59 protein-coding genes, 1 pseudogene and 1 riboswitch (2 of these 61 cut by a window edge) are annotated in these 57,671 nt (G+C 28.1%); of the genes and pseudogenes, 56 read left to right on the top strand and 4 right to left on the bottom strand.

The window, feature by feature from the left end; genetic code table 11:
• The 21 genes from AC4FQ1_RS00595 to AC4FQ1_RS00695 all read left to right on the top strand — a co-directional run.
• Positions 1-705, top strand: the 3' portion of a protein-coding gene (locus AC4FQ1_RS00595; protein WP_303126984.1) for an NAD(P)H-dependent glycerol-3-phosphate dehydrogenase. Its footprint begins 291 nt before the window's first position; the window shows 705 of its 996 coding nt (coding positions 292-996); its start codon lies off the left edge, out of view; the stop codon is at positions 703-705.
• A gap of 124 nt (positions 706-829) precedes the next feature.
• Positions 830-2,308 carry a stage IV sporulation protein A gene (spoIVA, locus tag AC4FQ1_RS00600; protein ID WP_303126986.1) on the top strand — a complete coding sequence of 493 codons (1,479 nt, stop codon included), beginning with the start codon at positions 830-832 and terminating at the stop codon, positions 2,306-2,308.
• A gap of 120 nt (positions 2,309-2,428) precedes the next feature.
• The gene (locus tag AC4FQ1_RS00605) at positions 2,429-2,824 is read left to right on the top strand and encodes a PBECR3 domain-containing polyvalent protein (RefSeq protein WP_303126988.1); all 396 of its coding nucleotides are present in this window, start codon (positions 2,429-2,431) and stop codon (positions 2,822-2,824) included.
• A 210-nt stretch (positions 2,825-3,034) separates the two neighbouring features.
• Complete coding sequence (locus AC4FQ1_RS00610; RefSeq protein ID WP_491168638.1) at positions 3,035-4,033, top strand: asparaginase; 999 nt, start codon at positions 3,035-3,037, stop codon at positions 4,031-4,033.
• A gap of 104 nt (positions 4,034-4,137) precedes the next feature.
• A riboswitch (purine riboswitch) is annotated at positions 4,138-4,235 on the top strand.
• 76 nt (positions 4,236-4,311) lie between these two features.
• Positions 4,312-5,676, top strand: coding sequence for an NCS2 family permease (locus AC4FQ1_RS00615; RefSeq protein ID WP_303126992.1), 1,365 nt, complete (start codon positions 4,312-4,314; stop codon positions 5,674-5,676).
• A 181-nt stretch (positions 5,677-5,857) separates the two neighbouring features.
• Positions 5,858-6,739, top strand: coding sequence for a YicC/YloC family endoribonuclease (locus AC4FQ1_RS00620; protein ID WP_303126994.1), 882 nt, complete (start codon positions 5,858-5,860; stop codon positions 6,737-6,739).
• 14 nt (positions 6,740-6,753) lie between these two features.
• Entirely contained in the window at positions 6,754-7,023 is a 270-nt protein-coding gene (gene remA, locus AC4FQ1_RS00625; protein WP_039316141.1) for an extracellular matrix/biofilm regulator RemA, read from the top strand.
• Entirely contained in the window at positions 7,023-7,655 is a 633-nt protein-coding gene (gmk, locus tag AC4FQ1_RS00630) for a guanylate kinase (protein ID WP_303127000.1), read from the top strand. The genes remA and gmk overlap by 1 nt, the downstream gene beginning before the upstream one ends.
• The gene (rpoZ, locus tag AC4FQ1_RS00635; RefSeq protein WP_303127002.1) at positions 7,636-7,848 is read left to right on the top strand and encodes a DNA-directed RNA polymerase subunit omega; all 213 of its coding nucleotides are present in this window, start codon (positions 7,636-7,638) and stop codon (positions 7,846-7,848) included. Before gmk ends, rpoZ begins: the two co-directional genes overlap by 20 nt.
• A 4-nt stretch (positions 7,849-7,852) precedes the next feature.
• Complete coding sequence (gene coaBC, locus AC4FQ1_RS00640; protein ID WP_491168639.1) at positions 7,853-9,043, top strand: bifunctional phosphopantothenoylcysteine decarboxylase/phosphopantothenate--cysteine ligase CoaBC; 1,191 nt, start codon at positions 7,853-7,855, stop codon at positions 9,041-9,043.
• Between the two features lie 54 nt (positions 9,044-9,097).
• The gene (gene priA, locus AC4FQ1_RS00645) at positions 9,098-11,293 is read left to right on the top strand and encodes a primosomal protein N' (RefSeq protein WP_491168640.1); all 2,196 of its coding nucleotides are present in this window, start codon (positions 9,098-9,100) and stop codon (positions 11,291-11,293) included.
• A 17-nt stretch (positions 11,294-11,310) separates the two neighbouring features.
• The gene (gene def / locus AC4FQ1_RS00650; RefSeq protein ID WP_303127008.1) at positions 11,311-11,754 is read left to right on the top strand and encodes a peptide deformylase; all 444 of its coding nucleotides are present in this window, start codon (positions 11,311-11,313) and stop codon (positions 11,752-11,754) included.
• 25 nt (positions 11,755-11,779) lie between these two features.
• Positions 11,780-12,709 (top strand): methionyl-tRNA formyltransferase, encoded by a 930-nt coding sequence (fmt, locus tag AC4FQ1_RS00655; protein WP_491168641.1) that lies wholly within the window; start codon positions 11,780-11,782, stop codon positions 12,707-12,709.
• A gap of 11 nt (positions 12,710-12,720) precedes the next feature.
• Complete coding sequence (locus AC4FQ1_RS00660; protein WP_303127012.1) at positions 12,721-13,410, top strand: zinc metallopeptidase; 690 nt, start codon at positions 12,721-12,723, stop codon at positions 13,408-13,410.
• 22 nt (positions 13,411-13,432) lie between these two features.
• On the top strand, positions 13,433-14,746 hold the full coding sequence (gene rsmB, locus AC4FQ1_RS00665) for a 16S rRNA (cytosine(967)-C(5))-methyltransferase RsmB (protein WP_491168642.1): 1,314 nt from the start codon (positions 13,433-13,435) through the stop codon (positions 14,744-14,746).
• A gap of 14 nt (positions 14,747-14,760) precedes the next feature.
• Positions 14,761-15,792 carry a dual-specificity RNA methyltransferase RlmN gene (rlmN, locus tag AC4FQ1_RS00670; RefSeq protein ID WP_491147216.1) on the top strand — a complete coding sequence of 344 codons (1,032 nt, stop codon included), beginning with the start codon at positions 14,761-14,763 and terminating at the stop codon, positions 15,790-15,792.
• 12 nt (positions 15,793-15,804) lie between these two features.
• Complete coding sequence (locus AC4FQ1_RS00675; protein WP_491168643.1) at positions 15,805-16,524, top strand: Stp1/IreP family PP2C-type Ser/Thr phosphatase; 720 nt, start codon at positions 15,805-15,807, stop codon at positions 16,522-16,524.
• Positions 16,521-18,695 carry a Stk1 family PASTA domain-containing Ser/Thr kinase gene (pknB, locus tag AC4FQ1_RS00680; protein WP_491168644.1) on the top strand — a complete coding sequence of 725 codons (2,175 nt, stop codon included), beginning with the start codon at positions 16,521-16,523 and terminating at the stop codon, positions 18,693-18,695. Before AC4FQ1_RS00675 ends, pknB begins: the two co-directional genes overlap by 4 nt.
• A 118-nt stretch (positions 18,696-18,813) precedes the next feature.
• Positions 18,814-19,677 (top strand): ribosome small subunit-dependent GTPase A, encoded by an 864-nt coding sequence (gene rsgA / locus AC4FQ1_RS00685; RefSeq protein ID WP_303127022.1) that lies wholly within the window; start codon positions 18,814-18,816, stop codon positions 19,675-19,677.
• A gap of 1 nt (position 19,678) precedes the next feature.
• On the top strand, positions 19,679-20,329 hold the full coding sequence (gene rpe, locus AC4FQ1_RS00690) for a ribulose-phosphate 3-epimerase (RefSeq protein ID WP_303127024.1): 651 nt from the start codon (positions 19,679-19,681) through the stop codon (positions 20,327-20,329).
• A 3-nt stretch (positions 20,330-20,332) separates the two neighbouring features.
• Positions 20,333-20,971, top strand: coding sequence for a thiamine diphosphokinase (locus AC4FQ1_RS00695; protein ID WP_303127026.1), 639 nt, complete (start codon positions 20,333-20,335; stop codon positions 20,969-20,971).
• Between the two features lie 213 nt (positions 20,972-21,184).
• Here AC4FQ1_RS00695 and rpmB read toward each other — a convergent pair whose 3' ends face one another.
• Positions 21,185-21,376 (bottom strand): 50S ribosomal protein L28, encoded by a 192-nt coding sequence (gene rpmB / locus AC4FQ1_RS00700; protein ID WP_024614610.1) that lies wholly within the window; start codon positions 21,374-21,376, stop codon positions 21,185-21,187.
• 197 nt (positions 21,377-21,573) lie between these two features.
• On the opposite strand from rpmB, the gene AC4FQ1_RS00705 reads away from it, so the two are divergent.
• The 6 genes and pseudogenes from AC4FQ1_RS00705 to AC4FQ1_RS00730 all read left to right on the top strand — a co-directional run bounded on the left by AC4FQ1_RS00705 (position 21,574) and on the right by AC4FQ1_RS00730 (position 27,349).
• Complete coding sequence (locus AC4FQ1_RS00705; protein ID WP_024614611.1) at positions 21,574-21,924, top strand: Asp23/Gls24 family envelope stress response protein; 351 nt, start codon at positions 21,574-21,576, stop codon at positions 21,922-21,924.
• Between the two features lie 14 nt (positions 21,925-21,938).
• A complete protein-coding gene (locus tag AC4FQ1_RS00710; protein ID WP_491168645.1) occupies positions 21,939-23,576 on the top strand; it encodes a DAK2 domain-containing protein in 1,638 nt (545 codons plus the stop codon).
• A gap of 74 nt (positions 23,577-23,650) precedes the next feature.
• Entirely contained in the window at positions 23,651-25,681 is a 2,031-nt protein-coding gene (gene recG, locus AC4FQ1_RS00715) for an ATP-dependent DNA helicase RecG (protein ID WP_491168646.1), read from the top strand.
• 67 nt (positions 25,682-25,748) lie between these two features.
• Positions 25,749-26,315 (top strand): annotated as a pseudogene (gene rsmD / locus AC4FQ1_RS00720) (16S rRNA (guanine(966)-N(2))-methyltransferase RsmD); the annotation flags it as partial.
• On the top strand, positions 26,315-26,800 hold the full coding sequence (coaD, locus tag AC4FQ1_RS00725) for a pantetheine-phosphate adenylyltransferase (RefSeq protein ID WP_303127033.1): 486 nt from the start codon (positions 26,315-26,317) through the stop codon (positions 26,798-26,800). The pseudogene rsmD and the gene coaD, both read left to right, overlap by 1 nt.
• Positions 26,801-26,809: 9 nt before the next feature.
• A complete protein-coding gene (locus AC4FQ1_RS00730; RefSeq protein ID WP_303127035.1) occupies positions 26,810-27,349 on the top strand; it encodes an ATPase in 540 nt (179 codons plus the stop codon).
• Here the strand turns inward: AC4FQ1_RS00730 and spoVV are convergent.
• Entirely contained in the window at positions 27,346-28,530 is a 1,185-nt protein-coding gene (gene spoVV / locus AC4FQ1_RS00735; RefSeq protein WP_491168647.1) for a dipicolinic acid transporter SpoVV, read from the bottom strand. The two genes, AC4FQ1_RS00730 and spoVV, sit on opposite strands and share 4 nt — an antisense overlap.
• Positions 28,531-28,578: 48 nt before the next feature.
• Positions 28,579-29,784 carry a nucleotidyltransferase gene (locus AC4FQ1_RS00740; protein ID WP_303127039.1) on the bottom strand — a complete coding sequence of 402 codons (1,206 nt, stop codon included), beginning with the start codon at positions 29,782-29,784 and terminating at the stop codon, positions 28,579-28,581.
• 228 nt (positions 29,785-30,012) lie between these two features.
• Between AC4FQ1_RS00740 and pta the strand changes: the two genes are divergently transcribed.
• The 19 genes from pta to rnhB all read left to right on the top strand — a co-directional run bounded on the left by pta (position 30,013) and on the right by rnhB (position 46,905).
• Positions 30,013-31,014 carry a phosphate acetyltransferase gene (gene pta / locus AC4FQ1_RS00745; protein ID WP_303127041.1) on the top strand — a complete coding sequence of 334 codons (1,002 nt, stop codon included), beginning with the start codon at positions 30,013-30,015 and terminating at the stop codon, positions 31,012-31,014.
• Between the two features lie 57 nt (positions 31,015-31,071).
• Positions 31,072-32,268 (top strand): acetate kinase, encoded by a 1,197-nt coding sequence (locus tag AC4FQ1_RS00750; RefSeq protein ID WP_491168648.1) that lies wholly within the window; start codon positions 31,072-31,074, stop codon positions 32,266-32,268.
• A gap of 178 nt (positions 32,269-32,446) precedes the next feature.
• Complete coding sequence (locus tag AC4FQ1_RS00755; protein WP_303127045.1) at positions 32,447-32,953, top strand: YceD family protein; 507 nt, start codon at positions 32,447-32,449, stop codon at positions 32,951-32,953.
• A 3-nt stretch (positions 32,954-32,956) separates the two neighbouring features.
• Positions 32,957-33,139, top strand: a complete 183-nt coding sequence (gene rpmF / locus AC4FQ1_RS00760; protein ID WP_024614622.1) for a 50S ribosomal protein L32 — start codon at positions 32,957-32,959, stop codon at positions 33,137-33,139.
• Positions 33,140-33,204: 65 nt separating this feature from the next.
• Complete coding sequence (plsX, locus tag AC4FQ1_RS00765) at positions 33,205-34,194, top strand: phosphate acyltransferase PlsX (RefSeq protein ID WP_491168649.1); 990 nt, start codon at positions 33,205-33,207, stop codon at positions 34,192-34,194.
• 76 nt (positions 34,195-34,270) lie between these two features.
• Positions 34,271-34,501, top strand: a complete 231-nt coding sequence (gene acpP, locus AC4FQ1_RS00770) for an acyl carrier protein (RefSeq protein WP_303127050.1) — start codon at positions 34,271-34,273, stop codon at positions 34,499-34,501.
• A 121-nt stretch (positions 34,502-34,622) separates the two neighbouring features.
• Positions 34,623-35,321, top strand: coding sequence for a ribonuclease III (gene rnc / locus AC4FQ1_RS00775; RefSeq protein WP_491147198.1), 699 nt, complete (start codon positions 34,623-34,625; stop codon positions 35,319-35,321).
• Positions 35,314-36,336 (top strand): elongator complex protein 3, encoded by a 1,023-nt coding sequence (locus AC4FQ1_RS00780; RefSeq protein ID WP_303127053.1) that lies wholly within the window; start codon positions 35,314-35,316, stop codon positions 36,334-36,336. The genes rnc and AC4FQ1_RS00780 overlap by 8 nt, the downstream gene beginning before the upstream one ends.
• Before the next feature lie 165 nt (positions 36,337-36,501).
• A complete protein-coding gene (smc, locus tag AC4FQ1_RS00785) occupies positions 36,502-40,059 on the top strand; it encodes a chromosome segregation protein SMC (RefSeq protein WP_491168650.1) in 3,558 nt (1,185 codons plus the stop codon).
• A gap of 19 nt (positions 40,060-40,078) precedes the next feature.
• Positions 40,079-40,996: a signal recognition particle-docking protein FtsY gene (ftsY, locus tag AC4FQ1_RS00790; protein ID WP_303127057.1), complete on the top strand. Its 918-nt coding sequence runs from the start codon at positions 40,079-40,081 to the stop codon at positions 40,994-40,996.
• A 95-nt stretch (positions 40,997-41,091) separates the two neighbouring features.
• Complete coding sequence (locus AC4FQ1_RS00795) at positions 41,092-41,421, top strand: putative DNA-binding protein (protein ID WP_303127198.1); 330 nt, start codon at positions 41,092-41,094, stop codon at positions 41,419-41,421.
• A 16-nt stretch (positions 41,422-41,437) separates the two neighbouring features.
• Positions 41,438-42,793: a signal recognition particle protein gene (ffh, locus tag AC4FQ1_RS00800; protein ID WP_303127059.1), complete on the top strand. Its 1,356-nt coding sequence runs from the start codon at positions 41,438-41,440 to the stop codon at positions 42,791-42,793.
• A gap of 34 nt (positions 42,794-42,827) precedes the next feature.
• Complete coding sequence (rpsP, locus tag AC4FQ1_RS00805; RefSeq protein WP_024614630.1) at positions 42,828-43,073, top strand: 30S ribosomal protein S16; 246 nt, start codon at positions 42,828-42,830, stop codon at positions 43,071-43,073.
• A gap of 50 nt (positions 43,074-43,123) precedes the next feature.
• Positions 43,124-43,351, top strand: a complete 228-nt coding sequence (locus AC4FQ1_RS00810; RefSeq protein ID WP_024614631.1) for a KH domain-containing protein — start codon at positions 43,124-43,126, stop codon at positions 43,349-43,351.
• Between the two features lie 84 nt (positions 43,352-43,435).
• Entirely contained in the window at positions 43,436-43,933 is a 498-nt protein-coding gene (gene rimM / locus AC4FQ1_RS00815) for a ribosome maturation factor RimM (RefSeq protein ID WP_303127061.1), read from the top strand.
• Positions 43,923-44,639 (top strand): tRNA (guanosine(37)-N1)-methyltransferase TrmD, encoded by a 717-nt coding sequence (gene trmD, locus AC4FQ1_RS00820; protein WP_303127063.1) that lies wholly within the window; start codon positions 43,923-43,925, stop codon positions 44,637-44,639. The genes rimM and trmD overlap by 11 nt, the downstream gene beginning before the upstream one ends.
• A gap of 178 nt (positions 44,640-44,817) precedes the next feature.
• Positions 44,818-45,168, top strand: a complete 351-nt coding sequence (gene rplS, locus AC4FQ1_RS00825) for a 50S ribosomal protein L19 (RefSeq protein ID WP_303127065.1) — start codon at positions 44,818-44,820, stop codon at positions 45,166-45,168.
• A 71-nt stretch (positions 45,169-45,239) separates the two neighbouring features.
• Positions 45,240-46,082, top strand: a complete 843-nt coding sequence (gene ylqF, locus AC4FQ1_RS00830) for a ribosome biogenesis GTPase YlqF (protein WP_303127067.1) — start codon at positions 45,240-45,242, stop codon at positions 46,080-46,082.
• A 19-nt stretch (positions 46,083-46,101) separates the two neighbouring features.
• Complete coding sequence (gene rnhB / locus AC4FQ1_RS00835) at positions 46,102-46,905, top strand: ribonuclease HII (protein WP_303127069.1); 804 nt, start codon at positions 46,102-46,104, stop codon at positions 46,903-46,905.
• A gap of 33 nt (positions 46,906-46,938) precedes the next feature.
• Here rnhB and AC4FQ1_RS00840 read toward each other — a convergent pair whose 3' ends face one another.
• Positions 46,939-47,304 carry a YraN family protein gene (locus AC4FQ1_RS00840; RefSeq protein WP_491147188.1) on the bottom strand — a complete coding sequence of 122 codons (366 nt, stop codon included), beginning with the start codon at positions 47,302-47,304 and terminating at the stop codon, positions 46,939-46,941.
• Positions 47,305-47,412: 108 nt separating this feature from the next.
• Here AC4FQ1_RS00840 and AC4FQ1_RS00845 point away from each other — a divergent pair, with 108 nt between their 5' ends.
• The 10 genes from AC4FQ1_RS00845 to AC4FQ1_RS00890 all read left to right on the top strand — a co-directional run.
• Positions 47,413-48,939 (top strand): YifB family Mg chelatase-like AAA ATPase, encoded by a 1,527-nt coding sequence (locus tag AC4FQ1_RS00845; RefSeq protein WP_491168651.1) that lies wholly within the window; start codon positions 47,413-47,415, stop codon positions 48,937-48,939.
• Between the two features lie 14 nt (positions 48,940-48,953).
• Complete coding sequence (gene dprA / locus AC4FQ1_RS00850; protein ID WP_491147184.1) at positions 48,954-50,003, top strand: DNA-processing protein DprA; 1,050 nt, start codon at positions 48,954-48,956, stop codon at positions 50,001-50,003.
• Positions 50,004-50,044: 41 nt separating this feature from the next.
• The gene (topA, locus tag AC4FQ1_RS00855) at positions 50,045-52,141 is read left to right on the top strand and encodes a type I DNA topoisomerase (RefSeq protein WP_491168652.1); all 2,097 of its coding nucleotides are present in this window, start codon (positions 50,045-50,047) and stop codon (positions 52,139-52,141) included.
• Positions 52,142-52,314: 173 nt separating this feature from the next.
• A complete protein-coding gene (gene codY, locus AC4FQ1_RS00860; protein WP_303127079.1) occupies positions 52,315-53,091 on the top strand; it encodes a GTP-sensing pleiotropic transcriptional regulator CodY in 777 nt (258 codons plus the stop codon).
• A 215-nt stretch (positions 53,092-53,306) separates the two neighbouring features.
• Positions 53,307-54,008: a 30S ribosomal protein S2 gene (rpsB, locus tag AC4FQ1_RS00865; protein ID WP_303127081.1), complete on the top strand. Its 702-nt coding sequence runs from the start codon at positions 53,307-53,309 to the stop codon at positions 54,006-54,008.
• Positions 54,009-54,102: 94 nt separating this feature from the next.
• Positions 54,103-55,011 carry a translation elongation factor Ts gene (gene tsf, locus AC4FQ1_RS00870; protein WP_303127083.1) on the top strand — a complete coding sequence of 303 codons (909 nt, stop codon included), beginning with the start codon at positions 54,103-54,105 and terminating at the stop codon, positions 55,009-55,011.
• Between the two features lie 72 nt (positions 55,012-55,083).
• Positions 55,084-55,794 carry a UMP kinase gene (gene pyrH, locus AC4FQ1_RS00875; RefSeq protein WP_303127085.1) on the top strand — a complete coding sequence of 237 codons (711 nt, stop codon included), beginning with the start codon at positions 55,084-55,086 and terminating at the stop codon, positions 55,792-55,794.
• 16 nt (positions 55,795-55,810) lie between these two features.
• The gene (frr, locus tag AC4FQ1_RS00880; protein WP_303127087.1) at positions 55,811-56,368 is read left to right on the top strand and encodes a ribosome recycling factor; all 558 of its coding nucleotides are present in this window, start codon (positions 55,811-55,813) and stop codon (positions 56,366-56,368) included.
• A gap of 62 nt (positions 56,369-56,430) precedes the next feature.
• A complete protein-coding gene (gene uppS / locus AC4FQ1_RS00885) occupies positions 56,431-57,192 on the top strand; it encodes an undecaprenyl pyrophosphate synthase (protein WP_491168653.1) in 762 nt (253 codons plus the stop codon).
• A gap of 19 nt (positions 57,193-57,211) precedes the next feature.
• Positions 57,212-57,671 carry the 5' portion of a phosphatidate cytidylyltransferase gene (locus AC4FQ1_RS00890; protein WP_491168654.1) on the top strand. The gene runs 335 nt beyond the window's last position, so only the first 460 of its 795 coding nucleotides appear in the window; its start codon is at positions 57,212-57,214; its stop codon lies off the right edge, out of view.

A 57,671-nucleotide genomic window follows, 5' to 3' on the forward strand; every position in this document is an offset into this window, starting at 1 on the left:
GATACTATAATAATTTCTATTGCAAAGGGAATTGAACAAGGCACAAATAAAAGATTATCAGAAGTTATAAGTGAGGAAATTCCAGAAAATCCAGTAGTTATTTTATCAGGACCAAGTCACGCTGAAGAAGTTGCTATCGAAATTCCAACAACTTTAGTTTCTACATCAACTAACATGAAATATGCAGAAAAAGTTCAAGAGTTATTTATGACACCAAATCTTAGAATATATACAAATGAAGATATAATAGGTGTTGAAATTGGAGGTGCAGTAAAAAATATTATTGCACTTGCAGCTGGTGTTGGTGATGGAGTTGGATATGGAGATAATACAAAGGCAGCGCTTATGACAAGAGGAATGAAAGAAATTTCAAGAGTTGGAATAGCACTTGGAGGTAAGGAAGAAACATTTTTTGGACTTACAGGAATGGGAGATTTAATAGTTACATGTACATCAATGCATTCAAGAAATAGAAAAGCTGGAATTTTAATAGGTAAAGGGTTTTCATTAGATGATGCTTTAAAAGAAGTAGGAATGATAGTTGAAGGTGTAAAAGCGTGTAAGGCATTCCATGAATTAAATAGCAAAATAGGAGTTAGTATGCCTATAACAGATGGACTTTATGATGTATTATTTAATGAAAAGTGTCCAAAAGAAGTTGTAAGAGAATTAATGCTTAGAGAAAAAAAGAATGAAACCCATTAAAAAGCAACCTTTTTAGGTTGCTTTTTTATTTATAAAATTATAAGAAAAATATTTTATAAAATAGTATATAAATTTTAAATTTAGAATATATATATACTGTTACAGATAGTTAGGAGGGGATTTCTTGGACAACTTTAAAATTTATAAAGATATATCAGAAAGAACCCAAGGAGACATATATGTAGGAGTTGTTGGACCAGTTAGAACTGGTAAGTCAACTTTTATAAAAAAGTTTATGGATCTTATGGTAATACCAAAGATAGAAAATGAATTTAAAAAAGAAAGAGCTAAAGATGAATTGCCACAAAGTGGATCAGGAAAAATGATACACACTACTGAACCAAAATTTGTACCTAATGAGGCTATTGAAATAAGTCTTGATGAGGAGATAAAATTCAAAGTTAGAATGGTAGATTGTGTAGGTTATATAGTAAAAGAAGCTTTAGGTTATATTGAGGGCGAAAACTTAAAGATGGTAAATACACCTTGGTATGATTATGAAATTCCATTTGAAGATGCAGCTGAAATTGGAACAAGAAAAGTTATAACAGATCATTCAACTATAGGATTAGTTATAACAACAGATGGAAGTATAACTGGTCTTAATAGAGAAGATTATGTTGAGGCAGAAGAAAGAGTTATATATGAATTAAAGGCAATTAATAAGCCGTTTGTAGTAGTACTTAACAGCTCAAGAGGAGAGTCTAAAGAAACAGAAGAAATTAGAAAAGAAATGGAAGAAAAATATGATGTAGAAGTTCAAATTATGGATATTGCTAACATGAATGAAGAAGATGTAGAAAAATTATTTAAAAATGTATTAAAAGAGTTTCCAGTAAAAGAAGTAAATATTGATATGCCAGAATGGCTTGAAAATTTAGAGCCTGAACATTGGCTTAAAAAAGATTTCTTTAACATAATAAGAAGTATGAGCAAAAACATATCAAAAATAAGAGATATAAAAATGTCTCTTGAAACTTTATGTGATGAAGAATTTTTAGGAGAAACTTTAGTAAAAGAAATAGATTTAGGTGTTGGAACAGCAAATGTTTCAATGAAACCTAAAGAAGGAATTTTCTATAAAGTTTTAAGTGAAGTGTGTGAATTAGATGTGTCATCAGAAAATGATTTATTATCAATAATAAAAGAATTAAATGTGGCAAAAAAAGAGTATGATAAAGTAAAAGATGCATTAAAAGATGTTAATGAAACAGGATATGGACTTGTTGCACCTCAACTTAAAGAAATGAAATTTGAAGAGCCAGAAATAGTTAAACATGGTTCACAATATGGAGTTAAATTAAAAGCTAGTGCACCTTCATTACATTTTATTAAGGCTGATATTCAAACAGAAATTAGTCCTATAATGGGATCAGAAAAAGAATCTGAGGATTTAGTAAAATCTTTATTAGAGCAGTTTGAAAATGATCCAGCAACATTGTGGCAAAGTAATATGTTTGGAAAATCATTAGAAGTATTAGTTAAAGAGGGGCTTCAAAACAAACTATATAAAATGCCTGAAGATGTTCAAGTGAAAATTCAAAAAACCCTTCAAAAAATAATAAATGAAGGCAATGGAGGATTAATCTGTATAATCCTATAAAAATATACGGTTAGTATAAAAATTTGAATACTAACCGTTTAATTATATTATCATATTAAATTAAATTGGAATAATATATATTGAGATATTTAATATAATAAAAAGGCATGGTGAGGTAACATGATTGAAAAATATAAAACTTATAAAAAGGTTGGCTCTATAAAGAAAGAAATTGCACAAGGCATAGGGTTTGAGTTTTATGGAAATGTCTATGCTTCACCAGGTGTATTAAAACACATAAAAAAGAAACACGGAAAGCAACTTACTAGAAATATAAAAGATAATTTAACGATAATTATTGAAAGAATAATAAGCAATCCAGATTTTATTGGAATGAATAAGAAAAGAAAAGAATCGGGAGCTTTAGAATTAGTAAAAAAAATAGATGCTTATATTATGCTTATATTGGAAGTAGATTTAGATAATAATTATATTTATGTTTCTAGCATGTATCCTGTAACAAAAAGTAAAATGAGAAATAAAATATATAGTGGAAAGCTTAAAGTTGCAGTATAAATTAAATAGTAATACCTACTTGAAAAATATTTAAATAAATATGTATAATAATATTGATAAAGTTTTTGAGGTGAGAAAAGGCTCCTCATGCGCTAATTTTATTTAGTAAACAGAGATGTAGGATAAATGCCGACCTACCAAAAACTTATTAAAACTTTTGGTTTAATCCAAAAGTTCTTTTTATTACAAAAGAAAGTTGGAGGTATTACTATGAAAAAAGTAGCTGTTATTTTTAATGGTGGAACAATTTCAATGAAAGTTGATGATAGAATAAAGGCAGCAGTGCCAAGTCTTAGCGGAGAAGAGATTATGTCTATGGTAACGGGTATAGAAGGTTATGCTGAAGTTATAAATTATAATTTTTCTTCTTTACCATCTCCTCATGTAACTCCGAAACTTATGCTTGAATTATCACATTTTGTTCAGGAGTTAGTAGATAGAGAAGATATTGCAGGTGTAGTTATAACTCATGGAACTGATACATTAGAAGAAACTGCATATTTTTTAGATTTAGTAGTTAAAACTAAGAAGCCTGTAGTAGTTACTGGGGCTATGAGAAGCAGTTCAGAACTTGGTTATGATGGACCATTTAATTTAGCTACTTCAATATGTACAGCTACAGCTGAAGAATCTATAGGAAGAGGAGTAATTGTATGTTTTAATGGTGAATTAAATGATGCTAGAGAGGTTACAAAAGCAAACTCTATGGCTTTAAATGCTTTTAGAACTCCTAATTTTGGACCTGTTGGAATTGTAGATAATAATAAAGTAATTTTTTATAGAAAGGGTAAGAAGGGAGAAAAATTAAATCCCAAAAAAATGGACAAGGATGTGGCGCTTATAAAATGTGTTGCAGGAATGGATTCTTCTTATTTAGATTTTGCAATAGAAAAAGGTTTTAAAGGAATAGTTATAGAAGGTATGGGAAGAGGAAATATACCTCCAGAAATGGTTGATGGAGTTAAGAGAGCTATAGAAAGTAATATCCCTGTTGTTCTTGTGTCTAGATGTTTTGAAGGTAGAGTTTTTGAAAGCTATGGATATGAAGGTGGTGGAAAGCATCTTATGAATTTAGGGGTAATATTTGGAGATAATATGCCAGGACAAAAAGCTAGAATAAAATTATTAGTAGCTATAAACTCTGATAAAAATCAAGATGAAATAAGGAATTTATTTGAACAAGGCTTATATGAGCACGAGCAAATTTAAAAAAGTTATTAACGATTATTAATTAAATTTATAAAAAAATAGTTCGAAAATATATGAATTTTACAATTAAAAACTATTGACTATGTTCGTTAAAATAGGTAAAATTCATATTGTAAATATTAACTCATATATGATGAAAATATGGTTCATCGTTTCTACAAGATACCTTAAATATCTATCTATGGGGAATTTATTTTAATTAATAATTAAAATAAAACTGTTATGAGGTATCTTTATTAAAAATCATAACAGTTTTTTTTATTTGTGGGGGGATAAAATTGAAAAAAGAGAAAAAGTTTTTTGAAATCTTAGAGAACAAAAATGTTGACTTTAAGAGAGAAATTATAGCTGGATTTACAACATTTTTAACTATGGCTTATATAATAGCTGTTAATCCTAATATTTTAAGTGCAACAGGTATGGATCAAGGTGCACTTGTAACAGCTACTTGTTTAGCAGCAGCTTTTTCAACTATACTCATGGGAGTTTTTGCAAATCTTCCATTTGCTTTAGCATCAGGTATGGGACTTAATGCATATTTTGCATTTTCTGTTGTTATTGGTAAAGGGATATCATGGGAAATTGCATTAACGGCAGTTTTTGTAGAAGGTATAATATTTATTTTAATGTCACTTTTTAAGATTCGTGAAGCTGTAGTGAATGCCATACCTATGAATATGAAGTATGCAGTTACTGCTGGTATAGGTTTATTTATAGCCTTTATAGGACTTACAGGTAGCAATATTGTAGTAGCTAATAAAGATACTTTTTTAGCTTTAGGAGATTTTAATAATCCAACAGTATTAATTGCATTAATTGGAGTTACAGTAATAGCTATATTAGATAAAAAAGGTGTTAAAGGATCCATATTATATGGTATATTAATATCAACAATTATTGCTTGGGGGTATGCTTTATTTAATAGAGAATATGCTGCAAGTCTTGGGATATTTCTTCCTAATGGATTAATAAAATTTGAAAGTATAGCACCTATTGCTGGTAAATTGGATTTTGGATATATTATGAATCCGAATAATATAGGGACTTTTATAACTATAGTTTGTACGTTCTTATTTGTAGATTTTTTTGATACTATAGGTACATTGGTTGGTGTATCATCAAGAGCTGGAATGCTTGATGAAAAAGGAAATATTCCTAATGCGGGAAAAGCACTTATGGTTGATGCTATAGGAACAACTGCTGGTGCAGTTATGGGAGTATCAACAGTTACAACTTTTGTTGAGAGTTCTACTGGTGTTTTAGCAGGAGGAAGAACAGGGTGGACATCTGTAACAACAGGATTATTATTTTTAGTTTCTATGTTTTTTTCACCTATATTTATAGCGATACCTTCTTGTGCAACAGCACCTGCATTAATGTATGTTGGTTATTTAATGCTTGGAGCATGCAAAAATATTGAATTCGAAGAAATTACAGAAGGGTTTCCTGCATTTATAACAATTATAGCTATGCCATTAACTTATAGCATAGGTGATGGATTAACTTTAGGAGTATTATCTTACGTATTTATAAATGTTTTATATAATGTATTTTTTATAAAAGATAAAAAGAATAAGAAAAAAGTATCAATTGTAATGATTGCTTTAGCTGTTATATTCTTATTTAAATTATTCTTTTTATAAATTTAAAATAATATTTTAAATTTTAGGCTGATAGTATTTTGCTATCAGCCTTTTTGTTGAAAAGAATTATAAAAAATATAATTGTTAATATTTTGTAAACAAAGTATTGACTTTAATATTATACTAAAATAATATGTATTTATGCTAATTGAAATATTATTAGTAATGAGGAGGCTTAGAAATGGTTAAGAGTATGACAAGCTTCGGAAGATCAAGAAGCGAAGAAGGATTAGAGAGAATATTTTCAATAGAAATGAAAAGTGTAAATCATAGATATTTAGATATGAACATAAGAATGCCAAAGTCAATGTTTCCACTTGAAGAAAGAATTCGTAAAATTATAAGCGGAAGATTAAATAGGGGGAAAGTTGATGTTTATATAAATATTAAAAATTTTCACAAAGGTGATTCTGTTGCAGAACTTAACGAAGCACTTGCTAAAAGTTACTTTGAATGTTTACAAAAACTTTCAGATGAATTAGGAATAGTAAATGATATAACTACTACAAAAATAGCTAGATTTCCTGACGTTATTTCAATAGTTGAAAAAGAAGAAAATATTGAAGAAATATTTAATGAAATAAAATCTCTTATTGAATCATCATTAGATAAAATGGTTGATATGAGAATAAGAGAAGGGGAAAAATTAAAAGAGGATATATTAGATAAGCTTCTTGTTATAGAAAACTTTGTTGATTCTATAGAAAAAATTGCAGATTTAATTCCAATTGAATATAAGTCAAGATTAGAAGAAAGAATAAAAGAATTGACTTCAGGAGTTGAAATAGATAAAAATAGAATAGCTGTAGAAATTGCTATTTTTGCAGATAAAGCTACAGTTGATGAAGAAATTATAAGACTTAGAAGTCATATAGAACAAATGAGAAATACATTAGAATTAGATGAACCAATAGGAAGAAAGCTAGATTTTATAGTTCAAGAAATGAATAGAGAGGCAAATACAATTGCTTCAAAATCAAATGATATGAAAATGACAAATATAGTCATTGATATAAAAAATCTAATTGAAAAAATTAGAGAACAAGTGCAAAATATAGAATAATTAGGAGGAAGTACATGGGTATAAAATTAATTAATATTGGTTTTGGAAATATAGTATCAGCTAATAGATTAGTTGCTATTGTAAGTCCAGAGTCTGCACCAATAAAAAGAATAATCCAGGAAGCTAGAGATAGAGGAATGCTTATTGACGCAACTTATGGAAGAAGAACAAGAGCTGTAATTATTACAGATAGTGATCATGTTATTTTATCAGCTGTTCAACCTGAAACAGTAGCTCATAGATTATCAAATAAGGATGATCATGAAGATGAGGTAGATGAATAATGAGCAAAAAAGGTGTATTATTAGTAATATCAGGTCCTTCTGGAGCTGGTAAAGGAACAATTTGCAAAGCTTTATTAGAAAAGCATAAAGAAATATATTTATCAGTTTCTGCAACTACAAGAGAACCTAGAAATGGCGAAGTAGAAGGAGTTAACTATTTCTTCTTAAAAAAAGAAGATTTTCTTCAAAAGGTTGAAGAAGGAGATTTCTTAGAACATGCTGAAGTTTATGGAAATTATTATGGAACACCAAAATCAAGTGTTCAAAAAATGATAGATGAAGGTAGAGATGTAATTCTAGAAATAGATATACAAGGAGCTCTTAAAGTAAAAGAAAACTGTGAAGAAGGAATTTTTATATTCATATTACCACCATCAATGGAGGAATTAAAACAAAGAATAATAAAAAGAGGCAGTGAAACACCTGAATCATTAATGAGAAGATTTAAATCAGCGTATAAAGAAATAAATTATATTTCAAAATATAATTATGCTGTAGTAAATGATGAAGTTGATACAGCAGTATCAAAAATAGAAGCAATAATAACTGCAGAAAAATGTAGAGTAGATAGAATGAAAAATAAGATATTAGATTCTAAGGAGGGTATTATACATGAACAACTCTATGATTAATCCATCAATAGTAGACTTATTAAATAAGGTAGAGGATAGATATTCACTAGTTATAGTAACTTCAAAGAGAGCTAGACAAATAATAGCTGGAAGTAATCCACTAGTAGAAATAGATTCACAAAAACCTTTAACAATAGCTATAAATGAAGTGAACGAAGGAAAAGTAACTTACGAAGCTTCAGAAGGAAAGTAATTAGATGTATAAGGATAAATGTGTTGTATTAGGAGTATGCGGAGGAATAGCAGTTTACAAAGCATTAGATGTTGTAAGTTCGCTTCGAAAAAAAGGAATTGAAGTAAGAGTTGTTATGACAGAGTCAGCAACTAAGTTTGTAACACCTCTCACTTTTCAATCAATAAGTCAAAATATGGTTATAACTGATATGTTTGCAGAACCAAAAGCATGGGAAATTCAACATATAAGTTTAGCACAAAAAGCTGATGTTATGCTTATTGCTCCAGCTACAGCTAATATAATAGGTAAAGTTGCAAATGGTATAGCAGATGATATGCTTTCTACAACTATAATGGCAACTAAAGCTAAGGTTATATTTGCACCTGCAATGAATACAAATATGTATGAAAATCCTATAGTTCAATCAAATATTAAAAAGCTTAAAAGTTTAGGATATGAGTTTATTGAGCCAGATTCAGGAAGACTTGCTTGTGGAGATGTTGGAAAAGGAAAACTTCCAAAACCTGATGTTATTTTTAAAAATGTTCTTACAGAATTACATCCGGTAAAGGATTTGCAAGATAAGAAGGTATTAGTAACAGCAGGCCCTACTAGAGCTAACATAGATCCTGTAAGATTTATAACTAATAAGTCAACAGGGAAAATGGGTTATGCAATAGCAGAAGAAGCAAGAGATAGAGGTGCGGTTGTTACACTTGTTACAGGAGCTAAAGGAATTGAAAGACCACATGGCATTAATGTTATAGAAGTAGAAACAAATTCTCAAATGAGAGAAGCTGTTATGAGTAACTTTGATGATTCTGATATAGTTGTAAAATCAGCTGCTGTTGCAGATTATAAGCCAAAAGAATATAGTTTTGAAAAAATAAAAAAAGGCGAAGGAAATTTAAACATTGAACTTGTAAGAGATAATGATATATTAAAGGAACTTGGCGATAAAAAAGATAAACAAATTTTAGTTGGTTTTGCAGCTGAAAGCAGTAATTTGATAGATAATGCAAAAGGTAAATTAAAGAGAAAAAATCTAGACTATATTGTAGCTAATGATATTACACAAGCAGAGACTGGATTTGGTAGTGATAATAATAAAGTATTTGTAATATCAAAAGAAGGTTCTGTTTTAGAATTAGATACAATGAGTAAAAGAGATGTTGCAAGTAATTTATTTGATGCTATTTGTAGAAAGCGCTAAATTGCGCTTTCTTCTGCTATATTGACAAATTTTAAGAAAGGGTGGATTTTATAAATGGAACTATATGCCGAAGTAATTGTAAATAGTGAAGCTGTAGAAATAGATAAGCCATTTACGTATAAAGTAAAAAAAGATTTTAATGATTTAATTAGCATCGGTCATAGAGTAAAGGTTCCGTTTGGAGTATCTAATAAACTTATAGAAGGATTTGTAATTGCTCTTTCTACAGAGTTTAATGATAAATATAAAGTAAAAGAAATTAGCAAAATATGCGATGATGAGCCTATATTAACAAGAGAAGATCTATTAATGATAGAGTTTTTAAGAAGTAAAACATTGTGTAAATACATAGATGCAATAAGATTATTAATTCCAAAAGGAATTATAAAAGGAATTAAAAAGAAGAAGAAAAATGTTATAAAATTTAATAATGAATTAGATGATAATTTCAAAAAAAAAGAAAATTATTTAAATCTTATAAATTTTATAAAGGAAAATGATTGTATTTATACAAAATCAGAACTTAGTAAAAATTTAAAATTCTCTATATATACTATAAATAAAGCTATTGAAAAAGGATTTTTATCCTTAGAGGAACAGGTTGTATATAGGTATAATAGAAGAATTTATAAAGATAATGATATTAAAAATTTAACAGCTGAACAAATTGAAGCTATATCCAAAATTAAAAATTCTAACAATAAAGGCTTTCTTTTAAAAGGGGTAACAGGCTCAGGAAAAACAGAAGTATATATGAAGTTAGTTGAACATACTTTAAATGAAGGAAAAGGTGCTATAGTGCTTGTTCCAGAAATAGCTCTTACACCTCAGATGATAGAAAGATTTAAGGGGCGTTTTGGGGAAGATGTTGCTTTATTTCACAGTAAACTTTCTGATGGAGAAAGATTTGATGAATGGTATAGAGTAAAAACAGGAAAGTGTAGACTTGTAGTTGGAGCTAGAAGTGCAGTGTTTTTGCCTGTTAATAATCTTGGAATGATAATAGTTGATGAAGAACATGAAGGCACTTATAAATCAGATTATAATCCTAAATATAATACTAAAGATGTTGTTGAATTTTTAAGTTTTACAAAAGATTGTAAGTATGTTCTAGGTTCTGCAACACCATCAGTTGAAAGTTTTGCAGATGCTATGGTTTCAAAGATTGAACTTGTAACATTAAATAATAGAATAGATAATAAACCCCTTCCAGATATAGAAATGGTTGATATGAGGGAAGAACTTAGAGTAAAAAATTTATCTATGTTTTCAAGAAAGTTATACAAAGAAATAAAAGAAGCTTTAGAAAGAAAAGAGCAAATAATTTTATTTTTAAATAGAAGGGGATTTTCAACATTTGTTTCTTGTAGAAGTTGTGGTTATGTTTTTAAATGTCATAAATGTGACATATCTATGACGTATCATAAAAATGGATATTTAATATGTCACTATTGTGGTAAAACAGAAAAGCAAATTCATGTGTGTCCAAAATGCAAGAGCAAGTATGTAAAGTTTTTTGGTGCTGGAACTGAAAAGGTAGAAAGCGAAGTAAAAAAATATTTTAAAGATGCTAAAGTATTAAGAATGGATAAAGATACAACAAGAAATAAAGGGTCTCATGAAAAAATATATAATTCTTTTAAAAATAAAGAAGCAGATATTTTAATTGGGACACAAATGATTGGAAAAGGCTTAGATTTTAAAGATGTAACAGTAGTAGGGATTTTAGCAGCTGATATGTCTTTAAATATACCAGATTATAGATCATCAGAAAAAACTTTTCAAATTATAACTCAAGTAGCAGGTAGAGCTGGTAGAGGAGACAAAAAAGGTAAAGTAATTATTCAAACGTATGATCCTGGAAATCCAAGTTTAAATTATGCAATTAACAATGATTATATTGGAATGTTTAAAGATGAGATTAGTTTAAGACAACAAATGGGGTATCCTCCTTTTGAAAAAATAATTTTAATAAGAGGTATATCTAAAGATGAAAAATCTCTAGAATGTTTTATGAAGGATATAACTAAAAAAATTAGAAGTTTATCAGAGGATAATGTAACTATTTTAGGGCCTACAAAATGTATAGTATCAAAAATAAAAGATAAATTTAGATGGCAAGTTATGATAAAAGGTAAATTTTCAGATGATTATTCTAAAAAAATTAGAGACATACTTTATGAAATGAATAAGAGTGTATATAATGAAATAAGAATAAATATTGATATTAATCCAAACAATTTTTTATAAACTAGGAGGAATTTTTTATGGCAATTAGAAATATAAGAAAAAATGGTGATGATGTATTAAGAAAGAAAAGTAAAGTTGTAGAAAAGATAGATAATAGAACTTTAACTTTAATTGAAGACATGATAGATACTATGTATGAAGCTGATGGAGTAGGACTTGCAGCACCTCAAGTTGGAATACTTAAGAGATTATTTGTTATAGATGTATACGACGGAGAAGGACCAAGAGTATTTATAAATCCAGAAATATTAGAAACAAGTGGAAGCCAAGTTGGCGAAGAAGGTTGTTTAAGTGTTCCAGGTGTATCAGAAGAAGTGGATAGACCAAACTTTGTTAAAGTTAAAGCTTTAAATGAAAAAGGTGAAGAATTTATATTAGAGGCAGAGGAATTACTTGCAAGAGCTGTTTTACATGAAAATGATCACTTAGATGGTATTTTATTTATAGATAAAGTTAAATAAGAAAAATAAAAAAGGAGGAATAGTTTTGAAGATAGTATTTATGGGAACACCAGATTTTGCTGTTCCATCTTTAAAAGCTTTAATAAACAAATATGGGGTTTGTGCTGTATTTACTCAACCAGATAGACCAAAAGGAAGAGGAAAAAAATTAGCGTTTTCACCTGTTAAAGAAGAAGCATTAAAACATAATATAAAAATTTATCAACCTGAGAAGCTTAAGGATGAAAAAGAAATGATTCAAGAGCTTAAAGATATGGAGCCGGATTTTATAATAGTTGTAGCATTTGGTCAAATTCTTACAAAAGAAGTATTAGACATACCAAAATACGGATGCATTAATTTACATGGATCAATACTTCCGATGTATAGAGGAGCTGCACCTATAAACTGGGCTATTATGATGGGAGAAAAAGTTTCAGGAAATACAACTATGCTTATGGATGTAGGATTAGACACTGGTGATATGCTTTTAAAAGATGAAGTTGAAATTACAGATAATATGACAGCAGGAGAACTTTATGACATATTAAAGGATAGAGGTGGAAATCTTTTAATAGAGACAATAGAAGGAATACTTAATAACACTATAAAGCCTGAAAAACAATCAGATGAAACTTTCTATGCAAAAATGTTAAATAAAAAATTAGCTCAAATAGACTGGAATAAAAGTGCATTAGAAATTCATAATATGATTAGAGGGTTAAATCCTTGGCCTATTGCACATACTTTATATGAAGGAAGTACTATGAAAATATTTGAAAGTGAAGTTTTAAATAAAAATAGTACTTTGGAAAATGGAAGAATAATAAATGTTTCTAAAAAGGGAATAGAAATTTCAACAGGGGATGGTGTTCTTTTAATTAAAAAGGTTCAATTCCCAAATTCAAAGCCTTTAATGGTAGAGCAATATATAAATGGTCATGATGTTAAAGATGGGATTATATTAGGAAAATAGGAGGTATAAATATGTATTATCCATTTTATTTTGATAGAACTATGCTTATATTAGTACCAGCACTTTTGGTTAGTATATGGGCACAAAGTAAAATTAGCTCAACTTACAATAAGTACAAAAAGGTAAGAACTATGAATGGATATACAGGTGAGCAGGTTGCGAGAATGATGCTAAATGAAGCGGGATTATCTTATGTAAATATAGAGGTTGTTAATGCAAATCTTGGAGATCATTATGATCCAAGTAGTAAAGTTTTAAGGTTATCACCTGATGTTTATAGTGGAACTTCAATTGCTTCAGCTGGAATAGCAGCACATGAAGTTGGTCACGCTATACAGGATAAAGAAGGATATAAACCTCTTATATTAAGAAATTCAATAGTTCCTGTTGTAAATTTTAGCTCAAGTATTTCTTGGATATTATTCGTTGTAGGTTTACTTATGGGAAATCATACTTTTGTTAATTTAGGAATTGTATTGTTTTCTGCTGTAGTAATATTTCAATTGATTACATTACCAGTAGAATTTAATGCATCTAATAGAGCGATAAATGTATTAAGCAATAGAGGAATACTTTATGGGGATGAGGTAAATGGAGCGAAAAAAGTTTTAGGAGCAGCAGCTATGACATACATTGCTTCAGCTCTTATGGCCATAGCTCAATTATTAAGATTAATTGCTATAAGCAATAGAGATCAATAAAAACTTAGAGAAGAGGTATTTTATGAACAGTAGAAGCATAGCTTTAAAAATACTAGATAGAGTATTAAATGAAGGTGCTTATTCAAATTTAGTATTATCAAGTGAATTAAATAATTCAGATTTAAATGATAAAGATAAAGGTTTGGTAACAGAAATTGTATACGGAACAATAAGAAGAAAAAATTCACTAGATATGCTTATATCTACTTTTGTTAAAGATATAAGTATAATGGATAAAAGAGTCTTAAACATATTAAGAATAGCAATATATCAATTAAAGTATTTAGATAAAGTTCCAAGTTATGCAGCATGTAATGAAGCTGTAGAACAAGCAAAAAAAATATCAGATAGATGGGGAAAACTTGTAAATGGTGTTTTAAGAACTTATGGTAAAAAAGGTGAATCAGGATTAAAATTCAACAATAAAATAACTGAATTAGAATATAAATATTCTTTTGAACCATGGCTTATAAGACTTTTTATTAAGCAATATGGAGAAAAAGATGCAATAAAAATACTTGATTCACTAAACTTTACACCAAAAGTAACTGTTAGAGTAAATTCTTTAAAATCAGATTATGATAGTGTGTTTGAAGAACTAGAAGAAAACGGATATAATATAGAAGAAGGATACATTTGCCCTGAGGCTATTTCTATAAAAGGTGGAAAAAATATTGAAGGCAATAAGCTTTTTAATGAAGGAAAAATAACAGTTCAAGATGAAAGTGCAATGTTAGTTGCCCCACTTTTAGATTTAAATAGTGGTAATATAGTACTAGACCTTTGTAGTGCACCTGGTGGAAAAACTACTCATATTGCAGAACTTCTTGAAAATACAGGAGAAGTATTAGCTTTTGATTTACATAAAAACAAGTTAGGTTTAATAGAGGAAAATTGTAAAAGACTTGGTATAAATAATGTTAAATTAGAAGAAATGGATGCTACAGAATTAAATGTTAATCTTATAGGTGTTGGAGACAAAATTCTTATAGATGTTCCTTGTTCAGGACTTGGTATAATAAAAAGAAAACCTGAAATTAAATGGAATAAAAATCGTAATGAATTAAAAGAAATAGTAAGAATTCAAAGAGATATTATGGAAAATGCTTGGCAATATCTTAAAAATGGTGGAACTTTAGTGTACTCAACATGTACTCTAAATAAAGCTGAAAATGAAGAAAATATTGAATGGTTTTTAAATAAACATAAAGACTGTACATTAGAAAATATATTTGTAGGAAATGGTGAAAATATAAAATATACTAATGGAATGGTAACAATTATTCCAAATGAATATATGGATGGATTCTTTATGGCTAAGCTTAAGAAAAGTTAATAGGAGAATTAATTATGGAAAATTTATTAGATTTTACACCAAAGGAATTTTCAAATTGGCTTAAAGAAAATGGTGAAAGTGCTTTTAGAGCAAAACAAGTATTTTCTTGGATTTATAAAGATGTGTGGAATTTTGATGACATGAGAAATATTCCAAAAACATTAAAAGAAAAGCTTAATGAAAAATTTGAAATATTAATTCCTAAAGTAGTAAGAGCTCAAGAGTCTTCAGATAAAAGCACTATGAAAATATTATTAGCTCTTAAGGATGGGAATTTAATAGAATGTGTTATTATGAAGTATAAGCATGGAAATACAATCTGTATTTCAACTCAGGTAGGATGCAGAATGGGATGTAAGTTTTGTGCTTCTACAATAGATGGAAGAGTTAGAAATTTAACATCTGGAGAGATACTTGCTGAGATTATGGTGGCACAAAAACTTTTAGGTGAAAGAATATCAAACATTGTTTTAATGGGAAGTGGAGAGCCACTTGACAATTATGATAATGTAATAAAATTTTTAAAAGAAGTAAATTCAGAAGATGGATTTAATATAGGTCAAAGACATATAACTTTATCAACATGTGGAATAGTTCCTAAAATATATGAATTAGCTGATGAAGGAATGACTATAACTCTTGCAATTTCATTACATGCATTTAATGATGAAAAAAGAAAAGAAATAATGCCGATAGCTAATAAATATACAATAAAAGAAATTCTAGATGCTTGTAAATATTATATTGATAAAACAAACAGAAGAGTAACTTTTGAATATGCCTTAGTTAAAGGAGTAAATGATGGAGCAGAAGATGCAAAAGCATTAGCACAATTGTTAAGAGGAATTTTGTGTCATGTAAACTTAATACCAGTAAATGAAGTAAAGGAAAATTCCTTTAAAAGATCATCAAACAAAGCAGTAGAAAATTTTGCAAATATTCTTAAAGATAGAGGTATAGAAGCTACAGTTAGAAGAGAAATGGGAAGCGATATTGATGCAGCTTGTGGTCAGTTAAGAAGAAGTTATTTAGAATCCCAAAATTAAGGGGGAGTTAATATGGTAGGATATAAAAGTGATGTTGGAATAAAAAGAAAATTTAATGAAGATAGTGTAGGTCATTTTGAGTGTGATTCATATGGTATATATATAGTTGCTGATGGAATGGGTGGACACAATGCTGGTGAGGTTGCTAGTGAAATGGCAGTATCTAATGTTATAGAATTTGTAAAAAATAATATAAATTCACTTGGTGAGTGTGTTCTTGAAGATGCAATAGAAAATGTAAATAAAAAAATATATGAATATTCAGTTAGTAATCTTAAACTTAGTGGAATGGGAACAACTATAACAGCTTGTTTATTATATGATGGTAAAATAGTTATAGCTAATGTTGGAGATAGTTCATGTTTTGGAATTAATAGTAGTGGTTTATTTAAATTAACAAAAGATCACTCTTTAGTACAACAACTTATAGATTCTGGTAGTATATCAGAAGAAGAAGCAATTAATCATCCGAATAAAAATATAATAACTAGAGCGGTTGGAACTCATGAAGATGTTGAAGTTGATATTTTTAAGTTTGATATTGATGAATATGATAAATATTTAATGTGCTCAGATGGACTTACAAATGAAGTACCAATAGAAAGAATAACTGAAATTATACAAAAAGAAGATGATAATGAACTTGCTTGTTATGAGTTAGTAAATGAAGCTAACAAAAATGGTGGGAGAGATAATATTACAGTTATGTTATTTGGAGGAGAGAGCGTATGAATGGTGAAGTATTAGGCGATAGATATGAACTCCTTGAAAAAGTAGGAGAAGGTGGTATGGCTCTTGTCTATAAAGCTAGATGTAATAAGCTAAATAGATATGTTGCTGTAAAAATATTAAAAAGTGAGTATTCAGATAATAATGAAATAGTAAGTAAGTTTAAAAGAGAAGCAACTGCAATTGCTAAATTATCTCATAATAATATAGTTAATGTATTAGATGTAGGAACACAAGATGATATAAACTATATAGTTATGGAATATGTGGATGGAAAAACTTTAAAAGAAGTTGTAGAAGAATTTGGAATGATAAGTTGTGAAACAGCTTTAACTATTGCTATTCAAATTGCTAAAGCTTTAGAGTGTGCACATAAAAATGGTATAATACACAGAGATATTAAACCACAAAATATATTAGTTACAAGTGATGGATTAGTTAAGGTAACTGATTTTGGAATTGCAAAGATAGCTGATTCTGCAACACTTACAAATACAAGTACTATACTTGGATCCGCTCATTACTTTTCACCAGAACAAGCAAAAGGTGGATTTATTGATAATAAAACAGATATATATTCACTTGGAGTAGTTATGTATGAAATGCTAACAGGAAAACTTCCTTTTGAAGGAGATTCACCTGTAACAATAGCTTTAAAGCATATTCAAGAAGATCCAGTTCCGCCAAAAGAATTAAATCCTAAAATTCCAGAAAGTCTTAATAAGGTTGTTTTAAAATGTATGGAAAAGGATGCAAGCAAAAGATATCAAGATATAAAAGAATTAATCTCAGATCTTGAAAAAATAAAGCAAAATCCTGATATTAAAATAGGGGAAGACATATCAAATGAAAATGATCAAACAGTAGAACATACAATAATTATGTCTCCTGTAAAGGAACCGGTTATTGAAGATCCTGAAGATTTAGATGCTGAATATTATGATGATGACGAAGATGCTGAATATTATGATGATGACGACAATTATTATAATGATGCAGATGAAGCAGAAAATAAAGAAGAAAAAGCTAAATCTAAAAATAAAACATCAAGTAAAAAAGGAATAATAATTGGAATTGTTTCTGTATTAGTATTAGCACTTTTAGGTGTTGGAGGATATTTTATGATATCCGGTAATAAGGCTAAAGAAGTTGTAGTACCTAATTTTGTTGGAATGAATATAAAAGAAGCTCAAGAGAAAGCTAATAGTTTAAAAATAAATTTAAAAATAAAAACTGTAAAAAGTGATGAAAAAGAAGGCACAATAGTTAGTTCTAATCCAAAGGCAGGAGAAAAAATAAATGAAGGTTCAACAGTAGAGGTTGAAGTAAGTAGTGTGGAAAAAATTACTATGCCTAATTTAGTTGAAGATAGTTTAAGTGATGCTAAAGCAAAACTTGAAAGTCTTGGAATTAAAAATATTATAATAAATAAAGATTATAGTGATTCAATAGCAAAAGGAAATGTTATTTCTCAAACACCTGAACAAGGGGAAGAAATAACAAAAGAAGTATCAGTTACATTAACTGTTAGTGAAGGTAAAAGGGTTGAAACTGTTCAAGTACCAAATGTAAATGGATTGTCAGAAAGTGATGCTAGAAATAAACTATCAGGATTTAATGTAAATGTAGAAACTAAAGATACAACAGACAAATCATTGGATGGAAAAGTTATTGGTCAAAGTTTGAAAGCAGGAACTTCAGTAAATAAAGGAAGTACAATTATATTATCAATTGGAAAATATAAAGAAGAAAAGATAAATGTAGGCGATATTATATCAAATGGAATGAAAGGTTCAGAAGCTAAAGCTGCACTTGAAGCAAAAGGATTCAATGTATCGCTTGCAGGAGATGGAGCAGAAGGAAATGTAGTTTCTTGGACTCCTAATAATGCAACAAAAGGAAGTAATATCACTATAACAACAAAAAAAGAGGAAGAAAAAATAAATGTAGGCGATATTATATCAAATGGAATGAAAGGTTCAGAAGCTAAAGCTGCACTTGAAGCAAAAGGATTTAATGTATCGCTTGCAGGAGATGGAGCAGAAGGAAATGTAGTTTCTTGGACTCCTAATAATGCAACAAAAGGAAGTAATATTACTGTAACAACAAAAAAAGAAGTACAAAAACCTGAAAAAGAAGATAATGATAAACAGGAAAAACAAAATAAAAAATAAATTTAAAGAGCAAGGTGTATGAATTCACTTTGCTCTTTAAGTTTAATATAAATATTCTTGCAAAAAATAATAAAAAGTGTTTATATTAATAAGAGAGAAGAAAAAATTTGGAGGTAACATGAAAGGAAAAATAATTAAAGGTATAGGTGGATTCTATTATGTAAAAACAGATGAAGGAATAATAGAATGTAAAGCAAGAGGAAAATTTAGACATAAGTCACTTAAACCTATGGTTGGAGATAATGTTAAAATAAAAATAGAAAATGGAAAAGGTACTATAGAAGATATAGATGAAAGAACTTCAGAGCTTATAAGGCCAACAGTTGCAAACGTAACACAAGCTTTCGTTGTATTTGCTGTAAAAAACCCTGATTTAAATTTTGATTTATTAAATAGATTTTTAGTTTTATGTGAAAGTAATAATATAAAAGTAATAGTTGCATTAAATAAAATTGATTTAGTAAATGAAGAAGAAAAAGAAAATTTAAAGAAAAGGATTAACTCTATAGGTTATGAAGTTTTATTTATAAATGCTAAAAGAGGTATAGGTGTAGAAGATTTAAAAGAAAGATTAAGCAATAATGTTACTGTTCTTTGTGGGCCTTCTGGAGCTGGGAAATCAACACTTATAAATACTCTTACAGATAAAGAACATATGGAAACTGGTGAAGTAAGTGAAAAAATAGGAAGAGGTAAACATACAACTAGACATAGTGAACTTATTGAGGTTTCAGATGGATATATAGTTGATACTCCAGGTTTTTCTACTTTAGATGTAAACTTTATAAATAAAGAGGAATTAAGATATTGTTTTCCTGATTTTGAGAAGTTTAATAATAGTTGTAAATATAGAGGATGTCTTCATTATAAAGAACCAGGATGTGCAGTAAAAGATGCTGTAGAAAATGGGGAAATAAATAAATATAGATATGAATTTTATATAAGAACATTAGAAGAAATAATAAATGGGAGGAGATATTAAGATGATAAAAATAGCACCGTCAATTTTATCAGCAGATTTTTCAAAGTTAGGAGAAGAGGTTGAATTATTAGATAAAGGAGGGGCAGATTACATACATATAGATGTAATGGATGGAGCTTTTGTACCAAATATTACACTTGGAGCACCAATAGTTAAGGCTATTAGAAATAGAACTAATAAGGTATTTGATGTTCATTTAATGGTAGAAACACCATCAAGATACATAGATGATTTTATAGATGCTGGAGCAGATATAATAACTATTCATTATGAAGCAGAAAAACATATAGATAGAGCAATTCAATATATAAAATCAAAAGGAGTTAAAGCAGGGGTAGTATTAAATCCTGGAACTCCAACAATTATGATAAAAGATTTAATATCAAAATTAGATATGGTTTTAATTATGAGTGTTAATCCAGGTTTTGGAGGACAAAGTTTCATTGATTATTCTTTAGAAAAAGTTAAAGAAGTAGATGAAATGAGAAAGAAATATAATAAAGATTTAATAATAGAAATAGATGGTGGTATATGCGTAGATAATATAAAAGCTGCTAGAGAAGCTGGGGTTGATGTAGCTGTTGCAGGTTCTGCTGTTTATAAAAATGGTGAAGTTATGAAAAATATAAGTGAATTAAAGAGGAATGCTTAAGAAATGAGAGCGATAATAGTTACTGGAGGGAATGAACCTTCTTATGAATTGTTAAATTCATATATAAAGGAAAGTGACATTATAATAGGAGTAGATAAAGGGTGTAATATACTTAAAAAATACGAAATAATACCTAATATGATTTTAGGGGATTTTGATTCTATAGATAAAGCTGCAATTCAATATTTTAAAAATAGAAATGTACTTATAGAAAAGTTTAACCCGGAAAAGGATTATACAGATACTCATTTAGCCTATAACAAAGCAAAAGATATATTCAATGTAGATGAAATGATTATGTTTGGGGCAACTGGTACAAGGCTTGATCATACACTTGGTAATATAGGTCTTATGATTAATGCACTAAATGATAATATAAAATTAGAGATTGTTGATGAAAACAATAAAATTTTTGCTGTAAATAAAAGTACTGTTATAAAAAGAGAAGAAGGAAAAGTTATTTCATTTCATGCTTTGTGTGATGAAGTTAAAAATTTTAATATAACAGGTGGAAAATATAAATTAAAAAATTATAATATGAAAACATTAGAACCTAGAGCAATTTGTAATGAATTTTTAGAAGGAGATATTGAGATATCTTTTGATTCAGGAATTGTATTAGTTTTATATTCTAAAGATTAAATAAAATTAGAACCAATATTAACTATTTGCATATAATATAAATAGTAGTATTGGTTTTAATAATTTAATTGGAGGATTTATGAAAATAGTAGCTATTAAATTACCTAAATGTATCTCAAATATAATAAGATTTTTTAGGAGAAAGAAAAAAGATACATAAATTTAGACATAAAAAAAATGCATTGCTAGTGCAGTGCATTTTTTTTATTTGAACTATATTGCTCTTTCAACCTTACCAGATCTAAGACATCTTGTACAAACATGAACTTTCTTTGGAGTTCCGTTAACTAAAGCCTTTACTTTCTTTATGTTAGGAGCCCAAGTTCTCTTTGATTGACGATGTGAATGGCTGTATTGTACACCTGAAACAACGCCTTTATTACAAATTTCGCATCTTCTTGCCACTTGAAAACACCTCCTTGTTAAGTGAAGATATAATTCTCTTCAATAGGACAGAATTCATTGTACCATAACAAATAGGTATTTTGCAATAGTATATTTCAAAAAAATATATAATATTTTGGAAGATTATTATATAAATCTTGAATATTAAAGATTTCTAATATAAAATATATGTATGATATGTGTAAGGAGGAATCGTAATGGTAGGATTTTCAAGAGAAAATGGTAAGGTTCATTACTCAGAAGAAGTGTTAGCAAAAATTGTTGGACTATCAACAATGGAATGCTACGGTGTAGTTGGAATGGTTTCAAAGAATGCTACAGAAGGTCTTTGGGAGTTAATTGGAATAGAGCATTTTAATAAAGGCGTTAAGATAAATGTTAATGATGATGATAAATTAGATATTGAATTATTTGTAATGGTTGAATATGGAACAAAAATTTCTGTTATAGCAAATAACATAATTCAAAAAGTACGTTATAATGTAGAAAACTTTACTGGATTAAAAGTTTCATCAATTACAGTAAATGTTCAAGCGGTAAGAGTCTAGGAGGTAAAAAACTAATGGAATTTAATAAGATAAACGGCCGTGATTTTTATAACATGGTAGTAAATGCAAGTAACAGATTAGCTGAAAAAAGCGATTTTGTTAATGCTTTAAATGTATTTCCAGTACCAGATGGAGATACAGGAACTAACATGTCAATGACTTTTAAAGCAGCTGTTAAAGAAATTGAAAATATAGATTCAGATTCTATAGAAGTAGTATCTAAAAAGCTTGCAAAGGGTGCTCTTATGGGAGCAAGAGGAAACTCAGGAGTAATTCTTTCACAAATACTTAGAGGTTTTTCAAAGGGATTAGCAGGACATGAAGAAGTTTCAGTATCAGAGTTTGCAAATGCTATTCAAGAAGGATCAAATTCAGCATACAAAGCTGTAATGAGACCAACAGAAGGTACTATTTTATCAGTTATAAGAGCATCAGCAGAATCAGCAGTTAAGTCTAAAGCTAGAAATATAATAGAGCTTTTAGAAGAAGTTAATAAAGATGCTAAGATTATGTTAGATAAAACACCAGAATTATTACCAGCTCTTAAAAAAGCTAAAGTTGTAGATTCAGGTGGTATGGGTCTTTATATAATACTTCAAGGAATGCTTGAAGCTTTGAAAAATGGTATTATTGCAGAAGTTAAAGATATAAAAATTGGTGAAGGTGGAGCAGAAGCTACTGGAGCAAAGACAACTCATGATGCGGATATAAAATTTGGATATTGTACAGAGTTTATAGTTTTAGGTGATGCTACTAAATCAAACGAATTACAAAATGAAATAGAATCACTTGGAGATTCAATGATAGTAGTTGGGTATGACGATGTTATAAAGGTTCATATTCATACAAATGATCCAGGTTTAGTTTTATCAAAGGCTGTAAAGCTTGGAGAACTTTCAAAAATTAAAATTGATAACATGAGAGAAGAACATAGAGAAATTTTAGCAGCTGAAATGAGAGCAGACCAAGAGAAATCTAAAGAAGTAGAAGAAACTAAAAAATATGGATTTGTAACTGTAGCTATGGGAGAAGGAATTACAAATATATTTAAGGATTTAGGGGTTGATTATGTTATAGAAGGCGGTCAAACTATGAATCCATCAACTCAAGATATTTTAGATTGTATAGAAAAAATAAATGCTGAAAACATATTTATTTTACCAAACAATAAAAATATAATAATGGCTGCATCACAAGCAAAAGATATTTCAGACAAGAATGTTATTGTTGTGCCAACAACAACCATTCCTCAAGGAATAACTTGTGTATCTATGTTTAATAGAGATGCTTCTCCAGAAGAAAATGAAGAAGAATTAAAAGACCTTATGGAGTCAGTAAAAACTGGTTCAGTAACATATGCAGTAAGAGACACTGAAATAGATGGAATTGAAATAAAAGAAGGAAATATGTTAGGCCTAGTTGAAGGTAAAATAAAAGAAGTTTCAGATGATAAATTTGAAGCAGCTGAAAAAGTACTTGATAACATGGTTAATGAAGATAGTGAATTAATAACTATATTCTATGGTAAAGATGTTAAAGAAGAAGAAGCTAATGAATTTGTAGAAAAGTTAGAAGAAAAATATGAAGATTGTGATATACAATTATATAAAGGAGACCAGCCTTTATATTACTTCTTAATGTCAGTAGAATAATAAGTATAAAATTACGTATAATAAAAAGCACCGTAAGGTGCTTTTGCTATTTTACCTATAAAAGAGGTGATTAAATGGATATATATACTACAGTTAATAATATAAAAGGAGTAGGTAAAAAGTCTACAGAAAAGCTTAATGAAGTTCAAATATTTAGTATACTTGATTTGCTTTTATATTTTCCAAGAGATTATGAATTTGTAAATGGTAATAGTAAAATAAATGAGATAGATGAAAATGAAAAGCAAATATTAAAGTGTACTATGATTAAATTAAGAGGAGATTTTAGAACAAAAACTGGAAAAATAATAACAACAATAGAATTTGATTATAATGGTATTAGAGTTTTAGCAAAGTGGTTTAATCAACCATATATAAAAACCAAATTTAAATTTAAAGAATCATATAATCTTTTAGGAAAATACAAAAAAATATCTAATACTTTAGAAATAACAAATCCATTAATAGCATCAAATGAATCTTTAAAAAGTGAAATAATACCTAAATATTCTTTAAAAGGTGAACTAACTAATAATTTTTTAGTTAAAATAATTGGGGAAGTATTAGATAATATTTATGTTAATGAAAATTTACCAGAAGAAATAATAAGAAAATATAATTTAATCTCTTTTGATGATGCTATTCGAGAAATACATTTTCCAAAGGATAAAGAGATTTTAAAAAGATCTATAAATAGATTAAAGTTTCAAGAATTATTTACATATTCTATGAAATTACTTTTACTTAAAAAGAAATCTAGAGTAAAGGATGGAATTGGGTTTAATTGGAGTGAGGAACTTAATAATTTAAGAGAATCTCTTCCATTTTCTTTAACTAATGCACAATCTAGGGTTGTTAGAGCCATACTTAAAGATCAAGCATCTAAATATCCAATGAATAGACTTGTTCAGGGGGATGTTGGGTCAGGGAAAACTATAGTTGCTTTAATTGCTATTTTTAATGCATATAAAAATGGATACCAATCAGCTTTTATGGCTCCAACTGAAATATTAGCAAATCAGCATTATAAAGAAGCTAAAAATATTTTTAAAGGTTTTGATATTGATATTGAACTTTTAACTGGAAGTACTTCTAGTAAAGAAAAAAAGAGAATAAAAGAGAAGATAAAGGAAAACAAACCTTTAGTAGTTATAGGGACACATGCTCTTATTCAAGAAGATGTAGAATTTAATAATTTAGCCTTAGCTATAACTGATGAGCAACATAGGTTTGGCGTTGGGCAAAGAAGTAAGCTTATAAATAAGGGTAAAAAAGCAGATGTTTTAGTAATGACTGCAACTCCTATACCTAGAACTTTAGCCTTGTATGTATATTCTGATTTGGATGTTTCAGCAATAGATGAACTTCCGCCAGGAAGAAAGAAAATAGATACAAGATTTTTTAAGGAAGAGGATAGAGATAATGCATATATGCTTGCTTATAATGAAATAGGAAAAGGAAGACAAGTTTATATAGTATGTCCTCTTATTGAAGAAGATGAAAATGAGAAATTAAATTCTGTAGAAAGCGTATATGAAAAATTAAGTCATGGTATATTTAGAAATATAAAGGTTGAATATTTACATGGGAAAATGAAGCCTAATGAAAAAGATGATATAATAAATAGATTTAAAACTGGAGAAACGAAAGTTTTAATATCAACTACAGTTATTGAGGTAGGGGTAAATGTTCCTAATGCTTCGGTAATGATAGTTGAAAATGCAGAACGATTTGGATTAGCACAGCTTCATCAGTTAAGAGGTCGTGTTGGTAGAGGAGAGTATGAATCATATTGTATTTTAATTGCAAAAGCAAAAAGTGAAGTGACTAAAAGAAGAATGGAAATATTAACGGAATCAACTGATGGCTTTTATATATCAGAACAAGATTTGAAGCTTAGAGGCTCTGGTGAAATGTTTGGGGTTAGACAAAGTGGAGATGAAGGATTTTTACTTGCTAATCTTTATGAGGATATGAACATACTTATTAAAGCAAGAGAAGAAGCAAATAATATATTATTTAATGAAACAAAAGAAAATTTAAAATTAATAAAAGAAATAGAGAATAATTTGGAAAAAAGCAGTAAGTATATTTGCTTTAATTAATTATAAATTGTATAAAAAAGTTGATTATGATAGAATGAAATATATATAACTACTTAAGGAGGACAAAAGAGTGAGAATAATAGCTGGAAAGGCAAGAGGACGTAAATTATTATCACCACCAACATATGAAACAAGACCTACTCTAGATAGAGTAAAAGAGGCTATGTTTAGTATGATTCAAGGATACATACCTGATGCTAGCGTTATAGATGTATTTGCTGGAACTGGTAGTTTAGGATTAGAAGCTGCAAGTAGGGGAGCAAAGGAATGTTATTTATTTGACAAAAGCAAGACAACATTTCCTTTACTTAAGAAAAATGTTGAAAATCTTAAATTCAATGATTTTTGTTTCCCGATGAATATAGATGCTTATGATGGATTAAGAAGTCTTGCAAGAAAAGGTAAAAGATTTGATTTAATCTTTATAGACCCACCATATTGTAAAGAAATGATTCCAGAAGCTATAAAAATTATAAAAGAAAATAATTTATTGCTTAATGATGGAATAATTGTAACGAAAATAGATAGTATAGAAGAAATATATGAAGGATATGAAGATATTAAGCTTTTAAAAAGTAAAAAATATGGAAATACAACAGTTTGCTTCTATGAAATAGAAGGAGAAGAGGATTAATGAAAGAAGCTATATATCCTGGAAGTTTTGATCCTATAACTAATGGACATTTAGATATTATAGAAAGAGGCGCTAAAATTTTTGATAAGATAGTTGTTGCTGTTCTTATAAATATAGATAAAAAAGGTTTATTTAATATAGAAGAAAGAGTTGAACTTATAAAACACGCAACTTCTCATATTAAAAATGTTGAAGTTATAAGTTTTGAAGGACTTCTTATTGATTTATTAAAAAAGAGAAATAGTAATCTTATAATAAAGGGGCTAAGAAATAATGTTGATTTTGATTATGAAGCACAAATGGCCCTTATTAATAAAAATTTAGATTCTGATGTTGAGACTGTTTTTATGATATCATCTCCTAACAACTCATTTATAAGTTCATCAGCAGTTAAGCAAATTGGTAAGTTTAATGGTAATATAGATAATTTAGTTCCTGAAAATATTAAAGAGTATATACTAAAGAAAATAAAAAATAATAAGTAGGGGGTATATATGGATAAACAAGAAGCTAACGTTTTAGAATATTTAGAATATTTATTAGATACTATAGAAAGAGCGCCAAAGGTTCCTATGAGCGGTAAAGTTATGGTAGATAAAAAAGAGTTTATGGAAACTATTGATGATATTATAAATTGTTTACCTGATCAATTTAAAAAAGCTCAATGGGTTATGAATGAAAGAGAAAGAATTTTAGCTGAGGCTAAAAGAGAATATGATTCAGTTAAAGAAGAAACTATGATTCTTATGAGACAAAATATTGAAAATCATGATATTGTTAAAGAAGCTAAAATAAGAGCTCAAGAAATATTAGCAACTGCAAAAAGAGAATCTAAAAACTTAAGAGTAAGTGCTAGAGATTATGCAGATGAAATATTAACTGATTTAGATGAACAAATGGAAAATAAAAAAATGGAGCTTATAAAATCGCTTCAAGTAAGCTTTGAGGATACAGCTAGGGAAATTGATGAAAACCTTACAAAAGCATGCTCCATTGTAAAAGAAAATATAAAAGAATTAAGATCTATGGATTAGTTTTTTAGCTTTTTTGAATTATTTTTAGCAATGTATTGAATAATAAAAATAATAATTAAAAATATTAATATTGGCAATAAGTAATTAAGTAAGTAATTAGAAACAAAAAAATTATTAGATGAATATGTTTCTATTGATTTAAATACTATATTTGACAATAAAAAAGTAAAAATAAAGCTAAAAATTCCTTGTATTAATTTTAAAAATACATATCTAAAAAAAGATACATTATGTTTTCCTATAAAGGAAAATGTTTGAGCTATTATAGATATGCCCGAGAATGAAGCTAAAAAGCTTATTATAGCTAATTTAAAGTGTATTGACATGGAACTAGATGAAATTATGCTACAACCATTTGTTAGTTCAATACTACCTAGAAATGTTCCGTACAACATATTTCTTGGTATATTGAATAAATTTTCTATATTAAAAAATATGTCTTTTATGAAGTTTATATTTTTTAATATAGATATAATTACAGAAAATGCTACAACGTACGAGCATACAGATAATGTTGTGTTTAATGCATCTTTAATAGATTTATCTAATGCAACACTAAAACTTATTTCTTTAAAAGAAGTCTTCTGCGCATTAAATTGATGCATAGAGGACTTTTTCATTGTTATTATTGCAATGAAAAATATAGATAAATAATTACTTATAAGTAAAAAGTAGCCGTATTTTGGATCTCCAAGTAATGAAGCACCAACAGACCCTATTAAAAATATAGGTCCTGTATTTGATGCTATATTTATAAGCCTTATATAATCTTTTTTTTCAATATCACCATTTTCATATAAATTGCTACTAAATTTAGCTCCTAATGGATAACCACATAAAATACTACCAACTAAAGGAAAAGAACAATTTGATGGTAATCTTAATGGTTTGCATATAAGTGGACCTATTAATTTAGAATATGTTGATATTCCATCATAGCATATAAGTAAATTGCATATAAGAGAAAATGAAAATATAGTAGGAATTATAGCTTTAAAGCAAAGTCTTAATCCATCTAATGCTGCATTAATAGATGCTTCAATATTACTTACAAATAATATTATTAAAACAGTTATAAAAAAACAAAAAATATTGTTTTTATCAATATTATAAAACTTAAATAATAAAACTATAAAAATAAATATAAACAAACATAAAATAAAAATATAAATATTATTCACGAAATCACTCCCATCAATAATATTTATATGCACATAATATAGCAAACTTTACTTATGTATATAAGGGGTTTTTAAATAATCTTCAATAGGAGATATTGATTTATTTAAAATTGAATAAGCTTTTGTACCAAGTAAGTTTATTTTTAAAATATCATCATCTATATGTTTTGGAATCTTATTTAATATTTTTAAATTAGATTTAGACTTAATTTCTTTTAATATTTTCATACCAGTAGAATTAAGAGCAAGAGGTCTTATAAATTTAAAATCATAATTTTTAATGTTAGTTAAATCATATTGCTCAAGTCCTATGAAGAAACTTGTAAGAATTCTATTTATTCTTGTATAAGTATATCTTTTACTTTTAATATTTAGTATAAGCTCATTTATACATTTAGAATTAATTATTTCTTTTTTTATTTTATTATCTAATCCTTCAGATAAATCATTTATGTTTTTTAATTTAGAATCATTAGTTAAGATTTTATATTTTAAAAATTCAAACATATCATTTTCAAATACAAAATTATAATTTTTATTAAATAAGTTTTCTAATTCTTTATATGTTTCTAAAGGTATAGAATTTTTTAAAATATTTAAATTCATATTTTCTTTTAAACATTTTCTTATAGAAGTAGCTGAAGAAAATGTTTTGCTCAAATTTAAGTCATTATAGTTATTACCTTCACGTTTAAGTGTAAAGGGCTTTATTTTGCTATCTAATTTTATAATAGATTTTATATATTCTATTGCTAATATATTATTTGAGTTTGATAAAATTTCATATACATTGTCATTTGGCAAAATAGAATTTAGAGAATTTGTTCTTGCTGTATGAAAAGGTATACCTTTTTTTATATTATCTTTTAAATTTTCTTTATATTCAGTAGATTCAAAAGCTAAAGAATGTGCTATTTTAAAAAGATTATTTAAATTTCCACTTTCACTTCCGAAATATATATTATTTATACAATTTAAACTGTTTAAAAGTTTGACTCCACCAAAAGCAAAATTTTCTGCAGAAGATAATGAATATACAAGTGGTAATTCTAAAACTAAATCTACACCGTTTAAAACAGCAATTTTAGCTCGTGTATATTTATCTATAATAGCAGGTGTTCCTCTTTGCATAAAATCTCCACTCATTACACAAACTATACCATCAGAATTTGTATCTTTTATTGCATTTTCAAGATGGTATTTATGACCTAAATGGAAGGGATTATATTCAGTTATAATACCTGTTAAATTCATATAAAATCCTCCTTTAATACTAAAATAATACTCATAGTATATCATATAATTTTTAAAGTGGCACTTTTAAAGGGGAGAGGATAAATATTCAGAAAATTTGCAGTATTTCAAATCTAATGAATTCAATGAAACAGTAAAAAAATGTCCTTTAAAGGTTGAAAATTTGCATCAATTAGGAGTATATTAATATGTGAAGATATACACGGATCTTTGAAAGGAGAAATGAACATGGAACTTATGAACAAAATATGGGAGGCTGCAAAGTCTGATAAAAAAAAGATAGTCCTTCCAGAAGGCGACGAGGCTAGAACGGTAGTTGCTGCTAGAAAAATATTTGATGAAGGAATAGCTATACCGGTTTTAATAGGTAATAAAGAAAGAGTATTACAATCTGGTAAAGAGCAAGGTGTTAATCTTGAAGGAGTAGATATAATAGATCCAGAGACATCACCTAAGCTTAATGAATATATAGAAGCTTTTTATGAGTTAAGAAAAAATAAAGGTATGACAATGGAAAAAGCTGAAAGAATAGTTAGAGATCCTCTTTATTTTGCTACAATGATGGTAAAACTAGATGATGCTGATGGAATGGTTTCAGGTGCTGTTCATACAACAGGAGATCTTTTAAGACCAGGTCTTCAAATAATAAAAACTGCACCAGGAGTATCAGTAGTATCAAGTTTCTTTATAATGCTTGTACCAGGATCAAAATATGGAGAGCAAGGTATGCTTTTATTCTCTGATTGTGCTGTTAACCCAAATCCTAATTCAGATCAATTAGCTGCTATAGCAATTGCAACAGCAGAAACAGCTAAGAATCTTTGTAAAATGGAACCAAAGGTTGCAATGCTTTCATTCTCAACTATGGGTAGTGCAGATCATGAATTAGTTGATAAAGTTAGAACAGCAACAGAAAAAGCTAAAGAATTAAGACCAGATTTACAAATAGATGGAGAATTACAATTAGATGCAGCAATAGTTCAAAAGGTTGCAAATCAAAAAGCTCCAAACAGTAAAGTTGCAGGAAATGCAAATGTATTAGTATTCCCAGATTTACAAGCTGGAAATATAGGATATAAATTAGTTCAAAGATTTGCTAATGCAGAAGCTATAGGACCTGTATGTCAAGGTTTTGCAAAACCTATTAATGATTTATCAAGAGGATGTAGTTCAGAAGATATAGTTAATGTTGTTGCTTTAACAGCAGTTCAAGCACAAGCTTCAAAATAGTAATAGCAATTAGTAGTAGAAATTAGACGTTGATAAATTTTTAAGGGGGATCTCAAGATGAAAATATTAGTAATAAACTGTGGAAGTTCATCATTAAAGTATCAATTAATAGATATGACTAATGAAGTAGCATTAGCTCAAGGATTAGTTGAAAGAATAGGAATAAATGGTTCAATTTTAACTCAAAAAGTTGAAGGTAGAGATAAATATATAATAGAACAAGAAATGAAAGATCATAAAGATGCTATAAAATTAGTTTTACAAGCATTAGTTGATGAAAAACATGGCGTTATAAAATCAATGGATGAAATAGCAGCTGTTGGACATAGAGTAGTACATGGTGGAGAAAAATATTCAAAATCAGTGTTAGTTGATGAAGAAGTTATGAAATGTTTAGAAGATTGTGTAAAACTTGCACCACTTCATAACCCACCTAACATAATAGGTATAGAGGCTTGTAAGGCTTTAATGCCAAATACACCTATGGCTGTAGTATTTGATACTGCATTCCATCAAACAATGCCTGAAGAAGCATATATTTATGCTATACCATATGAATATTACAAAAATAATGGCGTAAGAAGATATGGATTCCACGGAACATCACATAAGTATGTATCACAAAAAGTTGCAGAAACTATGGGAAAAGATATAAAAGATTTAAAAATAATAACTTGTCACTTAGGAAATGGTGCATCAATTACAGCAATTAAAGATGGAAAATCAATAGATACATCAATGGGATTTACACCACTTGACGGAATAGTTATGGGAACAAGATCAGGAAGCATAGATCCTTCAATAGAAACTTTCTTAATGTCAGAACTAGGATATTCATCACAAGAAATAAATGATATATTAAATAAAAAATCAGGTATTTTAGGAATTTCAGAAGTAAGTTCAGACTTTAGAGATGTAAAAAATGCTGCTTATAATGAAAATAACAACAGAGCGCAACTTGCATTAGATATATTTAGTTATAGCGTTAGAAAGCAAATTGGTGCATATGCTGCTATTATGGGTGGAGTAGATGTAGTAGTATTTACTGCAGGAGTTGGAGAAAACTCAATAGAAACTAGAGAAGATATAGTTAAGGGATTAGAATTCTTAGGAATTGAATTAGACACTGAAAAGAACAAAGTGTTTGGAGAACTTAAAGAAATATCAAAAGATGGTAGCAAAGTTAAGATATATGTTGTACCAACAAATGAGGAATTAATGATAGCTAAAGATACATTAGAGTTAATAAAATAGTTAATATTAATAAAAAATCTTGACTTTTTATGTCACCCTTTATATAATAAATTGTGTTTGTTCAGTAAATATTTTAAGCTAAGGGGTGAAAAAGAGCTTTCGCTCGAGCTATGTCGCTAGTTTAGTGATATAATGTGTCTTAGTGGACATGAGGATTTTTATCCAGAGCATGAAATTTATGAAATTACAATTTTCTAGTCTTTTTTCAAGAAAAGAAAGAGAAAAGAATTTTTCTTATGATTTTGATATGAAAAAATTTCACTTTGAAGGAGAAGTAGTTGAACCAGTATCTAAAGTTTTAGTTAATGGAACTATATATTCAAAGGAGAAAGAGATTGTAGTTAGACTACATGTAAAAACAGAGCTTAAGCTTTGTTGTTCAAGGTGTTTAGATACCTTCATCTATCCAATAGATTTTGAAATAGAAGAAAGGTTTACAAATGTTGACGATTCATTAGATAATGATGTAATATTTGTAAAGGGTGATGAATTAGACATCACAGATTTTGTTGAAAGAGAAATAATTTCAACCTTACCAATTAAAAAGCTTTGCAGTAATGAATGCAAAGGCCTTTGCCACAAATGTGGTAAAAATCTTAACATTGAAAATTGTACTTGTGACAATGATGATATTGATGTTAGATTAGCAGGTCTTAAGGCACTGCTTGAAAATAAGGAGGTGTAATCAATGGGATGTCCAGCAAGAAAAACATATAGAGCAAAGAGAGATTCAAGAAGAGCTCAAACTTTCAAAGCGAGCTTACCAGGAATAGTTGAATGCCCACAATGTCATGAAATGAAATTAGCTCACAGAGTTTGTAAGAGCTGTGGATACTACAAAGGTAAAGAAGTAGCAGCTTCAGAAGAATAAAAGAAAGTCTTATGACTTTCTTTTCTTTATATATAGAAAAATATATACAAAAAGGGGTGAGTTAATTGAGAATAGCAATAGATGGAATGGGTGGAGATAATGCACCTAAAGCTGTTGTAGAAGGTGTTATAGATGCTTTGAAGGAATATAATGATATAGAAGTATATATAACAGGTCCTGAAGAGAAAATAAATGAAGAATTAAATAAATATTCTTATGATAAAAATAGAGTTAAAGTAGTTAATGCTAATGAAATAATATCTACAAATGAACATCCGGTTATGGCACTTAGAAGAAAAAAAGATTCTAGTATAGTAAAAGCATTAAACTTAGTGAAAGAAGGTAAATGTGAAGCTGTTATCTCAGGGGGAAGTACTGGCGCATTTTTAGCGGGATGTACTTTGATTGTTGGTAGAATAAAAGGAGTTGAAAGACCAGCTTTAGCTCCTATAATGCCAGGTAGAAGAGGTAAGTTTATGATAGTTGATGCAGGTGCAAATGTGGATTGTAAACCTAATTATCTTGTTCAGTTTGCTAAAATGGGTAAAATATATTATGAAAATGTATTTAATAAAAAAGATCCAACTGTTGGTCTTATAAATATTGGTGAAGAAGCTGAAAAAGGTAATGAACTTACAAAGGAAACTTATAAACTTTTAAGCAATGAATCATTAAATTTTGTAGGTAATGTTGAACCAAGAGAGATACCAACTGGAGAAGTTGATGTTTTAGTTTGTGATGGATTTATAGGAAACACTGCTCTTAAATTATATGAAGGTGCTGCAATGAATTTACTTGGTATAATAAAGGATACTATAATGGAAGCATCTTTTATGCCTAAAATTGGAGCAGCTCTTCTTAAACCAGTTTTTAAGAAGCTTATGATTAAATTTGATTATAAAGAAGTTGGTGGAGCTCCTTTCTTAGGAGTAGATGGAATTTGTATAAAAGCTCACGGAAGTTCTGATGGAAAAGCTTTTAAAAATGCAATAAAACAGACTACAATTTTTTATAAAGGTAACGTAATAGAGAAAATAAAAGAAGAAATAAAATAAAAATTATTTTATTAGAATATTGACTGTATATTTAATATATAATATTATCTAAGGGAAGGATTCAGGAGGTGATAATATGTTTGAAAAGATTCAAGAGATAGTATCAGAAAAATTAAGCATAGATAAAGATGAAATAACAATGGATTCATCATTTATTGATGACCTTAATGCAGATTCATTAGATATAGTTGAGTTAATAATGGCATTAGAAGATGAATTAGATATGGAAATTCCGGATGAAGATGTTGAGGGATTCAAAACTGTTGGAGATGTTGTAGAATACGTTAAAAATCATGTTGAAGAATAGTAAAATCCCGCCTTTATTGCGGGATTTTATATTTAAAAATATAATAAAAGAATTAATGTAGTTTATTCTTGAATTTGTTTAAAGAGCAAACTGAAGAATAAACTTAGAGGAGTGAGGATATATGAATAAATTAAAGGTAAAAGAGTTCGAAGAAACTCTTGGAGTAAAATTCACTAACCTAAGTTATTTGAAAAAAGCATTAACACATAGTTCATTTGCTAACCAGTATAAGGATACAGAATATAATGAAAGGTTAGAATTTTTAGGAGATTCAGTTCTTCAATTATGCATAACAGAATATTTATTTAAGAATTATACTGAAAAATCTGAAGGGGAGCTTACAAAAATCAGAAGTTTAATTGTTTGTGAAAATTCTCTTTTTGAAGTAGCAAAAGGATTAAATTTAGGTAATTACATAAGAATGAGTAAGGGAGAAGAACTTACAGGAGGAAGACAAAGAACTTCAATACAAGCGGATGCTGTTGAAGCTGTCTTAGCAGCTATTTATTTAGATAAAGGATTAGAATTTACAAGAGCATTTATTTTGAATAAATTTAAAGATATAATAGATAAAGCTATAAATAATGAAATAATATTAGATTTTAAAACTAAATTACAAGAACATTTACAAAAAAATGGTGAGGTTCAAATAAAATATGATTTAGTTAAATTTGAAGGTCCTCCACATAGAAGAAAATTTTACACTAGAGTTTTAATAAATGATGAGTGTATGGGAGAAGGTGAAGGATATTCTAAAAAGGAGGCAGAACAAGCTTCTGCAAAACAAGCCTTAGAAAAAATGGGGGTAATAAATGAGTAAAAATTATTATATTATACCTATTTTTGTTCCTCATGAAGGTTGTCCTCATAATTGTGTGTTTTGTAATCAAGATAGGATAACAGGTGTAAGAGATAAGGTTGATGGAACAAAAGTTAAGGAAATTATAGAAGAATATTATCGTACTATAAAAAATAAAGATGCAACTATCGAAGTATCTTTCTTTGGTGGTACTTTTACAGCTATAAAGGAAGAAAAGCAAAGAGAGTTATTATCTGTTGCTAAAAGATATAAAGATTTAGGAATAGTAGATAAAATAAGAATGTCAACTAGACCAGATTATATAAATGATTATATATTAACTTATTTAAAAGAATATGATGTTGATATAATAGAATTAGGAGTACAATCTTTAAATGATGAAGTATTAACTGCAGCTGGTAGGGGACATACGGTAGAAGATGTAATTAATGCATCTAAGCTAATAAAAAAGTATGGAATAGTATTAGGACATCAGTTAATGCCAGGATTACCTAAATCAAATAAAGAAAAAGATATAAATAGTGCTAAATTATCAATACAATTAAAACCTGAAATAGTAAGAATATATCCATCTTTAGTTATTAAAGATACTCCTATGGAAATTATGTATAATAGAGGAGAATATACTCCTTATACATTGGATTTAGCAGTAGATGTTAGTAAACAAATATATTTTATGTATAAAAAAGAAGGAATAAATGTTATAAGAATAGGACTTCAGCCTACAGATACTATAAATGAAGGTGGAGATATTATAGATGGTCCTTTTCACCCTGCATTTAGAGAGCTTGTAGAAAGTAGCCTTCTTATAGATAAAATAAAACAAGAAATTATAAGTGATAATTTGGAAATTTTAATTAATAATAGAGATGTTAGTAAGTTATATGCTAATAAGAAATATTATTTCAACAAGCTAAAAGAAGATGGTTATAATATTACTGTTAAGATAACTGATGATGTTGAAAAGGGAAAAGTATTAATTAGAAATATAGTAGAAAAAAATATAGAAATTTAAATGAAACGAGGGTTTTGCTCTCGTTTTGTTTAAATATAATTAAATATAGAGGTGATATAATGAGAAAAAAAACTAGAGAAAAAATGCAAATTGCTCTTGCAGTTTTTTTAGTTTTGGTATTTTTAATATCCTTGATACCAATATTTATATAAAGGAGTGGAATTTGTGTTTTTAAAATCTTTAGAGTTAAGAGGATTTAAATCCTTTGCTGATAAAACAGAGTTGAAGTTTAAAGAGGGAGTTACAGCAATAGTAGGTCCAAATGGTAGTGGAAAAAGTAACATATCTGATGCTGTTAGATGGGTTCTTGGTGAGCAAAGTGTAAAAACTTTAAGAGGCGGAAAGATGGAAGATGTAATTTTCTCTGGAACACAATATAGAAAACCTGTTGGACTTGCACAAGTTTCTCTTACTTTAGATAATTCAAATGAGGTTTTACCAATTGATTATAATGAAGTAACTGTAACTAGAAGAATATTTAGATCAGGTGAAACAGAATATTTATTAAATAATAGTAAATGTAGATTAAAAGATATAAATAGTTTATTTATGGATACTGGTATAGGAAAAGAAGGGTATTCTCTTATAGGACAAGGTAAAATAGAAGCTATTTTAAGTGGTAGACCAGAAGATAGAAGAAATTTATTAGAAGAAGCATCTGGAATTGTTAAATATAAATTTAGAAAAAATGAAGCTGAAAAAAAGCTTTCAAATACAGAAGAAAATTTAATTAGAATAAGAGATATAATTTCTACATATGAAGAGCGATTAGAGCCTTTAAGAATAGAGAGAGAAAAGGCATTAAAATTTAAAGACTTATCAAATGATTTAAAAGAAAAAGAGGTTTCTTTAATAGTAAATAATATTAAAATTATTGAAAGAGAAATTAAAGAATTTAATAAAGAATTAGATGATAAGAAAAATGAATTAAATGCAAAAAGAGAAGATTTAAATTTAAAAAAGCAAAAATTAAAAGATATAGAACAAAGCTTAGAAGAATTAGAAAGAAAAAGCACTGAAGAAAAGCTAGAGTATTTTAGAAAAAAAGAAGATATAACAAAAGCAAATAGTGATATTGAATTACATAATGAAAGAATTAATAATTTAAATAAAACTATTGAAAAAAATAAGTTTGAGAAATATGGATTAAACAGTAAGATTTTAGATATAAATAAAGAAAAAGAATTTCTAAAAAAAGAACTTTCAGAAAAGAAAGAAGAAGAAAAAATAAAATTATTAGAGATTGAAAAATTAGATGATGATATTAAATCTATATCTTTAAAAGTAAAAGACATAGAATTAGAAATTAATAATTTAAAAAAGAGTGAATTAGATTTAATTAAAAATAATTCTTCAATAAATAATAAAATAACTGAAATAAAAGGTGAAATAAAATCTAAAGAAGAGAGAAAGTATAAAATTGATGAAGAAGTTAAAAGTATAGATAATAGACTAGGCATTAATAGATCAACAATTAATGGATTAACATTAAAAATTGAAGCACAAGAAAAAGAGTATGAAATATTAACTGATAAATTAGTAGAAAATAAAAATAATTTATTAAATATAAATAATTTAATAGCAAATAAAGAAAAAGAATCCAAGTTTTTAAGTATTTCATTAAGTAAATATGAAGCCAATAAATCTATGCTTGAAGATTTAGAAAATGGATACGAAGGCTATAATAGATCATTAAAGAACCTTATGGATAGAGTAGATAGGAAATTAACTCCTCATACTGAAGGTATAAAGGTGTTAGGTGAGGTATTTACTGTTCCTAAAGGATATGAAACTTCTATAGAAACAGCACTTGGATCTTCTATATCTAATGTTATTACAGAGACAGAAAATATAGCTAAAGATCTTATAAATTATTTGAAAAATAATAAATTAGGTAGAATAACATTTTTACCACTTAACATAATAAATAGTAGCAAGTTAGAGGTTAATGACAAAGTTAAAAATATAGATGGATATTTAGGTATTGCATCAGATATAGTTCATTTTAATCATAAATATATAAAAGTAATTAACTATTCTCTTGGTAGAACAATAATAGCTAAAGATATGGATAGTGCTTTCAAAATTGCTAAAATAATAAATTATAAATATAGAATTGTTACTTTAGAAGGAGAAATACTAAATGCTGGTGGAGCATTGACAGGTGGTAGTATAAAGGGAAAAACTACTAACATATTAAGTAGAAAAAGAGAAATAGAAGAAATACAAGAAAAAATAAAAGAAACTAAATTAAAATTAGATGAAACTTCAGATTATATAAAGGAAATCACTAAAAAGAGAAAAGATATAGATGAAGAGGTTTTAAATTTAACAGATAGTATGCATGCTATAAAAATAGAGCTTGCAACAAACAAAAACGAACTTATGAATTTAGAAAATCAGATTAAAAATCTAAAAGAGAATAATTTAAAGGCAAAAGATGAGAAAGATTTAATAGAAATAGATTTGAGTGATTTAAAATTTAAGCTTGAAGAATTAAGTAGTAGTATATTAAGCTTAGCAAGTGAAAATGAATTTAATAAACAAAAAGAATTAGAATTAGAAGAAACATTAAATAATAAAAAATTATATTTAAATAATCTTAATAATAAACTTACAGAAGTAAAGATAAGTATTGCATCGATAAATGAGCTTATTTCAACAAAAAGTGCTGAAATAATAAGAAAAGATTCTGATCTTAAAGAAATTAATTTGAAAATTGAAAAGATTAACGAGGAAAATTCAGAAGCTACTTCAAGTATTTCAATTAGTAAAGAAAAAATTCACTATAATATAGAATTAATAAATAAAAATAATGAAAGAATTGAAAACCTTGAAGAAATTTTTAAGAAAAACGATTTGAAAAGAGGTATGCTTAAAGAAGAATTTAGTGAAATAGATAGCTTAATAAGTGAAATAAGAGATGTTTTAACTAAAGAAGAAGGCGAACTTAATAAAAGAGAAATACTTAAAGCTAAAAGTGAAATGGAAATTGAAAATCATTATAAAAAGCTTAATGAAGAAATGAATTTAACATATGAAGAGGCAAAAGAAATAGCTAAACCTATAGAAGATTTAAGGAGTTTTAAAGATTTTATAAGTTCTATAAAGAGAAAAATATCAGCTCTTGGTATTGTAAATCTTGGTGCTATATCTGAATATGAAGAAGTTAGTGAGAAATACGAGTTTATGTCATCTCAAGAAGAAGATTTAGAAAAGTCAAAAAATGAATTACTTTCAGTTATTGAAGAAATGACAGAAAAAATGAGAATTTTATTCAAAGAAAATTTTAAAATATTAAATAAAAATTTTAATGAAACTTTTAAAGAATTGTTTAAAGGTGGAAATGCTGAACTTATATTAGGGGAAGGTGATGAGCTTACAGCTAATATAGATATAAACGTTATGCCACCTGGTAAAAAGCTTCAAAATATAAATTTAATGTCAGGTGGGGAAAAGGTTTTATCTGCAATAGCATTATTGTTTGGTATACTTAAAATGAAACCTACTCCATTTTGTATATTAGATGAAATAGAAGCCGCCTTAGATGATGCAAATGTCTATAGATATTCAGAATTTTTAAAAAGATTTTCAGAAAAAGGAATACAATTTATAGTAATAACACATAGAAAAGGAACTATGGAAGTAAGTGATATAATGTACGGTGTTACTATGGAGGAAAAAGGAATATCAAAGGTACTATCAGTTGATTTAAATAAATAGTTATTATGGAGGTAAGATAATGTTTGGAAAATTATTTGATAAACTAAAAACTGGATTAACAAAAACTAGAGATGGGTTACAAGATAAAATAAATGAGGCTTTAAATTTAGCTGTAACTATAGATGATGACTTATATGAAGAATTAGAAGAAATTTTAATAATATCAGATATAGGTATGGACACAACTATAGAAATTATAGATAGATTAAAAGTGAAAATAAGAAAAGAAAAAATAAATGATCCTCAAATGGTAAAACCAGCTTTAAAAGAAGTAATAACAGATATGTTACTTGAAGGAAGTGAAGATGAAGAATCAAATGATTCAAATGAAAAAGAAGTATTATTAGTTATAGGTGTAAATGGTGTTGGTAAGACAACATCAATAGGAAAGCTTGCAGCTAAAAATAAAGCAGAAGGTAAAAAAGTATTATTAGCAGCAGCAGATACATTTAGAGCTGCTGCAATAGATCAATTAGAAGTTTGGAGTGAAAGAGCCTCTGTTGATATAGTTAAACAAAGTGAGGGTTCAGATCCAGCAGCTGTTGTTTTTGATGCAGTTCAAGCAGCAAAGGCTAGAAATGTTGATCTTTTAATATGTGATACAGCAGGTAGATTACATAATAAAAAGAATCTCATGAATGAACTTTCAAAAATAAACAGAATAATTGATAGAGAATACAGTGAAGCTAAAAAACAAACATTATTAGTGTTAGATGGAACAACAGGTCAAAATGCTGTTATACAAGCTAAGCAGTTTATGGAAGCTTGCCCTATAGATGGTATCATATTAACTAAATTAGATGGTACAGCTAAAGGTGGGGTTGTTATATCTATAAAACAAACTCTTAATATTCCAGTTAAATATATAGGAGTTGGAGAAGGTATAGATGATCTTCAGAAATTTGATGCTAAAAGCTTTGCAGAAGCACTATTTTAAAAAATAATAAAATTTTTTATAGGTGTTAAGTAAAAATACTTGACACCTATAAATTTATTTGGTATCATCTCTTTTGTGGTAAGGTGATTATTATGATGGAAGATAGGGTTGAGATTTCATTATTAATGGATTTTTATAAACCATTATTAACTGAAAAACAAAGAAATATTATGGAATTATATTTTGATGATGACTTATCCTTAGCTGAAATTGCTGAATTAAACAACACAAGTCGTCAAGCAATCCATGATCTAATTAAAAGGTGCTATAAGCAACTTTTAACCTATGAAAACAAATTGAACTTACTTCAAAAGAGTATAAATCGAGAAGAAAAAATTATAAAACTTCTTAAAAACTTTAAAGAAAAGTATTCTATTTCTGATAAAGAATATGATATGCTTAAGAAAGAGCTAGAAGATTTATAATATTAGGAGGTTTAGTATGGCTTTTGAGGGATTATCAGAAAAGCTTCAAAATACCTTTAAAAAATTAAGGGGAAAAGGTAAGCTTAATGAAAAAGATATAAAAGAAGCTATGAGGGAAGTAAAGCTTGCTTTATTAGAAGCAGATGTTAACTATAAAGTAGTAAGAAAGTTTGTTAAAAGTGTGAGTGAAAAGTGCGTTGGAAGTAATGTTCTAGAGAGCTTGACACCAGGACAACAAGTTATTAAAATAGTTAACGATGAACTTACTGAACTTATGGGAGGAAGCGAAAGTAAAATAAATTATTCAAGTAGTGGAACTACAGTTATAATGCTTGTAGGTCTTCAAGGGGCTGGTAAAACTACAATGTGTGGTAAATTAGCATTAAACCTTAGAAAGAATAATAAAAAGCCGCTTCTTGTAGCATGTGATATATATAGACCTGCAGCTATAAAGCAATTAGAAGTTGTAGGTAAGCAAATAGACATACCTGTATTTTCAATGGGAGATAAGGTTAAAGCTGTTGATATTGCAAAAGCTGGCATAAAGCATGCTAAAGATAATGGTAATAACGTAGTTATTATAGATACAGCAGGTAGATTACATATAGATGAAAGCTTGATGCAAGAACTTAAAGATGTAAAGTCAGCTGTTAATCCTTCAGAGATTTTACTTGTAGTAGATTCTATGACAGGACAAGATGCTGTAAATGTTGCAGAAACATTTAATAATGACCTTGACTTAACAGGGGTTATATTAACTAAACTTGATGGTGATACTAGAGGTGGAGCGGCACTTTCAATTAGATCTATCACTGAAAAACCAATAAAATTTATTGGTGTTGGCGAAAAGATGAATGATTTTGAAGTTTTTCATCCAGATAGAATGGCATCAAGAATACTTGGCATGGGAGATGTATTATCTCTTATTGAAAAGGCTCAATCTGCAATAGATGAAGAAGAAGCAGCGGATTTTACAAAGAAAATGATGAATCAAGGCTTAAATTTTGAAGATTATTTAACTGCAATGGAGCAAATGAAAAAGCTTGGACCGCTTAATAAACTTATGGAAATGATACCTGGAGTAAATTCAAAAGAGCTGCAAGGTATTGATTTTGATCAAGGTCAAAAGCAAATGGAAAAAGTTAAAGCAATAATTCTTTCAATGACATTAAAAGAAAGAAGAAATCCATCCCTTGTAATAAATAATTCATCAAGAAAAAAGAGAATTGCAAAGGGTGCAGGTTCAACAATTCAAGAAGTTAATAAACTTATTAAAGGATACGAAATGATGAAAAAGAATATGAAACAAATGAAATCATTGCAAAAGGGAGCCAAAAAAGGTCTCTTAGGTAAGTTACCTTTTATGAGTTAATATATAATTATTTTTTAAAGGAGGTGAAATTAACATGGCAGTAAAAATTAGATTAAGAAGAATGGGAGCTAAAAAAGCACCTTTCTATAGAGTAGTTGTTGCTGATTCAAGAAGCCCAAGAGATGGTAGATTCATCGAAGAGATCGGATACTATAATCCAGTTTCAGAACCAGCAGAAATAAAAATAAACGAAGAAAAAGCTAATAAATGGTTACAAAATGGTGCTCAACCAACAGATGTAGTTAAAAAGCTTTTCGTAAGAGCAGGCCTAAACAAGTAATACTAGGAGGTGAATTCTGCAACTTAGTATATAACTAGATGCAGGACACTATGAAAGAATTAGTAGAAGTAATAGCTAAGTCCCTTGTAGATAATCCAGATGAAGTTACAGTAAATGAGATTAAAGGTGAACAATCAATTATACTAGAACTTAGGGTTGCACAAGATGATATGGGCAAAGTTATTGGAAAACAGGGAAGAATAGCGAAAGCTATTAGAACCGTAGTAAAGGCTGCAGCAATAAAAGAAGAAAAAAGAGTAGTAGTTGAAATTATTTAAAGAGTTAGGTGAAGCCTAACTCTTTTTTATAATAAAATCATATAAAGTATAAAATTTTTAATTATAAAAAGAGGTGATAAATATATGAGAGAATTTTTTAAAGTAGGGAAGATTGTTAATACTCATGGGTTAAAAGGTGAGGTTAAAGTTATACCTTCTACTGAAGATGTAAATAACTTTAAAAGATATGAAGTTATTTTTATTGATGGAATAGAGAGAAAAATATTAGGTGTAAAATTTCAAAAAGATAGAGTTATATTGAAAATTGAAGGAATAGACTTTATAGATGATGCAGAAAAATATAAAAATAAAATTATAGAAGTACCAAGGGATATGGAACCAGAACTTCCAGAAGATACTTTTTATGCTAGAGATCTTATAGGAATTCATGTATTTGATACAGAAGGAAATGATCTTGGGCCTATATATGATGTTATAGAAACTAAAAATAATGATGTATATTGGATAAGAGAACCAAAAGAATTGTTAATTCCTGTACTTAAAGATATAGTTTTAGATATTAATTTAGAAGATGAAAAAATTATTATAAGACCTGTAGGAGAATGGTTAGATGAAGATTAGTATATTAACTCTTTTTCCAGAGATGTTTTCAATATTTAACCATAGTATTATAGGAAAAGCACAAGAAAAAGGACTTATAGAAATAGAAACTTTAAATATAAGAGATTATACTAAAAATAAGCATAAAAAAGTTGATGATTATCCTTATGGTGGTGGTGCTGGTATGGTTATGGCACCTCAGCCTGTAATAGATACTATAAGAGAATGTAAAAAAGAAAACAAAGGAAAAGTAGTTTTTTTAGGACCTAGAGGAAAGAAATTTAATCATGACCTTTCAAAAGAATTAGCAAAAGAAGATGAATTAATATTTTTATGTGGGCATTATGAAGGAATAGATGAAAGAATATATGAATACATAGATTTAGAAATTTCTATTGGAGATTTTATATTAACTGGTGGAGAAATGGCTGCTATACCAGTTATTGATTCTGTTTTAAGGCTAAAACCTGGAGTTTTAGGTAAAGAAGAAAGTTTTATGGATGAATCTTTTTCAAATGGATTATTAGAATATCCTCAATATACAAGGCCTGAAGAATTTGAAGGAAAACGAGTTCCGGAAGTACTTTTATCAGGACATCATGAAAATATTAGAAAATGGAGAAGATTACAATCTTTAATCATTACAAGAGATAGAAGGAAAGACTTATTTGATAAAATAGAATTAACAAAGGAAGATAAAAAAATATTAAAAACTTATAATAAATAAATTATTATAAGTATGCATATTTGATGAAGAAACTATATTTAGGTATATATTTAATAAATAAATTATTGCAAAGAGATATTTTTTATGATAGAATATGCTTTGTGCTAGTACGGGCGGTCCTCTTCTGGATTTTAAGCTCCGGAATGAACGTCAAATTAATTTTAGGAGGGAATGCACAATGAACGAAATTTTAAGAGCAATCGAACAAGAACAAATAAGAAATGATTTACCAAGCTTCAACGTTGGGGACAACATAAAAGTTCACCAATTAATAAAAGAAGGTAACAGAGAAAGAATCCAAGTATTCGAAGGAACTGTTATTAAGAAGCAAAACGGTGGTTTAAGAGAAACTTTCACTGTAAGAAGATTAGCTTACGGTACAGGAGTTGAAAAAACTTTCCCAATGAACGCTCCAATGATTCAAAAAATTGAAGTGACTAGAAGAGGTAAAGTAAGAAGAGCTAAGTTATTCTACTTAAGAGATAGAGTAGGTAAGGCTGCTAAGGTTAAAGAATTATTAGTAAGATAATTAACCATAAAGAAGAGGCTTAGAAGTAAGTCTCTTTTTTTTCTATAAATAAATTAAAGGAGGAATTTTTTATGGCAATAAACTGGTTCCCAGGGCATATGAAAAAGACTCAAAGAGAAATAAAAGAGAATTTAAAAGTTGTAGATGCAGTTATTGAAATTAGAGATGCAAGAATACCAAAAAGTTCTGCTAATCCTGATATAGATAAATTAGTTGGAAATAAACCAAGATTAATACTTTTAAATAAAAGTGACTTAACTGAGTCTAAAGTTACAAGAGAATGGATGAAATCTTTAACAAAAGATAATGTTAAAGTATTAGAGGTAAACTGCTTAAAAGGAAGTGGACTTCAAAAAATAAAGCCTGCTCTTAATGAATTATTAAAAGAAAAACATGATAGACTTAGAGAAAAAGGATTAAAAACAATAATGACAAGAGTTATGGTAGTAGGTATACCTAACGTTGGAAAGTCAACATTTATAAATAAAATGGCTAGAAATAATATAGCACAGACTGGAGACAGACCAGGTGTTACTAAGAGTAAGAGATGGATAAAGACATCTATGGATGTTGAAATGTTAGATACACCAGGAGTTTTATGGCCTAAATTTGAGGATGATGAAACTGCATTAAATCTTGCTTTTACAGGAGCTATAAAAGATGAAATTATGGATATTGAAGATTTGGCATATAGATTAGTTGAAAGATTACAACAGTATTATCCAGATGAATTAATGGAAAGATATAAAATAGATACAATATACGATAATCCATTGGAGACTTTAGATGCTATAGCTATAAAAAGAGGTGCTATAATGAAGGGGCGCGAAATTGATTATAATAGAATAGCTGTTATATTATTAGATGAGTTTAGAGGCGGAAAAATAGGAAAGATATCATTAGAAAGACCTTAATAAAGGAGGTTTGAATTTTATGAATCTTTTAAAAGATAATTTATCAGAATTTAGTTATAAAGATATAAAAAGTGAATTTGATAATTTAGAACTTAATTTTAAAACAGATGATATAAATATTTTAAGTAAAATTTTATTAAATGATAAAAGAAAAAATGTTCAAAGTTTAGGTAATAAAATATTAAAAGAAAAAAAGAAATTAGAAGATGAATTTATAAGAGTAAAAAAAATGTATGATTTTGATAGAGGGTTTGCTAAAGGGAAAGTACTTGCAGGTGTAGATGAAGTAGGAAGAGGACCACTTGCTGGACCAATTGTATCAGCTGCTGTAGTTTTAGATTTAGATTCTTTAGATGATATTATACTTTACTTAAATGATTCTAAAAAATTATCTGAACATAAAAGAGAAGAACTTTCAGAAATAATAAAGGAAAAAGCATTAGCTTATTGTATTAGTGAATGTTCTAATGATGAGATTGATGAAAAAGGTATAGCTTATTGTAATAACAAAATATTTTTAGATGCAACTTATGGGCTTTCAGAAAGACCAGAAATAGTTTTATCTGATGGATACAACATAAAAGGTATAGAAATAGAAAATAAATTTGTTATAAAAGGTGATACTAAAAGTGCTAGTATAGCTGCAGCATCTATAATTGCAAAAGTTTATAGAGATAATCTAATGAAGGATATTTCCAAAAAATATCCAGAGTATGGATTTGAAAGCAATGTTGGATATGGAGCTAAGAAACATTTAGATGCATTAAAGGAATTTGGAGCTACACCTATACATAGAATGAGTTTTTTAAGGAATATACTATAAAAAGTAGTAATAGCAAAAGCTATTACTACTTTTTTATCTAAAAGCATCTTTTGTATAAATGATATTATAATTATTATTTTTGGTATTAAAATAAACCTCTAAAACGTCAAATCTTATAAAAAAATTTTTATAATTATTACTTAATAGAAAATATTTTGTTAATTTTTTTATGTTTTGAGTTTTTTTATAAGTTATAGATTCTATAGCACTTCCATAATTTTTATTATATCTACTTTTAACTTCCACAAAACATAATATATCATCTTTTTTGCAGATTATATCTATTTCGCCAAATCTATTTGAATAGTTTTTGCAAATTATATTATAACCATTTTTAATTAAATATTCTTTTGCAATATTTTCACCATAATATCCTATTTTTTTATTAAAAGATTTCATATTAAAACACCTCAGTTATGTATTATTGACATGTTAGATTAAATTTATTAAATAAAATTTTGATTAAAATCTTTTTTGTTGTTAATAATCATCTATGAGGTGATTAAAATGGCAATAAATATAAATAGTGCAACTAATATTGGAATAAATAGTTATGTTATAAATGTTGAAGTTGATATATCAAAGGGGATTCCTAGTTTTTCTATAGTTGGTCTTGCTGATGCTGCTGTAAGAGAAGCTAAAGAAAGAGTTAGAGCTTCTATAATAAATTCTGGATTTGAATTTCCTCTTGGTAGAATAGTTATAAATTTAGCGCCAGCTGATATGAGAAAAGTTGGTACACTTTTAGACTTACCTATAGCTATAGGTATATTAATGGAATCTAATCAATTACCAAAAAAGGACTTAAAAGAACATTTGTTAATTGGAGAATTATCTTTAAATGGAGAACTTAAAAGGAGTAAGGGAATAATTTCTATTTTACTTCAAGGATTAGATGATAACATAAGTAAATTTTTAATTCCTGAAGAAAATTTAAATGAAGTTTTAGAGGTAAGAAAAGGTAAAGTATACTTAATTAAGAATTTAAAAGAAGCAATAAATTATATAAATTATGAGGATATTTTGCCAGTTGATTATGGTGATTATAAGGAAGAAAAAGAAATAGAAAAATTTTTAGATTTTAGTTGTATAATTGGACAACAATCTTCAAAAAGAGCACTAGAAATTGCAGCTTCTGGAAGACATAATATAGCTTTATTTGGTAATCCAGGAAGTGGAAAAACAATGCTTGCAAAAGCATTAAACTCTATATTACCTCCTCTTACAGAAGAGGAAAAAATAGAGGTCGCTAAAATATATTCTATATCTGGAATGATAGATAAATATAAAAGTATAAATATACCATTTAGGCAACCTCATAACACTATAAGTAAAACTGCATTAATTGGTGGAGGAAAAGAAGTTAAACCTGGAGAGATTACTTTAGCTCATAATGGTGTTTTATACTTAGATGAAATTTTAGAGTTCAAGAGAGAAGTTTTAGAAGTTTTAAGAATTCCATTAGAAGAAAAAGTAATCAGAATAGATAGATTAAGTGATAGGATAGAAATGCCAAGCAACTTCCAACTTATAGCTTCTTATAATCCTTGCCCTTGTGGTAGAAAGTCTATATTAGGACATAATGATAAGTGTGAATGCAGTGAGTATGAAGTTAGAAGATATCAAAAAAGGTTATCAAAACCATTAAAAGATAGAATTGATATATTTAATTATGTTCCTTTAATTAATTTAGATGAATTTAATAAAGGAAAAACATCAGAAAATAGTAAACAAATTAGGGAGCGAGTTATTAAATCGAGAGAACTTCAAAATAAGAGATTAAAAAATACAAAATATAAATTCAATTCAGATATACAAGGAAAGGATATATTTGAATTGTGTAAGATAAATAAAAATGCAAAAAAAATACTAGAAGATTATTTTAGAATAAATACTCCTTCACTTAGAGGGTATGGGAAGGTAGTAAAAGTAGCACAAACCATTGCAGATATAGAGTTAGAAGAAGAAATAAAAAGTGAACATATTATAGAAGCAATAAATTATAGGAAGGATATAAATGGTGAGTTTATTTAAAGAGAGGTAGACAAATGGAAAAATATATATTATGGTTAATGTTAATGGAATGTACGAATCTTCAAAAAATTAAACTTATAAAAAAATATAAAGATGAGAAGATGATTTTTCTTCATTTTGATGAAATAAAAAGTGAAATTCCATTTAGTAATAAAAAATTTACAAATTATGATAAATATAAAGAATTAAATAAAACTGAGAAGCTAATTGAAAACTTAAAATTGCTTAATATAAGGTTTATTTCATTTAATGATAGTAATTATCCTGAAAGTCTAAAAAATATAAAGGAACCACCTTACATAATTTTTTATAAAGGGAATATAAATTTATTAAATGAAGAAATAGTTGCTATAGTTGGGGCTAGAAAAAATACTTCATATGGAGAAATGTCAACTAGACTAATAGCTAAAGATCTGTCTAAAAACAAGGTATGTATAGTTAGTGGAGGAGCACTTGGGGTAGATAAAATAGCTCATGATGAATGTTTAAAAAATGATGGAAAAACTATTGCTGTTTTAGGTTGTGGACTAGATATATGTTACCCTTTAAGCAATAAAGAATTATTAAAAAGAATAGAAGAAAACGGTTTAATAATATCGGAGTTTTTGCCAGGAACAAAACCTAATGCATATAATTTCCCAAGAAGGAACAGAATAATAAGTGGATTAGCAAAAGGGGTAATTATAACCGAGGCTAATAAAAAAAGCGGTTCATTAATAACAGCTAGTTGCGCATTAGATCAAGGAAAAGATATTTTAGTTGTTCCTCATGATATATTTTCAGACAGGGGATTAGGGTGTAATCTTCTAATAAAAGATGGTGCTTATATATATACTTGCTTAGATGATATATATACTATATTTAAAATAGAAAAGAAGATAGAAAAAACTATAGCTAATTCTAGCAATATATTAAGCATGATTAAGAATGAACCTGTACATATTGATGACATATTTGTAAAATCACAGGTTGACAGAAATACTTTATATGGTTTATTATTTGAACTGCAAATTAAAAATGAAATATTAAGTTTACCTGGAAATTATTATGTAAGAATAACTTGAATCTAAGGGGGTGAAGACTCCAATAAAAATTGGAGTTAATTATGGGCCAAAAATTAGTAATAGTAGAATCACCAGCGAAGGCTAAAACAATAGGAAAATACTTAGGAAAAAATTATATTGTTGAAGCTTCTATGGGGCATGTTAGAGATTTACCTAAAAGTAAGTTAGGTGTTGATATAGATGATGATTTTGAACCTAAATATATTACAATAAGAGGAAAAGGAGATTTACTTAAATCTTTAAGGAAGGCTGCAAAGAAAGCAGATAAAATATATTTAGCTACTGACCCTGATAGAGAAGGAGAGGCAATCTCTTGGCATTTAGCTAATCTTTTAAAGATAGATGATTCTGAGGAATGCAGAATAGTATTTAATGAAATAACTAAATCAGCAGTTAAAAGCTCTATAAAAAATGCAAGAAAAATAAATCAAGATTTAGTGGATGCACAACAAGCAAGAAGAATATTAGATAGATTAGTTGGTTATGAAATTAGTCCAATTTTATGGAAAAATGTAAAGTGGGGATTAAGTGCTGGAAGAGTTCAATCAGCTGCTCTTAAATTAATTTGTGAAAGAGAAGAAGAAATCAAAAGGTTTAAAGCAGAAGAATATTGGACGGTTGATTGCTTTCTTAAAAAGGGAAGAAAAAAATTCCCAATAAAGCTTTCAACTTATAAAAATAAGAAAATTGAATTGAAAAATGAAAAGGATTCTAATAAAGTAATAGAAGAATTAAATAAAGATGAATTTTTAGTTGCTTCAATAAAAAAGGGAAGTAAACTTAAAAATCCTTTAGCACCTTTTACTACAAGTACACTTCAACAAGAAGCTAGTAAAAAATTGAATTTTATGACAAAGAAAACTATGTCAGTAGCTCAGGTTTTATATGAAGGTGTAGAAGTTAAAGGATACGGAACAGTTGGTCTTATAACTTATATGAGAACAGATTCTGTTAGAATATCAAAAGAAGCGCAAGAAAGTGCTAAAAGCTTTATTTTAAATAATTATGGAGAGAAGTATTTACCTGAAGAAACAAGAGTTTATAAAGGAAAGAAAAATATCCAGGATGCTCATGAAGCTATAAGACCTACAAATATAGATATAACTCCTGAGGTAGCAAAAGCAAATTTATCACCTGAACAATATAAACTTTATACTTTAATTTGGAAGAGATTTGTTTCCTCTCAAATGGCATCTTGTATTTTAAATACAAATTCTATAGATATTTTAAATGGTGATTACAAGTTTAAGGCTACAGGATCAACAATAAATTTTGATGGATTCATGAAAATTTATGAATATGCTATAAATGAAGAAGATGATACATCTCTTCCAGAACTTGAAGAGGGAGAAGTGTTATCAGCAGCAAATATTGAAGGAAAACAACATTTTACTCAACCACCTGCAAGATATACAGAAGCATCTTTTGTAAAGTTGCTTGAGGAAAAGGGGATTGGTAGACCTAGTACTTACGTTCCTACAATTTCAACATTATTAAGTAGAGATTATGTAAATAGGGAAAAGAAAAATTTAATACCAACAGAATTAGGCTTTATAGTTAATAATATAATATGTGAATATTTTAAACAAATAGCTGATGTGGACTTTACTGCTAGTATGGAAAAAAATCTAGATAGTATAGAAGAAGGAAAAATTAAATGGAAATCTGTAGTTAGAGAATTTTTTGAACCACTTAAAAAATCACTTGATAAAGCTGAAAAAGAAATGGCAAAGGTCGTTATAGAAGATGAAGTTAGTGATGTGCAATGTGATAAATGCGGAAGAATGATGGTTATTAAAAAAGGAAGATATGGAAAGTTTTTAGCTTGTCCAGGATATCCAGAATGTAAAAATGCTAAACCAATAGTAGAAGAAATAGATGCACCTTGTCCAAAATGTGGAGGAAAAGTTTTAGCAAAGAGAAGTAAAAAAGGTAAGAAGTTTTTTGGATGCTCTAGATATCCAGATTGCGATTTTGTAAGTTGGAATGAACCAGTCAAAGAAAAATGTTCAGAATGTGGATCTTATATGGTGAAAAAATATTCTAAAAAATCTGGAGATTATATAGAATGTTCAAATCCAGAATGCAAACATAAAGAGGAACTAAAAACTAACAAAGAAGAAATTAAAGAAGATTAAACTAAAATAATATAAAAGCTTTGTCAAAAAAATTAGAATGATATTGAAATAGATAACTTGGTGTGATAAACTGTATTAGTATTACGGATTTGTTAAAAAATTAAAACAATTTTAAATATTCTAACAAATGACAATATGAATCTGAAATAGTTAGATATCAAGGAGGATTTTTAATGTCATCACTACTTAATAAAGCGAGAAAATTAAATAAAATACTGCAAAAGTCAGGAACTGAAGCAGTAGCATTTGAAGACATATGTGAACTTTTAAGTGATGTTTTAGCTTGTAATGTTTATATTGTTAGCAAAAGAGGAAAAGTTATTGGTCATAGTTTTGCAACTAGCTTTGAATGTGAAATAATGAAAGAGAAAGTTATAGAAGAAAAAAAGTTTCCAAATGATTATAATGAAAAGTTATTAAAGGTTTCAGAAACTTTAGCTAATTTACCAAACAAAGGTGAATGTGTCTTTGATGGAATAGGAATGTGTACTATGTCAGACAAGCTATCAACTATAGTACCTATTATAGGAAATAGAGAGAGGTTAGGCACATTACTTCTAGCAAGATTTGGAGAAGTATTTACAGATGATGACCTTGTTTTATGTGAATATAGCGCAACGATAGTAGGAATGGAAATGTTAAGAGCAAAACAAGAAGAACTAGCAGAAGAAACAAGAAAGAAAGCTGTAGTTCAATTAGCTATAGGAACATTATCATATTCAGAATTAGAGGCTGTAGAACATATATTTAATGAGTTAGGTGGAAATGAAGGATTACTTGTAGCATCAAAAATAGCTGATAAAGTTGGAATAACTAGAAGCGTTATAGTAAATGCTTTAAGAAAGTTTGAGAGTGCTGGAGTAATTGAGTCAAGATCATTAGGTATGAAGGGAACTCATATAAGAATATTAAATGATAAATTACTTGATGAATTAAAAAAGATAAAGTAGTCAATAATACGAGTAACATTGAATTTTAGTTACTCGTATTATTTTATATAAAAATATAAAAAAAAATAAATTTATGTTGATAGAAAAATTACCTTATGATATACTATCTAAGGTAATAAAAATACACACATTATCGAAATTATGATATAGGTGCCTTTATTTAAGGTTTATTGTAATTATATCGATAGTGGAGGGAAAAACCAGGAGGTAACAATATGTCAGTTATATCAATGAAACAATTATTAGAAGCTGGTGTACATTTTGGACACCAAACTAGAAGATGGAACCCTAAAATGGCTCCTTACATCTTCACAGAAAGAAATGGAATCTATATTATAGATCTTCAAAAAACAGTTAAAAAGGCAGAAGAAGCTTATAACTTCTTAAGAGAAGTTTCAGAAGAAGGAAAAGAAGTACTTTTTGTTGGAACTAAGAAGCAAGCTCAAGAAGCTATTCAAGAAGAAGCTGTAAGATCAAACATGCACTTCGTAAACAACAGATGGTTAGGTGGAATGTTAACAAACTTCAAGACTATCAAAACTAGAATCAAGAGATTAGAAGATTTAGAAAGAATGCAAGAAGATGGAACATTTGATGTTCTTCCTAAGAAAGAAGTTATAAAATTAAAAGGCGAAATGGAAAAGCTTGAAAAGAACCTTGGCGGTATCAAGAATTTAGATTCAAAGAATATCGGAGCTATGTTCGTAGTTGACCCAAGAAAAGAAAAGAATGCTATTTCAGAAGCTAAAATATTAGGAATTCCAGTTGTAGCTATCGTAGATACAAACTGTGATCCAGAAGAAGTTGATTACGTAATTCCAGGAAATGATGATGCTATAAGAGCTGTAAAATTAATCGCAGCTAAAATGGCTGATGCTATAATCGAAGGAAGACAAGGTGAACAAATAGCTGAATAATATAGATGCTAAATAAAAGGTAGGTGAGGGTAACTTCATTTACCTTTTACCCTAGATGATAAGGGTTACTTTTAAAATTTAAGGAGGAATTATAATGATTACTGCAAAGTCAGTTAAAGAATTAAGAGATAAAACTGGTGCAGGTATGATGGACTGCAAAAAAGCTTTAACAGAAACTAATGGAGATATAGAAAAAGCTATCGAAGTATTAAGAGAAAAAGGATTAGCTGCTGCTGCTAAGAAAGCTGGAAGAATAGCTGCAGAAGGTATAGTTAAAACTTTTGTAACTGAAGATAAAAAGAAAGCTTCAATAGTAGAAGTTAACTGTGAAACAGATTTCGTTGCTGCTAACGAAGATTTCATAGCATTTGCTGAAAATGTTGCTAAATTAGTAGTTGAAAGCAATGCTACAACAGTAGAAGAATTATTAAACGAAAAAATGGGAGATGCTACAGTTCAAGAAACTCTTACTGCTTTAGTTGCTAAGCTTGGAGAAAATATGACAGTAAGAAGATTTGAAAGATTAGCATTAGAAAATGGTGCAATCGAAAGCTATATTCACGGTGGCGGAAGAATTGGTGTTTTAGTTGAAGTTTCAACTGAAGGAAATCAAGAAGTAGCTTCAGAAGTAGCTAAAGAAGTATGTATGCAAGTAGCTGCTGCTAACCCTCTATTTTTAAACAGAGATTCAGTAGATCAAGAATCATTAGAAAAAGAAAAAGAAATCTACAGAGTTCAAGCTTTAAATGAAGGAAAGCCAGAAAAAATCGTTGAAAAAATGGTTATGGGAAGAATTCAAAAATACTTCAAAGAAGTTTGTTTAGTTGACCAAGTATGGGTTAAAGATGGAGATAAGACAATAGCTAAGTTATTAGAAGAAAAGTCAAAAGAAGCAGGTGCTCCAATGACTATAACAAAGTTTGTTAGATTTGAAAGAGGCGAAGGAATCGAAAAGAAAGAAGAAAACTTTGCTGAAGAAGTTGCAAAACAAATGGGTAAATAGTGACCTACAAAAGAGAACACCTTGTGTTCTCTTTTTTTGAAAATCAACATATGAATATTTGGAGGGATTTAAATGGCAGATTGTAAATATAATAGAGTAATACTAAAATTATCTGGTGAGGCTCTTGCTGGAACTAATGGTTTTGGATTAGATTTTAATGTAGCGAAAAGAATAGCATTAGAAATAAAAGAATTAGTTAATTCAGGAGTAGAAGTTGGATGTGTAGTTGGAGGCGGAAACATCTGGAGAGGTAGAAGCGGCGAAGGTATGGATAGAACTACTGCTGACTATATGGGTATGATGGCTACTTGTATAAATGCTTTAGCTCTTCAAGATTCACTTGAGCAAGTTGGAGTAGATACTAGAGTATTAACTGCAATAGAAATGAAAGAAATAGCTGAACCTTTTATAAGAAGAAGAGCTATGAGACATTTAGAAAAAGGTAGAGTTGTTATATTTGCAGCTGGAACAGGAAATCCATATTTCTCAACTGATACTACAGCAGCTCTTAGAGCGGCTGAAATAGAAGCAGACGTAATTCTTCTAGCTAAAAAAGTAGATGGTGTTTACGACAAAGACCCTCATAAGTATTCAGATGCTAAAAAATATGATAAACTATCATATATAGAAGTTTTAGAACAAGGATTACAAGTTATGGATTCAACAGCGACTTCTTTATGCATGGATAATGAAATTCCTATATTAGTATTTGGTTTAGATGAACCAGGAAATATTCAAAAAGCAATTACAGGTGAAGAAATAGGTACATTAGTTTCAAAATAAAAAAAGGAGGATATTTATGACTAAGGCGATTTTCAAAACACTAGAAGAAAAAATGCAAAAAACAATAAATGTTTTACAAAGTGATTTATCAACAATGAAAGCAGGTAGAGCTAATCCTACAATGCTTGACAGAATTCAAGTTGAATATTATGGAAGTATGTGTCCTTTAAATCAAGTAGCTAACATATCTGCTCCAGAACCAAGAGTTCTTCAAATAACTCCTTGGGAATCAACTCTTTTAAAAGATATAGAAAAGGCTATTCTTACTTCAGATTTAGGTCTTAATCCTTCAAATGATGGTGCTGTTATAAGATTAATAATACCAGAATTAACAGAAGAAACTAGAAAAAATCTAGTTAAAAATGTAAAAAAAGCTGGAGAAGACGCTAAGATAGCATTAAGATCAATTAGAAGAGATTCAAATGATAAGATAAAGGCTCTTAAGAAAGATGGAGAGCTTACAGAAGACGAAATGAAAAAAGCTGAAGATAATATTCAAAAATCTACTGATAAATTTGTTAAGGAAATAGATAAGTTAATAGAAGCAAAAGAAAAAGAGATAATGTCAATCTAATTTAAACAAAAAACCTGCTCTTTAGCAGGTTTTTTACATAAATAAAGGTGGGGAGGAAACTCATGCTTAATTTTTTAAAAGGGGAAAAAGAAAATATAGATAATAACATAAATATTGATATGGGTAATATTCCTGAACATATTGCTATAATAATGGATGGTAATGGAAGATGGGCTAAAAAGAGAAAATTACCAAGAACTATGGGTCATAAAGCTGGTGTTGAAACTATCCGTAGAGTATTAAAAGAAGCAGATAGACTTGGGGTAAAGTATATGACTTTATACGCATTTTCAACTGAGAATTGGAAAAGACCAAAAGATGAAGTAAATGCACTTATGAAATTATTAATACAATATTTAAAACAAGAAATTAATGAGCTACATAAAAACGGCGTTAAAATAAATGTTTTAGGAGATATATCTAGACTTCCTATAGAATGTCAAAAAGAAATAAAATCATCAGTTGAAAAGACGGAAAATAATACAGGAATAACTATGAATATAGCTTTAAATTATGGTGGAAGAGATGAAATAATAAGAGCTACAAAATTAATTGTAGAAGATGTTTTAAATGGGAATATTAATTTAGAAGATATAAATGATGAGATTTTTGAAAAACATTTATATACAAAAGATATACCTGACCCGGATATTATAATAAGACCTTCTGGGGAACAAAGATTAAGCAATTTTCTTCTTTGGCAGTGTGCTTATTCTGAATTTTGGTATTCAGATATTTGCTGGCCTGATTTTAAAGAGGAAGATTTAAGAAGAGCCATTTATGATTTTCAAAATAGAGATAGAAGATTTGGTGGAATAAAATAATAAATAAGGAGGTTTTCTAGTGAAATCAAATAGCAGATATCTTGGTGCTTTAATGATTGCTCCGTTTATTATATTTGTATTTTTAGGTGGAATTTGGCTAGAATTATTTACTTTAATAATTTCTGCAATTGGTATGCATGAATTTTATAGTGCTTTAAAGAAAAAAGATTTTAATCCTATATCAATAATAGGATATTTAATGCTTTTATTATTTTATGCATTAAATAATAACTTTCAGTATCTAACATATTTAGTTGTATTTTCAACATTTGTACTTTTGATAATTCCTGTTGTTAATTTAAAATATACTTTTATAGATGTTTCATTAACATTGCTAGGATTTATGTATGTTGGAATTTTATTTAGTTTTTTACATTTAGTAAATATAAAATATGGTGGTGAATTCCTTGTTTGGCTTATATTTATAGGCTCATGGATGACTGATACTGCAGCTTATTATTCAGGAAAGTTTTTTGGAA

The sequence above is a fragment of the Clostridium sp. TJA020 genome, assembly GCF_058310295.1.

Excerpts from the sequence above, each read along its gene's own strand:
- rnc (WP_491147198.1), top strand. The coding sequence starts at position 34,623 with ATGAATAAATTAAAGGTAAAAGAGTTCGAAGAAACTCTTGGAGTAAAA.
- priA (WP_491168640.1), top strand. The coding sequence starts at position 9,098 with ATGGAACTATATGCCGAAGTAATTGTAAATAGTGAAGCTGTAGAAATA.
- tsf (WP_303127083.1), top strand. The coding sequence starts at position 54,103 with ATGATTACTGCAAAGTCAGTTAAAGAATTAAGAGATAAAACTGGTGCA.
- rplS (WP_303127065.1), top strand. The coding sequence starts at position 44,818 with ATGAACGAAATTTTAAGAGCAATCGAACAAGAACAAATAAGAAATGAT.
- acpP (WP_303127050.1), top strand. The coding sequence starts at position 34,271 with ATGTTTGAAAAGATTCAAGAGATAGTATCAGAAAAATTAAGCATAGAT.
- AC4FQ1_RS00755 (WP_303127045.1), top strand. The coding sequence starts at position 32,447 with ATGAAATTACAATTTTCTAGTCTTTTTTCAAGAAAAGAAAGAGAAAAG.
- ylqF (WP_303127067.1), top strand. The coding sequence starts at position 45,240 with ATGGCAATAAACTGGTTCCCAGGGCATATGAAAAAGACTCAAAGAGAA.
- rsmB (WP_491168642.1), top strand. The coding sequence starts at position 13,433 with ATGAACAGTAGAAGCATAGCTTTAAAAATACTAGATAGAGTATTAAAT.
- uppS (WP_491168653.1), top strand. The coding sequence starts at position 56,431 with ATGCTTAATTTTTTAAAAGGGGAAAAAGAAAATATAGATAATAACATA.
- ffh (WP_303127059.1), top strand. The coding sequence starts at position 41,438 with ATGGCTTTTGAGGGATTATCAGAAAAGCTTCAAAATACCTTTAAAAAA.
- AC4FQ1_RS00660 (WP_303127012.1), top strand. The coding sequence starts at position 12,721 with ATGTATTATCCATTTTATTTTGATAGAACTATGCTTATATTAGTACCA.
- AC4FQ1_RS00620 (WP_303126994.1), top strand. The coding sequence starts at position 5,858 with ATGGTTAAGAGTATGACAAGCTTCGGAAGATCAAGAAGCGAAGAAGGA.
- AC4FQ1_RS00750 (WP_491168648.1), top strand. The coding sequence starts at position 31,072 with ATGAAAATATTAGTAATAAACTGTGGAAGTTCATCATTAAAGTATCAA.
- rimM (WP_303127061.1), top strand. The coding sequence starts at position 43,436 with ATGAGAGAATTTTTTAAAGTAGGGAAGATTGTTAATACTCATGGGTTA.
- pknB (WP_491168644.1), top strand. The coding sequence starts at position 16,521 with ATGAATGGTGAAGTATTAGGCGATAGATATGAACTCCTTGAAAAAGTA.
- frr (WP_303127087.1), top strand. The coding sequence starts at position 55,811 with ATGACTAAGGCGATTTTCAAAACACTAGAAGAAAAAATGCAAAAAACA.
- gmk (WP_303127000.1), top strand. The coding sequence starts at position 7,023 with ATGAGCAAAAAAGGTGTATTATTAGTAATATCAGGTCCTTCTGGAGCT.
- AC4FQ1_RS00840 (WP_491147188.1), bottom strand. The coding sequence starts at position 47,304 with ATGAAATCTTTTAATAAAAAAATAGGATATTATGGTGAAAATATTGCA.
- AC4FQ1_RS00675 (WP_491168643.1), top strand. The coding sequence starts at position 15,805 with ATGGTAGGATATAAAAGTGATGTTGGAATAAAAAGAAAATTTAATGAA.
- topA (WP_491168652.1), top strand. The coding sequence starts at position 50,045 with ATGGGCCAAAAATTAGTAATAGTAGAATCACCAGCGAAGGCTAAAACA.
- AC4FQ1_RS00810 (WP_024614631.1), top strand. The coding sequence starts at position 43,124 with ATGAAAGAATTAGTAGAAGTAATAGCTAAGTCCCTTGTAGATAATCCA.
- AC4FQ1_RS00695 (WP_303127026.1), top strand. The coding sequence starts at position 20,333 with ATGAGAGCGATAATAGTTACTGGAGGGAATGAACCTTCTTATGAATTG.
- rsgA (WP_303127022.1), top strand. The coding sequence starts at position 18,814 with ATGAAAGGAAAAATAATTAAAGGTATAGGTGGATTCTATTATGTAAAA.
- rlmN (WP_491147216.1), top strand. The coding sequence starts at position 14,761 with ATGGAAAATTTATTAGATTTTACACCAAAGGAATTTTCAAATTGGCTT.
- AC4FQ1_RS00740 (WP_303127039.1), bottom strand. The coding sequence starts at position 29,784 with ATGAATTTAACAGGTATTATAACTGAATATAATCCCTTCCATTTAGGT.
- rpsB (WP_303127081.1), top strand. The coding sequence starts at position 53,307 with ATGTCAGTTATATCAATGAAACAATTATTAGAAGCTGGTGTACATTTT.
- coaD (WP_303127033.1), top strand. The coding sequence starts at position 26,315 with ATGAAAGAAGCTATATATCCTGGAAGTTTTGATCCTATAACTAATGGA.
- def (WP_303127008.1), top strand. The coding sequence starts at position 11,311 with ATGGCAATTAGAAATATAAGAAAAAATGGTGATGATGTATTAAGAAAG.
- AC4FQ1_RS00610 (WP_491168638.1), top strand. The coding sequence starts at position 3,035 with ATGAAAAAAGTAGCTGTTATTTTTAATGGTGGAACAATTTCAATGAAA.
- AC4FQ1_RS00795 (WP_303127198.1), top strand. The coding sequence starts at position 41,092 with ATGGAAGATAGGGTTGAGATTTCATTATTAATGGATTTTTATAAACCA.
- coaBC (WP_491168639.1), top strand. The coding sequence starts at position 7,853 with ATGTATAAGGATAAATGTGTTGTATTAGGAGTATGCGGAGGAATAGCA.
- AC4FQ1_RS00730 (WP_303127035.1), top strand. The coding sequence starts at position 26,810 with ATGGATAAACAAGAAGCTAACGTTTTAGAATATTTAGAATATTTATTA.
- ftsY (WP_303127057.1), top strand. The coding sequence starts at position 40,079 with ATGTTTGGAAAATTATTTGATAAACTAAAAACTGGATTAACAAAAACT.
- remA (WP_039316141.1), top strand. The coding sequence starts at position 6,754 with ATGGGTATAAAATTAATTAATATTGGTTTTGGAAATATAGTATCAGCT.
- pyrH (WP_303127085.1), top strand. The coding sequence starts at position 55,084 with ATGGCAGATTGTAAATATAATAGAGTAATACTAAAATTATCTGGTGAG.
- AC4FQ1_RS00710 (WP_491168645.1), top strand. The coding sequence starts at position 21,939 with ATGGAATTTAATAAGATAAACGGCCGTGATTTTTATAACATGGTAGTA.
- rpoZ (WP_303127002.1), top strand. The coding sequence starts at position 7,636 with ATGAACAACTCTATGATTAATCCATCAATAGTAGACTTATTAAATAAG.
- AC4FQ1_RS00845 (WP_491168651.1), top strand. The coding sequence starts at position 47,413 with ATGGCAATAAATATAAATAGTGCAACTAATATTGGAATAAATAGTTAT.
- rpsP (WP_024614630.1), top strand. The coding sequence starts at position 42,828 with ATGGCAGTAAAAATTAGATTAAGAAGAATGGGAGCTAAAAAAGCACCT.
- AC4FQ1_RS00780 (WP_303127053.1), top strand. The coding sequence starts at position 35,314 with ATGAGTAAAAATTATTATATTATACCTATTTTTGTTCCTCATGAAGGT.
- AC4FQ1_RS00705 (WP_024614611.1), top strand. The coding sequence starts at position 21,574 with ATGGTAGGATTTTCAAGAGAAAATGGTAAGGTTCATTACTCAGAAGAA.
- pta (WP_303127041.1), top strand. The coding sequence starts at position 30,013 with ATGGAACTTATGAACAAAATATGGGAGGCTGCAAAGTCTGATAAAAAA.
- rpmF (WP_024614622.1), top strand. The coding sequence starts at position 32,957 with ATGGGATGTCCAGCAAGAAAAACATATAGAGCAAAGAGAGATTCAAGA.
- dprA (WP_491147184.1), top strand. The coding sequence starts at position 48,954 with ATGGAAAAATATATATTATGGTTAATGTTAATGGAATGTACGAATCTT.
- trmD (WP_303127063.1), top strand. The coding sequence starts at position 43,923 with ATGAAGATTAGTATATTAACTCTTTTTCCAGAGATGTTTTCAATATTT.
- codY (WP_303127079.1), top strand. The coding sequence starts at position 52,315 with ATGTCATCACTACTTAATAAAGCGAGAAAATTAAATAAAATACTGCAA.
- recG (WP_491168646.1), top strand. The coding sequence starts at position 23,651 with ATGGATATATATACTACAGTTAATAATATAAAAGGAGTAGGTAAAAAG.
- rnhB (WP_303127069.1), top strand. The coding sequence starts at position 46,102 with ATGAATCTTTTAAAAGATAATTTATCAGAATTTAGTTATAAAGATATA.
- AC4FQ1_RS00605 (WP_303126988.1), top strand. The coding sequence starts at position 2,429 with ATGATTGAAAAATATAAAACTTATAAAAAGGTTGGCTCTATAAAGAAA.
- rpe (WP_303127024.1), top strand. The coding sequence starts at position 19,679 with ATGATAAAAATAGCACCGTCAATTTTATCAGCAGATTTTTCAAAGTTA.